The 57,671-nt window shown below is 61.8% G+C and carries 45 protein-coding genes (1 of these 45 only partly in view); 21 read left to right on the top strand and 24 right to left on the bottom strand.

Going from position 1 to position 57,671, the window contains the following annotated elements; genetic code table 11:
- The first annotated feature begins 198 nt into the window (after positions 1 to 198).
- Positions 199 to 666, top strand: coding sequence for an SRPBCC family protein (locus VGO04_RS22470; protein WP_327498166.1), 468 nt, complete (start codon positions 199 to 201; stop codon positions 664 to 666).
- Positions 667 to 846: 180 nt separating this feature from the next.
- Positions 847 to 1,083 (top strand): hypothetical protein, encoded by a 237-nt coding sequence (locus VGO04_RS22465; protein ID WP_327498165.1) that lies wholly within the window; start codon positions 847 to 849, stop codon positions 1,081 to 1,083.
- Positions 1,084 to 1,235: 152 nt separating this feature from the next.
- Here VGO04_RS22465 and VGO04_RS22460 read toward each other — a convergent pair whose 3' ends face one another.
- Positions 1,236 to 3,545, bottom strand: coding sequence for a rhodanese-like domain-containing protein (locus VGO04_RS22460; protein ID WP_327498164.1), 2,310 nt, complete (start codon positions 3,543 to 3,545; stop codon positions 1,236 to 1,238).
- A gap of 275 nt (positions 3,546 to 3,820) precedes the next feature.
- Here VGO04_RS22460 and VGO04_RS22455 point away from each other — a divergent pair, with 275 nt between their 5' ends.
- Positions 3,821 to 4,096: a metal-sensing transcriptional repressor gene (locus VGO04_RS22455; RefSeq protein WP_327498163.1), complete on the top strand. Its 276-nt coding sequence runs from the start codon at positions 3,821 to 3,823 to the stop codon at positions 4,094 to 4,096.
- Between the two features lie 55 nt (positions 4,097 to 4,151).
- The gene (locus VGO04_RS22450; protein WP_327498162.1) at positions 4,152 to 5,474 is read left to right on the top strand and encodes an MFS transporter; all 1,323 of its coding nucleotides are present in this window, start codon (positions 4,152 to 4,154) and stop codon (positions 5,472 to 5,474) included.
- Here the strand turns inward: VGO04_RS22450 and VGO04_RS22445 are convergent.
- Positions 5,471 to 6,082 (bottom strand): TetR/AcrR family transcriptional regulator, encoded by a 612-nt coding sequence (locus VGO04_RS22445; RefSeq protein WP_327498161.1) that lies wholly within the window; start codon positions 6,080 to 6,082, stop codon positions 5,471 to 5,473. The two genes, VGO04_RS22450 and VGO04_RS22445, sit on opposite strands and share 4 nt — an antisense overlap.
- A 446-nt stretch (positions 6,083 to 6,528) precedes the next feature.
- Here VGO04_RS22445 and VGO04_RS22440 point away from each other — a divergent pair, with 446 nt between their 5' ends.
- Positions 6,529 to 9,672: a multidrug efflux RND transporter permease subunit gene (locus tag VGO04_RS22440; RefSeq protein WP_327498160.1), complete on the top strand. Its 3,144-nt coding sequence runs from the start codon at positions 6,529 to 6,531 to the stop codon at positions 9,670 to 9,672.
- A 15-nt stretch (positions 9,673 to 9,687) separates the two neighbouring features.
- On the top strand, positions 9,688 to 10,839 hold the full coding sequence (locus VGO04_RS22435) for an efflux RND transporter periplasmic adaptor subunit (RefSeq protein ID WP_327498159.1): 1,152 nt from the start codon (positions 9,688 to 9,690) through the stop codon (positions 10,837 to 10,839).
- Positions 10,840 to 10,861: 22 nt separating this feature from the next.
- Here VGO04_RS22435 and VGO04_RS22430 read toward each other — a convergent pair whose 3' ends face one another.
- Positions 10,862 to 11,809 (bottom strand): DMT family transporter, encoded by a 948-nt coding sequence (locus VGO04_RS22430; protein ID WP_327498158.1) that lies wholly within the window; start codon positions 11,807 to 11,809, stop codon positions 10,862 to 10,864.
- A gap of 93 nt (positions 11,810 to 11,902) precedes the next feature.
- Here VGO04_RS22430 and VGO04_RS22425 point away from each other — a divergent pair, with 93 nt between their 5' ends.
- Entirely contained in the window at positions 11,903 to 12,364 is a 462-nt protein-coding gene (locus VGO04_RS22425) for an Lrp/AsnC family transcriptional regulator (protein WP_327498291.1), read from the top strand.
- A gap of 46 nt (positions 12,365 to 12,410) precedes the next feature.
- Here VGO04_RS22425 and VGO04_RS22420 read toward each other — a convergent pair whose 3' ends face one another.
- On the bottom strand, positions 12,411 to 12,866 hold the full coding sequence (locus VGO04_RS22420) for an Lrp/AsnC family transcriptional regulator (protein ID WP_327498157.1): 456 nt from the start codon (positions 12,864 to 12,866) through the stop codon (positions 12,411 to 12,413).
- Between the two features lie 117 nt (positions 12,867 to 12,983).
- Between VGO04_RS22420 and VGO04_RS22415 the strand changes: the two genes are divergently transcribed.
- Both VGO04_RS22415 and VGO04_RS22410 read left to right on the top strand, forming a co-directional pair.
- Positions 12,984 to 13,895, top strand: a complete 912-nt coding sequence (locus VGO04_RS22415) for a DMT family transporter (protein WP_327498156.1) — start codon at positions 12,984 to 12,986, stop codon at positions 13,893 to 13,895.
- Between the two features lie 17 nt (positions 13,896 to 13,912).
- A complete protein-coding gene (locus VGO04_RS22410; protein ID WP_327498155.1) occupies positions 13,913 to 15,124 on the top strand; it encodes an amino acid aminotransferase in 1,212 nt (403 codons plus the stop codon).
- On the opposite strand, the gene VGO04_RS22405 is transcribed toward VGO04_RS22410, so the two are convergent.
- Complete coding sequence (locus VGO04_RS22405; protein WP_327498154.1) at positions 15,108 to 15,590, bottom strand: isoprenylcysteine carboxylmethyltransferase family protein; 483 nt, start codon at positions 15,588 to 15,590, stop codon at positions 15,108 to 15,110. The genes VGO04_RS22410 and VGO04_RS22405 overlap by 17 nt on opposite strands.
- A gap of 164 nt (positions 15,591 to 15,754) precedes the next feature.
- On the opposite strand from VGO04_RS22405, the gene VGO04_RS22400 reads away from it, so the two are divergent.
- The gene (locus VGO04_RS22400; protein ID WP_327498153.1) at positions 15,755 to 16,180 is read left to right on the top strand and encodes an OsmC family protein; all 426 of its coding nucleotides are present in this window, start codon (positions 15,755 to 15,757) and stop codon (positions 16,178 to 16,180) included.
- A gap of 27 nt (positions 16,181 to 16,207) precedes the next feature.
- Here VGO04_RS22400 and VGO04_RS22395 read toward each other — a convergent pair whose 3' ends face one another.
- Positions 16,208 to 16,591, bottom strand: coding sequence for a VOC family protein (locus VGO04_RS22395; protein WP_327498152.1), 384 nt, complete (start codon positions 16,589 to 16,591; stop codon positions 16,208 to 16,210).
- Between the two features lie 64 nt (positions 16,592 to 16,655).
- The gene (locus VGO04_RS22390; RefSeq protein ID WP_327498151.1) at positions 16,656 to 17,627 is read right to left on the bottom strand and encodes an aldo/keto reductase; all 972 of its coding nucleotides are present in this window, start codon (positions 17,625 to 17,627) and stop codon (positions 16,656 to 16,658) included.
- 141 nt (positions 17,628 to 17,768) lie between these two features.
- Here VGO04_RS22390 and VGO04_RS22385 point away from each other — a divergent pair, with 141 nt between their 5' ends.
- The gene (locus tag VGO04_RS22385) at positions 17,769 to 17,972 is read left to right on the top strand and encodes a hypothetical protein (RefSeq protein ID WP_327498150.1); all 204 of its coding nucleotides are present in this window, start codon (positions 17,769 to 17,771) and stop codon (positions 17,970 to 17,972) included.
- A gap of 135 nt (positions 17,973 to 18,107) precedes the next feature.
- On the opposite strand, the gene VGO04_RS22380 is transcribed toward VGO04_RS22385, so the two are convergent.
- From VGO04_RS22380 to VGO04_RS22365, 4 genes are all read right to left on the bottom strand, one after another.
- Positions 18,108 to 19,448 carry an HlyD family type I secretion periplasmic adaptor subunit gene (locus VGO04_RS22380; RefSeq protein WP_327498149.1) on the bottom strand — a complete coding sequence of 447 codons (1,341 nt, stop codon included), beginning with the start codon at positions 19,446 to 19,448 and terminating at the stop codon, positions 18,108 to 18,110.
- A gap of 6 nt (positions 19,449 to 19,454) precedes the next feature.
- Positions 19,455 to 21,626 carry a type I secretion system permease/ATPase gene (locus tag VGO04_RS22375; RefSeq protein WP_414650588.1) on the bottom strand — a complete coding sequence of 724 codons (2,172 nt, stop codon included), beginning with the start codon at positions 21,624 to 21,626 and terminating at the stop codon, positions 19,455 to 19,457.
- A 384-nt stretch (positions 21,627 to 22,010) separates the two neighbouring features.
- Positions 22,011 to 24,056 carry a type I secretion protein gene (locus VGO04_RS22370; protein WP_327498147.1) on the bottom strand — a complete coding sequence of 682 codons (2,046 nt, stop codon included), beginning with the start codon at positions 24,054 to 24,056 and terminating at the stop codon, positions 22,011 to 22,013.
- 130 nt (positions 24,057 to 24,186) lie between these two features.
- Entirely contained in the window at positions 24,187 to 25,929 is a 1,743-nt protein-coding gene (locus VGO04_RS22365; protein WP_327498146.1) for a hypothetical protein, read from the bottom strand.
- 537 nt (positions 25,930 to 26,466) lie between these two features.
- On the opposite strand from VGO04_RS22365, the gene VGO04_RS22360 reads away from it, so the two are divergent.
- The 5 genes from VGO04_RS22360 to VGO04_RS22340 all read left to right on the top strand — a co-directional run bounded on the left by VGO04_RS22360 (position 26,467) and on the right by VGO04_RS22340 (position 33,585).
- On the top strand, positions 26,467 to 26,949 hold the full coding sequence (locus tag VGO04_RS22360; protein WP_327498145.1) for a hypothetical protein: 483 nt from the start codon (positions 26,467 to 26,469) through the stop codon (positions 26,947 to 26,949).
- Between the two features lie 98 nt (positions 26,950 to 27,047).
- On the top strand, positions 27,048 to 28,001 hold the full coding sequence (locus VGO04_RS22355) for a DUF817 domain-containing protein (RefSeq protein ID WP_327498144.1): 954 nt from the start codon (positions 27,048 to 27,050) through the stop codon (positions 27,999 to 28,001).
- Between the two features lie 97 nt (positions 28,002 to 28,098).
- Positions 28,099 to 31,149 (top strand): AsmA family protein, encoded by a 3,051-nt coding sequence (locus VGO04_RS22350; RefSeq protein WP_327498143.1) that lies wholly within the window; start codon positions 28,099 to 28,101, stop codon positions 31,147 to 31,149.
- An 85-nt stretch (positions 31,150 to 31,234) separates the two neighbouring features.
- Complete coding sequence (locus VGO04_RS22345; RefSeq protein ID WP_327498142.1) at positions 31,235 to 32,500, top strand: alkyl sulfatase dimerization domain-containing protein; 1,266 nt, start codon at positions 31,235 to 31,237, stop codon at positions 32,498 to 32,500.
- Positions 32,501 to 32,676: 176 nt separating this feature from the next.
- Positions 32,677 to 33,585 carry a hypothetical protein gene (locus VGO04_RS22340; protein WP_327498141.1) on the top strand — a complete coding sequence of 303 codons (909 nt, stop codon included), beginning with the start codon at positions 32,677 to 32,679 and terminating at the stop codon, positions 33,583 to 33,585.
- A gap of 97 nt (positions 33,586 to 33,682) precedes the next feature.
- On the opposite strand, the gene VGO04_RS22335 is transcribed toward VGO04_RS22340, so the two are convergent.
- The 5 genes from VGO04_RS22335 to VGO04_RS22315 form a co-directional block, all read right to left on the bottom strand.
- Positions 33,683 to 35,317, bottom strand: a complete 1,635-nt coding sequence (locus tag VGO04_RS22335; protein WP_327498140.1) for a DUF2235 domain-containing protein — start codon at positions 35,315 to 35,317, stop codon at positions 33,683 to 33,685.
- A 108-nt stretch (positions 35,318 to 35,425) separates the two neighbouring features.
- Positions 35,426 to 36,775, bottom strand: coding sequence for a peroxidase family protein (locus VGO04_RS22330; protein ID WP_327498139.1), 1,350 nt, complete (start codon positions 36,773 to 36,775; stop codon positions 35,426 to 35,428).
- 966 nt (positions 36,776 to 37,741) lie between these two features.
- The gene (locus VGO04_RS22325) at positions 37,742 to 39,058 is read right to left on the bottom strand and encodes a hypothetical protein (protein ID WP_327498138.1); all 1,317 of its coding nucleotides are present in this window, start codon (positions 39,056 to 39,058) and stop codon (positions 37,742 to 37,744) included.
- A gap of 1,460 nt (positions 39,059 to 40,518) precedes the next feature.
- The gene (locus VGO04_RS22320; RefSeq protein WP_327498137.1) at positions 40,519 to 41,805 is read right to left on the bottom strand and encodes a TolC family outer membrane protein; all 1,287 of its coding nucleotides are present in this window, start codon (positions 41,803 to 41,805) and stop codon (positions 40,519 to 40,521) included.
- Between the two features lie 221 nt (positions 41,806 to 42,026).
- The gene (locus VGO04_RS22315) at positions 42,027 to 44,075 is read right to left on the bottom strand and encodes a bifunctional aldolase/short-chain dehydrogenase (protein ID WP_327498136.1); all 2,049 of its coding nucleotides are present in this window, start codon (positions 44,073 to 44,075) and stop codon (positions 42,027 to 42,029) included.
- Between the two features lie 370 nt (positions 44,076 to 44,445).
- Here VGO04_RS22315 and VGO04_RS22310 point away from each other — a divergent pair, with 370 nt between their 5' ends.
- Entirely contained in the window at positions 44,446 to 45,435 is a 990-nt protein-coding gene (locus tag VGO04_RS22310) for a sugar-binding transcriptional regulator (RefSeq protein WP_327498135.1), read from the top strand.
- Positions 45,436 to 45,468: 33 nt separating this feature from the next.
- Here the strand turns inward: VGO04_RS22310 and VGO04_RS22305 are convergent, their stop codons facing one another.
- From VGO04_RS22305 to VGO04_RS22280, 6 genes are all read right to left on the bottom strand, one after another.
- A complete protein-coding gene (locus VGO04_RS22305) occupies positions 45,469 to 46,416 on the bottom strand; it encodes a sugar kinase (protein ID WP_327498134.1) in 948 nt (315 codons plus the stop codon).
- An 81-nt stretch (positions 46,417 to 46,497) separates the two neighbouring features.
- Complete coding sequence (locus tag VGO04_RS22300) at positions 46,498 to 47,535, bottom strand: ABC transporter permease (RefSeq protein ID WP_327498133.1); 1,038 nt, start codon at positions 47,533 to 47,535, stop codon at positions 46,498 to 46,500.
- The gene (locus VGO04_RS22295; protein ID WP_327498132.1) at positions 47,532 to 49,106 is read right to left on the bottom strand and encodes a sugar ABC transporter ATP-binding protein; all 1,575 of its coding nucleotides are present in this window, start codon (positions 49,104 to 49,106) and stop codon (positions 47,532 to 47,534) included. The genes VGO04_RS22300 and VGO04_RS22295 overlap by 4 nt, the downstream gene beginning before the upstream one ends.
- A gap of 81 nt (positions 49,107 to 49,187) precedes the next feature.
- Complete coding sequence (locus tag VGO04_RS22290; protein WP_327498131.1) at positions 49,188 to 50,189, bottom strand: substrate-binding domain-containing protein; 1,002 nt, start codon at positions 50,187 to 50,189, stop codon at positions 49,188 to 49,190.
- A gap of 79 nt (positions 50,190 to 50,268) precedes the next feature.
- Positions 50,269 to 51,243, bottom strand: a complete 975-nt coding sequence (locus VGO04_RS22285) for an ABC transporter permease (protein WP_327498290.1) — start codon at positions 51,241 to 51,243, stop codon at positions 50,269 to 50,271.
- A 575-nt stretch (positions 51,244 to 51,818) separates the two neighbouring features.
- Positions 51,819 to 52,382 (bottom strand): methylated-DNA--[protein]-cysteine S-methyltransferase, encoded by a 564-nt coding sequence (locus VGO04_RS22280; RefSeq protein ID WP_327498289.1) that lies wholly within the window; start codon positions 52,380 to 52,382, stop codon positions 51,819 to 51,821.
- Positions 52,383 to 52,583: 201 nt separating this feature from the next.
- On the opposite strand from VGO04_RS22280, the gene VGO04_RS22275 reads away from it, so the two are divergent.
- A complete protein-coding gene (locus VGO04_RS22275) occupies positions 52,584 to 53,852 on the top strand; it encodes a GGDEF domain-containing protein (protein WP_327498130.1) in 1,269 nt (422 codons plus the stop codon).
- A gap of 10 nt (positions 53,853 to 53,862) precedes the next feature.
- Here VGO04_RS22275 and VGO04_RS22270 read toward each other — a convergent pair whose 3' ends face one another.
- Positions 53,863 to 54,348 carry an Lrp/AsnC family transcriptional regulator gene (locus VGO04_RS22270; RefSeq protein WP_327498129.1) on the bottom strand — a complete coding sequence of 162 codons (486 nt, stop codon included), beginning with the start codon at positions 54,346 to 54,348 and terminating at the stop codon, positions 53,863 to 53,865.
- Between the two features lie 134 nt (positions 54,349 to 54,482).
- On the opposite strand from VGO04_RS22270, the gene VGO04_RS22265 reads away from it, so the two are divergent.
- Together VGO04_RS22265 and VGO04_RS22260 are read left to right on the top strand one after the other, a co-directional pair.
- A complete protein-coding gene (locus VGO04_RS22265) occupies positions 54,483 to 54,899 on the top strand; it encodes a DUF2000 domain-containing protein (RefSeq protein WP_327498128.1) in 417 nt (138 codons plus the stop codon).
- Positions 54,900 to 55,213: 314 nt separating this feature from the next.
- A complete protein-coding gene (locus VGO04_RS22260; protein WP_327498127.1) occupies positions 55,214 to 56,392 on the top strand; it encodes an MFS transporter in 1,179 nt (392 codons plus the stop codon).
- Between the two features lie 79 nt (positions 56,393 to 56,471).
- Here VGO04_RS22260 and ycaC read toward each other — a convergent pair whose 3' ends face one another.
- The gene (gene ycaC / locus VGO04_RS22255) at positions 56,472 to 57,098 is read right to left on the bottom strand and encodes an isochorismate family cysteine hydrolase YcaC (RefSeq protein ID WP_327498126.1); all 627 of its coding nucleotides are present in this window, start codon (positions 57,096 to 57,098) and stop codon (positions 56,472 to 56,474) included.
- 147 nt (positions 57,099 to 57,245) lie between these two features.
- Between ycaC and VGO04_RS22250 the strand changes: the two genes are divergently transcribed.
- Positions 57,246 to 57,671: the 5' end (the start) of a LysR substrate-binding domain-containing protein gene (locus VGO04_RS22250; protein WP_327498125.1), read on the top strand. Its footprint extends 492 nt past the window's final position; 426 of the gene's 918 nt are visible here — the first part of the coding sequence; its start codon is at positions 57,246 to 57,248; its stop codon lies off the right edge, out of view.

Raw genomic sequence — 57,671 nt, 5'->3', positions numbered from 1 at the left:
ACAAGCGCACCGGACGGCCAGATTGCGATCTCGAAGCGGGTTCGATCGATCAGGCGGCGCTTGCAGAAGCGACCCGATAGGCGGATCGTCTATCTGAATCGAGCGAGTATCAGGCGGCCAGATGCGCTGACCAGTAGGCGCTTTTGTTCCCGCGTCGCCGCCGACGGCCAAAGTCTGTCGGCGGATCGAAGAGGACTGATGATGTCTCTCACCGAATTCCATCTCGTCACGCAGTGGACCCTCGATGCCCGGGTGGAAGACGTGTGGCGGGAATTGAGCACGCCGGAGGCGTGGCCGGACTGGTGGCCATCGGTGAAGCGGGTTTCTCTTCTGCGTGACGGCGACGAACACGGCGTCGGCGCCGTTCGTCGGCTGGAATGGGTAACGGCCTTGCCCTACGAACTTGCATTCGAGATGGAGACCGTGAGGATCGAACCGCTTTCGTTGATCGAAGGCAGGGCTTCGGGCGAACTCGACGGCATCGGCCGGTGGACGCTTGAGCCCGAAGGCGCCCGCTGCCGGGTGCGTTACGACTGGATCGTCGAGGTCACAAAACCCTGGATGATCAGGCTTTCTTTCGTGCTCAAGCCGGTATTCCGCTGGAACCATGGCGTGGTGATGGAACGCGGCCGGCGTGGTCTCGAACGACGTCTCGCGCGCTCGTGAGCAGGGGCGATCCAAGGCCCACGCCTGTTTCAACCTTGTCTACGACGTGATGGCGCGAGCGCTGCAAAAGGCCCGATATCCCTCGAAAGGGCAACAGTGGTAACCCCAATTGTGTAATCGCGTAATCATTGCTCCTCGATTTTGGCTGTGTTGCTATCTGGCCTTAATGAGAGAGGCGCCATGTCCAACGAAGTCGATATTCCGTGCCCAGAGTGCGGCCATGAAAACAGTCAACGCGTCGCATGGGTGAAAGCCAATGACGAACTCCCATGCGAACAATGCGGGAGTGCCATTGCGTTGGAGGACGAAAAGCATCTGCTCGTCATCGAACAGGCAACGCACAACATCACGAAACTGCGGCGATCGCTCGCGAGGTTTCGAAACTACACGCCTGGCACCACGCGAAAGCGGCGATGAATTTGGAATGTGGACGCGCCGCGACGGGAGCGTTCTTGCTGTCACAGGCGCCGGCAACCATCCAATTCGTGGCCTGCGGGTGATCACCTCGATCGGCGGACCATAGGCATGAAGAGGCCATATATAACGTCAGAGGGTCATGTGCGCCCGCGCTACCGGTTCACTTCGATCACGAGCGGGTAGCCTTCGTCATCCCATTCCAGATATCCGCCTGCAAAGTAGTAGACCCGCGTGTAGCCCCAGGCGATGGCCTTGGCCGAGGCATAGGCGGCATAGGTGCAGCTTTTGCCCTGACAGTAGAAGCCGACCTCGTCGTCCTTTCCCGCAACCTTGGCGAGGCTTTCCTTTGTCAGACCGGTGACGAGCGACAGGTTGACGGCCTTGGGGATGTGGCCGTTGTCATAGTTGAGTGAAGCCCGCACGTCGATGAAGGGCACGCCGCGCGCAAGCAGCGCCTTGGCCTCCGCCACATCGATTTTTATCGTTCTGTCGACGCTCAGTTCGCCTTTCGTCAGCGCCATGAACTTCACGTAGTCGGCAAGCGCGAGGTCCGTACCGGCCCCCTCGGGCATTCCTGCCTTGCGAAGTCCCTCCTGCACGAGCGCGATGTAGGGCCTGTGATAGCCGAACGCGCTGCCGTACCAGTCATAGGCACTTTCCTGCACGGTGAGCGGATCGCCCAGGAAGGAGATCGACAGCTTGTTGTACCGGTCTACCAGCGCCTGAATGCCGTCCGCGCGTGCGAGGTGCCCGTAGGCTGATATCAAAGTGGCATAGTCCGCCCGGAGATCGGACTTTGCTCCGATTGCGCGTTCAAACGTGTCGGCGGCCTCAGCGTACTTTCCCTGGGAAAAGAACGAGACCGCGAGCATGCGCAGCGTTGCCCGCGTTGGGTGGGGATCGAACCGCATCGCCAGGCGGGCCTGCTGTTCCGCCTCCACCGCATGCCCGGTCGCGTTGAGTATCCGGGCCATGCCGACACGGTTGTCGGGATCGTTCGGCGCGAGTTTAATCGCCCGGTCGATGGCGGCGAACGCTTCGTCATAACGTTCCTGCTGCGCAAGCACCTGGGCAGATATCGCATAGGCAAGCGGCGTCGGCCGCTCCATTGCCTTTGCCAGATTTCTGGTGAGGTTTTTGGAGGCGGTCTCCCGACGGTGAAAATCCCAGGACAAAATGCTCGTCCGCCAGTTTGCAGCCGCCAGTGACGCATAGGCGCGGCTATAGTTCGGATCGAGCACGATCGCCTTCTGGAAGAAAGCGGTTGCCGTCGCCGTTTCGGCTTCGCTGTCGCGGCGAAGATGGTCCCATCCCCGCAACAGCATGTCATAGGCCTGCGGATTCGTCGTTTCCGGTACCTCTGCAACGCTTCGCTCGGCGCTCGTCAACTTGACGGAGAGTGTCGACACGATCTGTCCGATCACCCTGTCCTGCAGCCCGAAGACGCCACTCATTTCGCCGTCATAGCGCTCGGCCCAGAGGTGATGCCCGTCGATCGCGTCGATCAGCTGGGCATTGACGCGAACATGGTTCCCTTCTCGGCGCACGCTGCCCTCGAGGATGTAATGGACGCCCAGATCCTTGGCCACCTGTTGCGCCTTGGTGGGCTTGCCCTTGTAGGTGAAGGTCGAGTTGCGCGCGATCACGAAGATGCCGGACAGTTTCGACAGTTCGGTGATGAGGTCGTCGGTCATCCCGTCGGCGAAATAGCTCTCTCCCGCGTCAGAGCTGAGATTGTCGAATGGCAGGACGGCGATGGAGGGCGTTTGGGGCAACGGGTAAGCCATCTGCGCAACGGAGGCCGCGTCGGCACTCTCGCGCCTCTGGACCAGCCAGACAGCAGCAGCGCCAACAAGCACGAGGAGAACCAAAACCGCGGGAGTTCTCCAACGGTGAAAGCTCCCGGCGGCGAAGCGCCGAGGCCTCGTGTCTCCCGCAAATCTCACCCGGTAGACACGGACAGGCCTCTGGATGTTTTTCACATGCTGTTCACCGATAAACTCCAGCGGCAGTTCGAACTTGCCCTGCAGATGATCGAAAGCAGTGCCGGAGATGAAAAGTCCTCCTGGCTCACACATCTGCTCTAGGCGAGCCGCAACGTTGACGCCGTCGCCGAGCAGGTCATCCCCGTCGACGACCACGTCTCCGAGATTGATGCCCATGCGAAAGAGAAGCCGATGCTCGGCGGCAACATCGTGCTCGCGCGCCGCAATCTTCGCTTGTGATGCAACAGCGCAAGCGGCGGCGTCAACGACGGAGCCAAATTCCACGATCGCCCCATCGCCCATCAGCTTCACGATGCGTCCGTGATAGTCGTCCATCAAGGGATCGAAGATTTCGGAACGCCACGCCTTGATGGCTGCCAGGGTTCGGGCCTCGTCGGCTTCCATAAGTCGCGAATAACCAACAATGTCGACGGCAAGAATGGCAACCAGCCGCCGTTCTGCGCGAATTGCTTCCATAACCACCTCTCCCGAAGGTGTAGAAGGCCTCGCTCTTGCGTTGGTCAGGACCATGAAAGGTCCAGCCGCCCAGCCTTTCAAGCTACTCTCGTTTCCGCGCTGGTGCCACACTTATTGCCGCCGAGCGACCTGCCCCGGACGGCCGGGGGGCCGGATGCCGTAAACCGAACATCCGGCGTCGAGGACGTCCACGATCGAGCCGATCGGGCGGGGCATGCACGCATCCTGTTTACGCGCTCTTGACCTTATCCTATCCCCCTGGATAGGATAAGGGAATGAACGATCACAAACACGAAACCCACCCGGATATCGTCAAGCGGCTGAAGCGCGCGGAAGGACACCTGAAGAGCGTCATCGCCATGATCGAAGGTGGCCGCCCCTGTCTCGACATCGCGCAGCAGCTGCACGCCGTCGAAAAGGCGATCAGCCAGGCGAAAAGAACCCTGATCCAGGATCATCTCGATCATTGCCTTGAAGACACGATCGGCGCGCTTCCCCGGGACCAGCGTCAGTCGATCGAAGACTTCAAGGCGATCACCAAGTATCTGTGAGACCGAGCCTGGTTTCTGACTGCACCGCAAATCCGAGAAAACAAGCCAAACCGTCATGTTGCAGATTCTCGCCAACCGCACCTATCGACATCTGTTTCTGGCGCAGATGATCGCCCTTGTCGGCACCGGTCTCGCGACCGTGGCGCTGGGGCTTCTTGCCTACGATCTGGCGGGCGCGGACGCAGGTGCCGTGCTCGGCACGGCGCTCGCGATCAAGATGATCGCCTATGTCGGTGTCGCGCCGATCGCCGCTGCCTTTGCCGAGCGGCTTCCCCGCCGCGCCATGCTCGTTTCTCTCGACCTGGTGCGCGCCGCCATTGCGCTTCTCCTGCCGTTCGTGACCGAGATCTGGCAGGTCTATGTACTGATCTTTGTACTGCAGTCGGCGTCGGCCGCCTTCACCCCGACCTTCCAGGCAACCATTCCCGACGTCCTGCCTGACGAGAAGGAATACACGCGCGCGCTCTCGCTTTCGCGGCTTGCCTATGACCTCGAAAGCGTGGCCAGTCCGATGCTTGCTGCGGCACTGCTGACGGTCATCAACTTTCACAACCTGTTTGCCGGCACGGTCATCGGCTTCCTTGCCTCGGCGGCTCTCGTCCTGTCCGTCGGCCTTCCGAGCCCGAGACCGAGCGAGCGGCGCGGCATATACGAGCGGACGACGCGGGGCTTGCGCATCTATCTGGCGACACCGCGGCTTCAGGGCCTGCTTGCACTCTGCCTCGCCGTTTCTGCGGCGGGATCAATGGTCATCGTCAACACGGTCGTACTGGTCCAGGCGAAGTTCGGTCTGAGCCAGAGCGACACGGCGGTCGCACTTGCCGCCTTCGGCGGCGGCTCGATGCTCGCCGCCCTCCTACTGCCCCGTCTTCTCGAGACGACCGCAGACCGGGTGGCCATGTTTTCGGGCGCCGCCATTCTCGTGGCCGGTCTGTTCATGGGCGTCGCGGTTTCGCACTACGGGCTGCTTTTGCCGCTCTGGGCGCTGATCGGCCTTGGCTATTCGTTGACGCAAACACCCTCCGGCCGGCTTTTGCGGCGTTCGGCGCATCCCGAAGACCGGCCGGCCCTCTTTGCCGCGCAGTTTGCGCTGTCGCACGCTTGCTGGCTGATCACCTATCCGCTCGCGGGCTGGCTTGGCGCAACCGTCGGCATGCCCGCAACGTTCGCGACGCTCGGCGTCATCGCGGCTGCGGCCATGGTCGTCGCAACGCGGCTCTGGCCGGCGCATGATCCCGATGAGATCGAGCACACCCATCATGAACTCGACGAGCACCATCCTCACCTTGCCGGCGCGACGCGGTCCGGCAAGGGACACAGGCACAGCCATGTCTTCGTGATCGACAGCCATCACCCGGATTGGCCGGCCGCGCGTTAGGCACGCCTGCCTATGCCGATGTCCCCCTTGGCGAAGGACAGGATTGCCGCGTCGGCAATCTCGGCAAACCGGGCGCTCGGCCCCATCACGCCGGAGCTTTTCTGGGTGGCGCGCGCGCCCTCGATCAACAGCAGCAAGGTGTCTGTCAGCAGTTCGGCATCCGCAATGCCAGCCTTGTGACAGAGCGCGACCACGCGGTCGCGCTGTGCATCCTTGAACGTCCGGATGAGCGATCGGCCCGGATGGTCTTCGTCGGTCAACTGAACGGCGGCACTCATCATTTCGCAGTGACAACTGTCGTCATCGAGATGCGCGGCGAGCGATCGGACCCACGTTCTGAGCTGCATCAGTCCGTCGCCGGGATGCGCCTCCTCCAGCTCCTGCCAGAAGCCGTCCATCTCCATGCCGGCGCGATAAAGGCATTCGACGATGAGTTCGTCCTTCGAATTGAAGTGCCGGTAGAGTGTCATCTTGTTGCTGTCGGCCGCGTCGGCAATGGCGTCGACGCCGGTCCCGCGAATGCCGTTCCTGCGAAAGAGATCGCGCGCGGCCTCGATGATACGCTCGCGCGGGGATCGGCGTGGTTTCTTGCAGAAATCCGTTGTCATCGCATGCGATCCGGCGAAATCCGTATGGAAATCTTGCCCCTTGACGCCCCGTAAGCGATCGATAACATGCGGCCCTGTTACCGACCAGTAACATTTTCGGCAGCGGCACGAGCACGGGTCTGCTGCCCCATACGCTTTCAAGACATTTCGGTAACCGCAGAAAAATTTCGAGCGCAATGTCGGTGGGCGCGGTCGTCAGGCGTCTTTCAGCCAGAGTGCACACCGCACGGACTTAGAAAAATTTGATCACGTGCCTGATGCGGGTCGGCTCGACCCATCGTGGCGACGTGCCGGAGCCTTATGATGCGCATGCTGGATGGGCTGAAGGCGAAGACCTGCGCTGCTGACCGGAGGGCCGGCGCGGCGTGCCTGCGCGAGCCCGGTTTCACGAACTCCCGAGATGCCCCCCGCCGAATGGGCATTGCCCCACAAGGATCGATCCGACCATGATCGACTTCTTCATCCACCGGCCGATCTTCGCATCGGCGATCGCCATCATCATGACGCTCGCCGGCGGCATCTGCTATTTCCTGCTGCCGATCTCGCAGTTTCCCGACGTGACGCCGCCGCAGATCGTGGTCGCCGCCAACTATCCCGGCGCCAGCGCCCAGGTCGTCGCCGATACGGTGACCACGCCGCTCGAACAGCAGATCAACGGCGTGCCGGGCATGCTTTACATGACCTCGACGAGTTCGAACGACGGTTCGTCGCGGATCATCATCTCCTTCGAAGTCGGCTACCCGATCGACGTTGCGGCGCTCGACGTCCAGAACCGCGTATCGCAGGCCGCCTCCTCGCTTCCGGCCCTCGTCAACCAGACCGGCGTCACGATCGCCAAGCAGATCCCCAATTTCACCGTACTCGTCAGCCTGGATTCGCCAGACGATTCGGTCGATTTCGCCTCGGTCAGCAACTACGCCTACCTGCAGATCCTCGATCCCCTGAAGCGCCTGCCGGGCGTCGGCGACGTCCAGCTCTTCGGCGAGCGGCGCTACTCGATGCGGGTCTGGCTCGACCCCGACCGCATGGCCAATCTCGGCGTCACCGCCGCCGACGTCCAGAATGTCATCGCCGAACAGAACATCCAGGTCGCAGGCGGCAAGATCGGCCAGTCGCCGGCGCCTGTAGGCACGCCTTTCGAGATGCAGATCAACGCGCTCGGCCGCCTGAGTGATCCGTCGCAATTTGGCGACATCGTGCTTAGGGCCGACCCGACGACGGGAGCGACGACAAGGCTGCGCGACGTGGCCCGCATCGAGCTCGGCGCGCTGCTCTATTCCTCGTCGGTCACCTTCAATGGCAAGGAGAGCGTGGTTCTCGCCGTATTCCAGGGGCCTGGTTCCAACGCGCTCGACCTGCAAAGCCGCGTCCAGGCGAAGATGAACGAGCTGTCTGAACGTTTCCCGGCGGGTATCGCATACCACATGTTCTACGACACCACGCGCTTCGTCTCGGCGGCGATGAAGGATGTCGTCTATACGCTGCTGGAGGCGCTCGCGCTCGTCGTTTTCGTCGTCTTCATATTCCTGCAGAACCTGCGCACGACGATCATCCCGACGATCGCCATCCCCGTGTCGCTGATCGCGACGCTGGTCGTCATGTACCTCTTCGGCTTCTCGCTCAACATGCTGAGCCTGCTCGGCATGGTGCTCGCCATCGGCCTCGTCGTCGACGACGCGATCGTCGTCGTCGAAAACGTCGAGCGCCAATTGGAGGCCGGCCTGCCACCGCTTGAAGCCACCAAAAAGGCGATGCAGGAGGTGACCGGCCCGATCATCGCAACGACAGCCGTTCTGCTTGCCGTCTTCATCCCTGTCGCTTTCATTCCGGGCGTTGCCGGCAGTCTTTACAACCAGTTCGCACTCACGGTCGCGATCTCCGTCGCCTTCTCCGCCTTCAATTCGCTGACCCTCAGCCCGGCGCTGAGCGCCGCCTTCCTGCGCTATCGCGGTGAGCCGCGCTTCGCCCTTTTCCGCTGGTTCAACGACGGTTTTCATGCGCTGTCGCACGCCTATGCCCGCAGTGTCGCCGGGCTGGTGCGCTGGCGCTGGGCGCTGTTTGCCCTCTTCCTCGTCGCCGTCGGCTCCACCTATGCGCTCTGGCAGCGCATCCCGTCGACCTTCCTGCCGGTCGAGGACCAGGGCTATTTCTTCGTCGTCATCCAGCTGCCGGACGGCGCCTCGCTGGAGCGCACCGAAGCGGTCGCCAGGCGATCGGAAGAGATCCTGCGCAAGACCGCCGGTGTCGATTTCGTCGGCTCTGTCGTCGGTTTCAACTTCCTGTCCTTTGCCGCCCAGTCGAATTCCGCCGTGCAATTCGCCGTGCTGAAACCATGGGACGAGCGCCCGCCCGAGCAGGGGGCGTCAGTCTTGCGTGAGACTGTGATGCCGCAATTGCTGCAGATCCCGGATGCTCTGGTTCTCGCGTTCGATCCACCTTCGATCCAGGGGCTCGGCGCGACCGGCGGCTTCGAGTTCCAGGTCGAGGATCTCGGCGGGCGCAGCGCGCAGGCGCTGAGCGAAGCGACACAGGCGCTGATCGCCGAGGCGCGCAAGCAGCCGGAGATCAACCCCTACCAGCTGTTCAGCACCTTCAGCACCTCAAGCCCGCAATTCGACTACGATCTCGACCGCGACAAGGCAAAGCTGCTGGGTTTGAGCCTGCCCGACATCTTCAACACGCTGCAGATCTATTTCGGCTCGCTCTACGTCAACGACTTCAACCTGTTTGGCCGCACCTTCCGTGTGACGCTCCAGGCCGACCAGGGGGCGCGTGCTTCGGCGACGGATCTGTCGCGCCTCTATGTGCGCAACAGCCAAGGCGAAATGGTGCCGCTCAACACGCTTGGTACCTTCCGGTCAACGGTCGGCCCCGAAACCATCACCCACTACAACAACTACCCCTCGGCGCTCATCAACGGTGCGGCGGCGCCCGGCTTCAGCTCAAGCCAGGCGGTGGCGGCGATGGAGCGCGTCGCAAAGACAACGCTACCGCGGGACTACACATTCGAGTGGACCGGCATTACCTATCAGGAGATCCGCGCAGGTTCGATCGCCGCACTCGTCTTTGCGCTCGCGCTCGTCTTCTGCTTCCTGATCCTGGCTGCCCAGTACGAAAGCTGGTCGATGCCGTTCATGGTGCTGTTGTCAGTGCCGCTGGCGCTGCTCGGCGCGCTGTTGGCGCTGTGGCTGCGCGGAATGCAGATCGACGTCTATTCGCAGATCGGCTTTGTGATGCTGGTAGGACTTGCCGCCAAGAACGCCATCCTGATCGTCGAGTTCGCAAGGCGCCGGCGCGAGGAGGGGCTCGACGTCGTGGCGGCCGCAGCCGAAGCCGCACGGCTGCGCCTGCGGCCGATCCTGATGACGGCCTTCGCCTTCATCCTCGGCGTTCTGCCGCTGATGTATGCCAAGGGCGCGGGTGCCGCCAGCCGGCAATCGATCGGCACCACCGTCTTCGGCGGCATGCTGGCCGCAACGATACTGACACTCATTTTCGTCCCGGTTTTCTACGCTGTCATCGAGCGGTGGCGCGAAGGGGTCTCGTCGAAACCCATCGGCCAGAGCCACGAACCGGAAGCGGCGGAATAGCAATTGGAGCCTGACATGCGTGGTTCGAAACTGGTTCTTGCAGCAGCGGTCGCAATCGCCGCTCTCGCTGCGGCCTATCACTACAAGAACGGCGGCTTTGAGCTCAAGGGCGGCGATGCGGGTGCCGCCGTGCCCCCGGCACAGCAGGCGATGCCCGTCCCCGTCGCCGCAGTCGTCAAGAAGACGATCCCGATCTATCTCGACTACTCCGCGCGCACCGAGGCAATTCGCAACGTGACGCTTCGCGCCAAGATATCGGGTTACGTCGCCTCTCAGGCGGCGCCCGACGGCTCTGATGTCAAGGAGAACGACCTCCTCTACCGGATCGACGCACGCGACTATCGCGCCCAACTTGACCAGGCGAAGGCGCAGGTCGAACGCGACGAGGCATCGCTCGCCTATCTTCGGTCCAGCCTCACGCGCGGCAACGAGCTTGCCACCACCGGTTATCTGGACAAAGACACCTTCGACCAGCGCCAGAGCGCCGTGCATCAGGCAGAAGCAGCCCTTGCTATGTCCAACGCTGCCGTGCGCACCGCCGAAATCAACCTCGATTACACCGAGATCCGCGCCCCGTTTGCCGGTCGGCTGGGCCGCAACCAGGCGCCTGAGGGCACGCTCGTCAGCAGCACCGCCGGTACGCCGCTCAACAATCTCGTCCAGCTTTCACCGATCTACGTCTCGTTCAATCCGAGCGAGACCGAGCTTGCCGCCATCCAGAAGGCCCGCGCAAAAGGCAAGGTGGAGGCCGAAGTGCTGCTTCCCGGCGATACCGAACCGCGCTACCGCGGCGACCTCAGCTTTATCAACAACACCGTGGAGGGCAACACCGGCACGATCGTGGCGCGCGCGACGATCGACAATTCCGACCTTTCGCTGCTCCCCGGCCAGTATGTCCGCGTTCGCCTGAAGGTGCGCGACGAGCCGGACCTGCTGATGGTTCCGGAGACAGCGCTTGGATCGAGCCAACTCGGCAAATACGTCTATGTGGTCGGCAAGGGCGACGTCGTCGAACAGCGGCTGGTCGTGCCTGGCCCGACCAGCGGCGACCTCATCGGCCTGACATCAGGCGTTTCGGAGGGTGACCAGGTGATATCTGGTAATCTGCAGAAGATCTTCCCCGGCGCGCCGGTAAAGCCGATGACAGCCGAGCAGGCGCAGAAATAGGCCGCCGTCCGCCGAAAATTCGCTAGGATCGCTTCAGGATCGGGAAGATCATCCCTGACGTGATGATGGCGATTGCAACGATCTGGAGGACCGTCGGGACCTCGCCGAGAACGACCATGCCTGCGGCGGTCGTCGTCACCGGTATGCACGGCATGAACAGCGACGCCGGCTGCGGACCCAGCTGGCGGACCGCATAGGTATAGAGGACGCTCGAAAGCGCACCGGCAAGAAACCCCTGAATGACGAACTGCGTGCCAACTTCGCCGATCGAGGCCGTGGCAAGCCCGCTCGGCGCGAGCACGTGCAGAAGCGGCAGCGGCAGGCAGGAGAGCAGTACCACCGCGATCGTCGCGGTCGCGGCATCGACGGACCAGCGGCGCACCAGCACCGCATAGGCGGCAAACATGATGCCCGACCCGGCAAACAGCAGGTCGCCGCGCACGGTCTCGCCGCCACCCACTCCCTGCTGGACAACGAACAACATGAGGCCGGCAATGATCATCGCGATGCCGGCCAGGCGCGCCCTGGAGATCTTGTCCTTGAAGACGATGCGCGAGAACAGGAAGGAAAAGAAAACGATCACGGCCGGAGAAAGCGCCGCCGCATGGGCGGCGGGCGCCATCGAGAGCCCCTGGTTGATGATCAGTGGGTAGGGCAATCCGGTCAGCAGCGCCATGAGACCCGCCCTGCGCCAACCGAGCGCTTTCAGTTTTGCCGTGCCGGTCTTTAGGAGCAACGGCAGGAAAACAAGCGCTGCCCCCGCAAACCGCAAGCTGACGATGTCGGCGGCCGTCAGATCACCCTTCAGGCTGAAGCGGGCCGCAACGAACTGGACTGTGGTGATTGCGACGACCGCAAAGCCCGCCAGTATCGCCAGCCGCCGACTGTCTGCCCCAACTCCCACCATCGTACCACGCAGGCTTGCCTCCATGACGACCGCCCTCTCCTTCTGCGACTGCGACAACGGCATGGTATTGCTCGTATGAGTGTGGCGAAATATATTGATTGCGATGATTTTGAGTGAAACTCACTTAATTGGAGCTCAGAGAGCGTGAGTAACGAAATTCCGGGTCTCGACACGATCGACCGCACGCTCTTAAGGCTGCTTCAGGAAGATGGCCGGCGCACCACGCTTGAGTTGGCGGACCGGGTCGGCCTTTCGCCGACGGGCACCAGCCAGCGTGTCAAGCGCCTCTTCCGGGATGGCTACGTGAAGACCGTCCGGGCTATCCTCGATCCAAAGAAGATCGGGCGCGGGACGGTGGTCTTCATTCAGGTGCGGCTCGACCACACGGCACCGCATATTTTCGAGCGGTTTTCCGAGGCCGTGGCGAGGGCGCCGGAGGTCCTCGAATGCCACATGGTGATCGGCGGCTTCGACTACCTGGTCAAGGCGCGGATTGCCGACATGTCTCTGTTTCAGGACTTTCTGGAGCGGGTGATCCTGCCGCTGCCCGGAGTTAGGGAAACCCATACCTACGCGTCGGTTGGCGACGTCAAGCCGGACGCGCTTCTGCCGATCTGAAGCTGCGGCTGCGGTCCGTCGGCTGGAGCCGCAGCACCTTCGCCGGTCACATGCGTGGAAAGACCGTCGCCCGTTTGACGGTGCCGTAGGCAAAGCTGGTGTCGATCGCCGCGATACCCTCGATGCTGTGCAGCTGATTGCGCACGAACTGCTCATAGTCCTTGAGGCTCTTGACCAGAACCCGCAGCAGATAGTCGGCTTCGCCGGTCATGACGTAACAATCCTGGATATTGTCGATCGTTTTTACCTTGCGCTCGAACGCGGCGACCGACGCCTCGGAGTGGCGTTCAAGCCGGATGCGCACGAAGGCGGTGATCGGCAGGCCATAGGCCTCTTCGTCGACGATCGCCGTGTAACCCGTGATGACCTTTGCCTCTTCGAGCAGGCGCAGGCGCCTGAGACAGGGCGAAGGCGAGAGAGCGACCTTCTCCGACAGGTCCTGATTGGAAAGGCGCCCGTCCTTTTGCAGGGCCCAGATGATCTGCCTGTCTTTCTCGTCCATTTCCCTCTCCATCTTGGCAGATTCTGCCAACCCATCCTTCAGCTGTCGACGAAATAGCAAGAAACGAGCAGAGAGAGAAGCATATCATGCAAGCCACTGAGACAATGAGGCTTCCGCATGACCGACGCGACGTCCGAATTCCACCCATCGCGGAAGCCATGGCTGACACCCATGACCGCAGGCTACGCCGTGCTCGCCGTCGTCGTGCTGGTCTGGGCAGGTTTTGCGCTCTCCATGCGGGCGATCGGCGCCTCGCCGCTTGCCACCGCCGACGTCGCCCTCATCCGCTTCGCTGTTCCAATCATCGCCCTGCTGCCGGCTATACCGCAGCGGCTCGCGACGCTCCGCAAGGTTAGGCCAAGGGACGCGGCACTGGTCCTGCTCGGCGGCGTGCCGTTCTTTTTCATCGCGTCCGAAGGCGCCAAGGCGACGTCGGCAGCCTATGTCGGCGCCCTCGTCGCCGGCACGACGCCGGTTTCCGTCGCGTTGATCGCCTTCCTGCTCGAGCGAAAGACCGTCGCGAAGAAGCGCTGGCTGCCGCTCGCGTTGATCCTTGCCGGCGTCACCGGGATCGTCGCCGGGCAACAGCATGCGGTAACGGCCGAAAGCCTGCGCGGCGTCGGTTTCCTGCTGGTCGCGAGCCTCATCTGGGGCGCCTATACGATCGGTCTGAGACGGACCGGAGTGGATGCGATCGCCAACGGGCTGCTCCTGTCAATCGGCTCGCTGATCATCCTCCTGGCTCTGGTTCTCACCGGCGCCGTCACCAGCCATATCGGCCAGTTTTCCTGGCATCAGGCGCTCCCCTTCATTCTGGTTCAGGGGCTCGGGGTCGGCCTGGTTTCGACCGTCGGCTACGCTTTTGCGATATCGCGGCTCGGCGCTGCCAGAAGCGCCACCATCGGCTCGCTCGCGCCAGCGCTTGCAAGCCTTCTCGCCATACCGGTCCTTGGCGAACCGCTCGCCTTTGCGACCGCCATCGGCATCGCCGTGATCACGTCCGGCGTGATCCTGGCAAACCGCAACTGAACTCAGGGAGATTCAAGATGCTCGCCGCTCTGCCACTCGCCGAACCCGATCCATTGTGGGCTCTCCTCAGCGCGTTCCGCCAGGATCGCCGGGCCGACAAGATCGACCTCGTCGTCGGCGTCTATCGCGACGCCTCGGGTCAAACGCCGGTCATGCGTGCCGTGCAGGATGCCGAGGCGCGGCTTGCTTCCTCGGCCATGTCCAAGTCCTACAAGGCCCTGTCGGGCAATACAGCCTTCAATGACGGAATGGCGAAACTCCTTCTCGGACAAGGTACCGAGGCGCTTGATCGCCAATGCACCATCCAGACGGTCGGCGGCACTGGAGCGCTGCGGATTCTTGCCGATTTCATCGCCCTCGTTTCGCCCGATGCGACGATCTGGAACAGCAACCCCGGCTACGTGAACCACCGTCCGATCATGCTGGCCGCCGGTCTGGCGGTGCGGTCCTTCCGCTGGCAGGAAACCGAAACAGGCCTCGACCTCGGCGCGCTCGCCGCGGATCTAGAGGACGCCCGCAAAGGTGACGTTGTCCTGCTCCATGGCTGCTGCCACAACCCCACCGGCATCGATCCGTCGCTCGAACAATGGCGCCAGCTTGCCGCGCTCTGCAAGGACAAGGGGCTTATCCCCCTCATCGACATGGCCTACCAGGGCTTTGGCGACGGGATCGAGGAAGATGCTGTCGGCCTGCGCCATTTTGCAAGCGAACTCGACACAGTCCTCGTGGCGGCAAGCTGCTCCAAGAACATGGGGCTCTATTGCGAAAGGACGGGTGTGGCGATGGTGATCGCCGAAGACGCAGGACCGCTTGCCAACGTTCGTGCGACACTGGAGCGGATCACGCGGGCCAACTATTCCATGCCGCCGGAACACGGCGCTGCGGTTGCTGCCCAACTGCTCGAAGAACCGCAAACCTGGCTTGCGGAACTCGAGGGGTGCCGCAGGCGGGTCGCGGGTATCCGCAGCGATCTCGCCGATGCGCTGGCGCACTTTGGAGCGCCGGAGAGGTTCCAGGCGTTACGCCGACAGAAAGGCATGTTCTCGTTGTTGCCGCTCGACCAGCGTCAGATGAACCGGCTGCGCGAGGAATTCGGCATCTACGGGACCGCCAATGGTCGCATCAACATCGCCGGGCTGCTTCCTGACGAGGTCGATCGGCTTGCGCGAGCCCTGAGGATTGTGTCCAGCGCTCCGTCGCTGGTCCATCCCGCTAGAGCCAGCGCCTGACGCGCGCCTTGTAGGCAAGGTACCCTTCGCCAAATTTGCGTTCGAGATAGGTCTCCTCGCGGGCAACGACGCCATGGCGGATGACGAGGTAAAAGGGCACCAGCAGGATCAAAAGCCAAAAGCTGTCGAACGCCAGAGCCAGACCGACAAGGCCGAGAAACATCGCGACATAGATCGGGTTGCGTGTGAAGCGGTAGGGACCAGCCTCGACGATCGCCGTCGTCGGGCGGGTGGTCTGGACTTCGGTCCCCGCCCGGCGGAACGTCGTCGCCGCCCAGATAAGAAGGGCGACCGCGGCAAAGAAGACGGCGACCCCGGCCAGGCGACCGGCGCCGATGCCCGGCAGGAACGGCAGCGGATGGGCCCCATCCAGCAACAGGCCACCGCCGACGGCGGCCAGCCAGACTATGGGTGGCCGGACGACGGCGCCCGATCGGTCTTCAGCATGTCCGTTCGTGTCAATCATTCCAGATGCCCTGATCTTTTGCCGTTCACGCAATGAGCGCTGCCGAGCCGCCATATTAACGGCGGCAGCCTCTTTGCGAAATTGCCGGGACTCGTTATCTCAAGGAAAGATCATCGGCCAACCGCGGCCAGAGATCACGGCACATGAGCAACAGGACGAGACACATGAAAGCGCGCGTCAAATGGGTGGAAGACCGGACCTTTGTGGGAGAATCCGGAAGTGGCCACAAGGTCGTATTGGGTACGGCGTTCGGTGAGGAAGGGCGCACGCCGGGACCAAGCCCCATGGAGTTGGTGCTGATCGGCACCGGCGGCTGCTCGGCCTATGATGTCGTGCACATCCTCGAAAAGGGCCGCGAGCCGGTCGAGGATTGTGTCGTCGAGCTCGACGCCGACCGCGCCGAAACCGAGCCCCGGGTCTTTACCCGCATTCACATGCACTTCGTCGTCAAGGGACGTGGCCTATCGATTAACAAGGTCGAACGCGCGGTTTCGCTGTCGATCGAAAAGTACTGCTCGGCCTCGGCAATGCTCGCCAAGACCGCCACGATCACCCACGACTTCGAGGTGGTCGACACCAGCGCCGGCTGAGCAACGCTTCCGCCGGCGAGCGCAGGCTCATCCTTGCGCCGGCTGGAACAGTTCAACGAGATTTCCGGAGGGGTCGATCAACAGGATCTGTGCTCCTCCGGGGCCCCTGACAATGTCGTTGCGAAACCGGACGCCGGCGGCGCGCAGCCGCTCGACCTCAACCGGCAGATCGTCGACGATCAGATGTATCCGGTTCCAGCCGCCAGGTCGCGGTTTTTCCCCGTCGGGCATCGGTTGCCCGGCCGAGCTTGTCGGTCCGCTCAGCAGCAGCCGCAACGCTCCCCGTCGCACATCGGCGAAGGCCGGCGCAAAGTTTGACTGAACCGTGAAACCGAGATGGGTCGAGTACCAGGCAATCGCAGCCTCCACGTCATCGACCATATAACGAACGCTGACGAACGTATCCGGCATAAGTTTCCTCCGAACGTGCGAAATCCGATCAGGGCGCTGCGGTCGCGCCCCGCTGCGGGCCGGTTCAATCGCGATAGAAATTGCGCCGCCAGCGGTGAGCCCGCAGCTTCTCGCGTTGACCGTCCGGCAGTCCGCGGCCGTCGCCGATCGCGCAGTTGCGCTCAACGTTTCGCACGGAGCGCATGCCGGGAATGACCGTCGACACCGCGGGATGGCTGAGCACGAAGCGAAGCGCCGTCTCCGCCAGAGCGTCGGGCGCGATCTCAAGGTCTTCGACGATCTTCTCTGTCCGGTCCTCGACCTCGCGCTTGCGCTCGCCACGAAAGTAGGTTTCGCGGAAGTCGCCGTCGGGAAAAACGGTGTCGGCACGGATCTGGCCGGTGAGGCCGCCTTCATCGAGCGCCACGCGAACGATGACGCCGACGCCGTGCTTCAGGCAAGCCGGCAGCAGCTTTTCTTCCGGCGCCTGCTCGAAGACGTTATAGATCACCTGGACGCTATCGACCACGCCGGTCTCGATCAGCCTCAGTGCGTTGTCCGGCTCGTAGTCGTTGATCGACACCCCAAAGAAGCGGATCTTGCCGTCACGCTTCAGCCGCTCGACCGCCTCCAGCCAGTCGCCGCGGCCGACCCATTCGTCCGACCAGACATGGAACTGCTGCACGTCGATCGTCTCGACACCGAGGTTGCGCAGGCTCGTCTCCGTGCAGGCAATCACGTGATCGGCCGGAAAGGCATGTTCGGCCGGCGTGCCGGCATGGGCGGGCCACTGCAAGTTCTTCGGCGGGATCTTGGTCGCGACGTAGATCCTCTTCGACCGCTCGCGGAGCAAACCGCCGATCAGTCTTTCGCTGTGCCCCTGCCCGTAGCCAAGCGCCGTATCGATGAAGTTCAGGCCGAGATCGACGGCGCGGTTGAGTGCGCGGGTGGATTCGTCGTCGCTCGCGCCTTGCCAGTGGCTCTTGCCGATGCCCCAGGCACCATAGCCGATTTCCGAGATGCGAAGGCCGGTCCGGCCAAAGGGTCTGTGGTGCATGACGTGCCTGCTGACGTTCGGGGAAGGGCGATGCCGATTAACTAGCGTTCGACAAGGCACCGTCAACCGTCGGCAGTTCGGCGGATCACACGTGCATTGTGCGCCGGCATCCGACGCATTCGGATAGGTGGGACTGTGGCGATGATCGAAAAACAAAAGAGCCCGCCGCGGGAGGAGGTGCGGCAGGCTCTTCAAAAAATCGATCAGCAGCCTGGGAGGAGGAGTGGCGCTGATCTTGTGAACGATCATGGGAGGAGGAAGATCGTTCACCGTATCGAAGCTCTGCGGGAGGAGGTGCATCACTTCGATGACTATGAATATACAGCAGCCTTGCTCAATTTGTAGGCGGAATTTCCGCAGGCCAGCTATGCGCTATGCGCGTAGCGCATTCCGAGCTCAGGTCCCCCGGATCTCCGGCACGGCGGGAACAGTCGCGGGAATGGAGGCCGTAACCCGATGAAGGCCGTGACCCTGATCCGCTCAGTTCTCCATGAAGGCGCGCGCCATGCTGTCGCGGATCGGCTTGGTGAGATAGTCGATGAAGGTCCGCTCCGCTGTCTGGATCAGGATTTCGGCGGGCATGCCCGGGGTCACGACAAGACCGTGAACCCTCGCCAGCTCACTGGCGGTCAGGCTGACGCGGGCCAGGTACACCTCGCGCGTGCCTTCCTGCGTCTGCACCGGCAGGGCGTCGGCTGAAACGTAGAAGACCTGACCGTTGAGTACGGGAGTGGTGCGCTGGTTGAGGGCCGTCATCCTGACCGTTGCCTTCTCGCCGACGCGGATATTGTCGACGTCGGTCCGCAGGACCTGGGCTTCGATGATGAGCGGGACATCGGCCGGCAGGATTTCCATGATCGGCTTGCCGCTTTCGATGACGCCGCCGGAGGTGTGGAAATGCATGCGGATGACCGTGCCCGTGACCGGTGCATTGATCGTGGCGCGACGCAGGACGTTGGTCGCCCCGCGCAGCTGTTCGCGCACCGTGTCGAGTTCCGCTTCGGCCTTCTGCAATTCGTCGAGTGCGGCCTCGCGATAGCTCTCTTCGGTCTGGTTGACCTGTTGCTGCTGCTTGAGGATCTGCGCACCGGTCTCCGAGACCTCGGACATCAACCGACCGATCTGCCCTTCGGCATCGGCAATCGCCCGCTGGATCGTTTTGATCTCTGTCTTGCGGATCAGGTCCTTGGCAAGCAGCGTCTTCTTGCCGATGTATTCTTCCTCAAGCAGCACACGCTGCTCGCGGACCGACTTCAGCTGTTCCTGAAAACCCTGCGAGCGGAACTCCAGGCTCTCGATATTGCGCTTCAGCAGACCGATGTCGCTGTCGAGTTTGCTTCTCCAGGTCTTGAAGTTGAGCTCTTGGCTCTGGACGATCGGCGCGATTTCCGGGTCGTCCTTGAGGTGATCGCTCAGGACCGCCGGCAAGGCGAGTTCCGTCAGACCGTTGGCCTGGGCGTTGAGCCGGGCGACGATCGCCTCAAGTCGCGCGCGCCGTAAGAAGAACTGACGTTCGTTGGCAAGGGCCGCCGTTTCGTCCAGGCGGATCAGCGGCTGCTCGGCCGTGACGTGATCGCCCTCGTTGACCAGGATCTCCTTGATGATCCCGCCTTCGAAATGCTGGACCACCTTGTTCTGCCCGGTTGCCACGAAGCTGCCCTGGGCGATGACCGCTGCGGCGAGCGGTGCGGTAAACGCCCAGAAGCCGAAGCCCCCGAATGTGACCGCGATCAACGCAAGGCCAATCGCCGTGTGCTGCCAGATCGAGCGCGGAACTTCCGCGTACCATGTCAGGTCCTGTACTTTTGCCGTGTCTGCCATGATCGCCTACGGAAGCTGGGTTTGGTCGAGCGGGTTGCCTTCGGTGTTCACCCCACGGGCTGCGAGCGCCTTAAGGACGTCCTGCCGTTGGCCGAAGAGGGCGACGGTGCCGTTTACGAGCAGCAGCACCTTGTCGACGCTGTTGAGGAGAGCGGGTCGCTGGGTGATGGTCACGACGGTGATCTTTTCACGCTTCGCGTGGCTCAGCGCCCGTGTGAGTGCCGCCTCCCCGGCGGTATCGAGATTGGAGTTGGGTTCGTCCAGCACCACCATGCGCGGATTGCCGAAGAAGGCGCGGGCAAGTGCTACGCGCTGCTTCTGACCGCCCGACAGCGGCGAGCCGTCGGCCGCCACCACCGTCTCGTATCCGTGCGGCAGCAGGGCGATCATGTCGTGCACGTCGGCAAGCTTGGCAGCGGCGTAGATATCGGCGTCCGTTGCATCCTCGCGCATGCGGGCGATGTTGGCCTTGATCGTTCCCGGGAACAGCTGCACGTCCTGCGGCAAGTAGCCGATGCTTTCGCCGAACTGGCGCTGGTCCCAGTTCCTCAAGTCCATGAGATCCAATCGGACGTTGCCCGAGGTCGGCAGGATCGAGCCGACCAGCATCTTGCCGAGCGTCGTCTTTCCGGCGCCGGAACTGCCGATCACCGCAAGCGAATCGCCGGGCTCAAGCGCGAAGGTGATGCCATTGAGCACCACGCGCTTGGTGCCCTGCGGCACGAACAGCAGCCGCTCGACATCAAGCCGCCCCTCGGGACGCGGCAGTTTCAACCGCTCGAAATTGAGAGGCGACGTCTGAAGCAGCGCGGTAATGCGCCCATAGGCGGCGCGCGCCTGGATGACCTGGTGCCAGCCTTCGATCGCCGCTTCGATCGGGCCGAGCGCCCGGCCGGCGATGATCGAGGCGGCAATCACCATGCCGCCCGACAGGTGGCCATGAAGAGCGAGATTGGCGCCCCAGCCGAGCATGGTCACCTGGGTGAGCAGCCGCACAGCCTTGGAAAGTGACGCAAAGGCGATGTTGCGGTCCTGCGCCAACACCTGGGCCTTGAGCGAGCCCGCCATATCCTTGCCCCAGATGTGCACCGCCTCCGGGATCATCGCTAGCGCGTTGATGATCTGCGAGTTGCGCGACATCGAATCGAGATGAAGGTTGGCCTTGGTCTGATAGTTGGTCGCCTCACCGAAGCCCGCAGCCGTTGCGCGCTGGTTCAGGAGCGTGACGATCAGAAGGAGAACGGCCGACGTAACGACGATGGCGCCAAGGTGCGGATGAATGAGGAACACCGCCAGAAGGAACAATGGTGCGATCGGCGCATCCAGGAAGGATAGCAGCGTTCCCGACACCAGAAACGACCGAAGCTGCTGCAGATCGCCAAGCGTCTGGTACTCGCGCCCGTTGCTGTGGAGGGACGCCCTGGCCGCGGCACTCAGGATCGGCGCGCCGAGTTGCGCGGCGACCTCGACTGCCGTGCGCATCAGGATCATGCGGCGAATACCGTCGAAAACGGTCTGCAGCACCACCGCGCCGACGATCAGTATCGTCAGCATCATCAAGGTGTCGAGCGAGCGACTGGTCAGCACGCGATCCGATATCTGGAACAGATAGACCGGGATCGCGAGCACGAGCACATTGGTGGCAATGGTGAACACCATGACGATCATCAGGTTCTGCCGGATCGCCTTCACACCGGCCCTGAGGCTCGCCGAGAAATCGACCGGCCCGAGCCGCTTGTGGAAGACGCCTCCACTGCCACTGCCTCCGCCTCCACCGCCATTCCCGCTTGAGGAACCGCCACCCTTGCCCGGCGATCGATCATCCACCTTGACCGGCCCGCGGTCGCCGTCGATCACCACCATGCCCGACGGCGCGCTCCGATCCTTCATTTCGGCCGTTGGCCAGACGATCGGCTTTTCCACGCGCAGTTCCGGCTTTCGCTCGTCGAGCGCCGGGCGGCGCTCGACCGGCGCCTCTTCGCGCGGCATGGGTCTTGGCTCCGCCCTGGGCGCGGCCTCGGTTTTCGGAGGCCAGGGCCGATGAACAAACCCGCTTCCGTGAGGGTTGCCCGCCGGCACTTGGCCCGTCTGCGTTGGGCCCGCCTGCGTTGGGTTCGCCTGCGCTGGGTTCGCCTGCGCAGGGATCGGCTGCGTTGGGATCGGCTGGACGGGGCTCATCCGCACCGGGCCAACGGCTGCAGCCGGCGCGACATTTGCCGGCACGATGGTTGCCACCGGGCCGTTCTGCGGTGTTGCCCTTGCTGCGGTGCCCGGTGTGGGAAGGGACGGAGCGGGTGAACTGGTCCAGGTTTCCTTGGCGTCGGCTGCCGCCGCTCTTCTTATTTGATCTGCCACCCCGTCAATCTCCTTAACAGCGCGATCCAGGACTTGTCCCTGGTGATCAAGTTTGCGGAGGAACTGCCGTCGCGCGGCATCCGCATCGGTTATTTCCGTTTGGCTACCGTCTTCGCCGGCGCGTGGAATGCCGGCATCGCGCACCTCGGTGGGCGCTTGCCAAGACGGTCTGTTGCGGTCGGTCATGGATATCCTCCCGCGCCCCGATCAGGCGACCATGCTGTGCATGGGATCGGCGCTGGCCGTATCGATGGTGTGCATTCCCGGATTGGGCGAGATTTGGTCCTGTTGCTGATGACCGAAATCAGGGGTCAGCATGTCGTCGCCGAGGAAGACGACGGCTTCACTGACCAATGCATCCGGGTTCTGGCCTCCGAGATAGGGATCGTTCTTGATCAGTTCGGCCTGAATGAGGACTTCGTCCGAATAGGCGCCGCCGCCCGCGTAAATCGTCTTGCCGGTATCGACGTCAACGATCCCTGCATAATTGAGCAGGGCATTCGAGCCCGTCGAAATCGTCCAATCGGCGTCCGGGCGCGCGGTCAAGGCGTTCATCGCCAGGGTCACCTGGTCGCTGTCCCCCAGAATGTTCGTCTGCTGAATGTAGTTGAGGCTGATGAGATCGCCGGAAATGTAAAGCACCCTTATGCCGAGAAGCCCGGCAAAGGCGGGATCATGCAGAAAGTCTGAGGGCGAAGGCGTCTTGCCTTGCGAGAGATCCTGCAGCGCAGACAGGTAGCCATCCGACATCGGATTGACGGTGCCTTTGGCACCGGCTTCAACAATGCCGGCATAGTTCCAGAGCAAGTTTGCGCCGGTCGAGACCGAGCCCGCGCCGTTCGTGTGGAACCCACCGACAGCCCCGATCAGATCGTTGTCGAGCAGGATGTTCGTCTGCTGGATGATGTTGGCGTCGAAAACCCCGCCACCGACAAATATCAGATCGTAGCGATAGCCCAACTCCAGCAGCGATACCTGGTTGGCGACCGTGTTGTCGCCAGCAACGATCGACAGCTTGGAGCCGGACGCGGATAGGATTGCCGTGTCCTGGTCCGACATGAAGGTAAACTGCTGCAGCCAGTTCACCATCATCAGGTCGCCCTTGACCTCGGTGATCGCCCAAGCCTTGGGGAAAATTCCGCTGTCGGCCTGCGTCGTTTCCGCTGATGCCGGTTCGACATGCTTGAACATCGCGATGTTGAACGCCTGGGTCGCACTTTGCTCCACGTTGCCGCCGCCAAGCGCCGACGTGACCAGGTCGCTGTCGTAATAGGCGTTGGTCTGGATGATCGCATTGAGCTCGACGTGATCGCCGGCAACAGCAAGCACCTCCGCCTGCAGCCAGTTGCTGGTGACGACGGCCGAATTGACCAGTGTGTTGCTGCCGGTATCGAGATCGACGGAGACATCGATCGTGACCGCGCCCTCGCCGTGCGCCACGCCGCCGCTCACGTCTTTCGCATCGTTCGACGGCTTTGGCCCGGCGGGTGTATCGGAGGTTTCGTCCTGGTTTGGCAAATGGTCCTTGAGAACGGGCGCTTCCGCGACAATCACGCCATTCACATAGATGCCCTCGAGCGCATCCGCCTTGGCGACGAAACTTTTGACGGAAAGCCCACCTTGCTCGGCCTCGCCACTGGCAGAGTAGGCGTCGAACCTTTCGGCCGCGGTGGTCACCAGGGTTGCAATCGCGTCGCTGGAGCCGGCGATGTCCGTGTCGCGCAGCAGCGACGTCTCCTGCGCGGCGTCGATGAGTTCGGCCATGGTGGCGCTGTTGTCGATGTGCAGGCTGGACTTCAGGCCATGCCCGCCGACATCGATAAAATCATTGTCGGAGAGTTCCGCGGTCTGGGTGCTGTAAACCACGACCGAGCCGGGGGGATTGATCTGCGGCGAGCCGGGATGAACGGCCGTTGCGACCGACCCGCCCTGCAGGGCGGATTCCGTAACGTCGCGGCCCAGGAAGCCGCCGTGAATGGGATATTCCGGGAAGGCTACGCCGGCATATCCGCTCGGCGTCGGCATGTAGATATCTGGCGCGAGCGGCTTGTAGGGAACGTCCGGGTTGAAGTCATCGAGGTCGTAGGGCGCTTGTATCTTGACCGGCGCTGAAACGAGCTCTTTCGGGTCCTTGTGAACTTCGCGGTCCGGATCGAATTTCTCGTGGACCTCGCGCAGTCGCGCCTCTTCGGTGGTGAGTTCAAAAAGACCGATAAAATGGGCAATGGCCTCGGAGATCTTTGCGGAATACAAGGTCAGGCCCTCCTCTGGTAGTCGGCAGACCCCGTTGACACAGCGGGTCTTGCCGAACTGCGCGGGGGGCTCCCCGCGCAGTCCTTCTCAAGCCGATTCCGCGACATGCGTATCGACATCGCCTGATCGATCAGGTGTTGTCGTCGTCGCCGACGGCAGTGGTCGTGTAATCACCACCGACGACTGTCATGTCGATCGTGTTGCCCTGGAGGTTCGCACCGAGCACGATCTGCTGGTTGAAGGCATTGGTATCGATGACGGCATCTGCCGAGGCCGAGGAGAGCCCCTCAACGAAGCTGTCATCACCATTGTACGAGCCCCACATGCCGGCGCTGCCACCTGCGCCGCCATCGCCATTCGTCGCAAAGCCACCGGCACCGCCGGCACCGCCGTCGCCGCCAAAGGCGTGACCGCCATAGGCATCGCCACCGTCGCCACCTGCGGCCCACGAACCCGTCAGCGCGGAGCCGCCGAGGCCATGACCACCTGTCGCTGCACCGCCGGTACCGTCGCCGCCGGTTGCGTCACCGCTGAAGCCGCCGCCTGCAAGGGCATCGCCGCCGGAGCCACCGGCGCCGCCGATACCTGCACCGGCACCAAAGCCAGCACCTGCACCGAGACCGGCACCAAAGCCATCGCCGCCGTCGCCGGCATCGCCGGCGTCACCGCCGTTGGCATCACCCGTATCACCGACTGCAACGCTGTTGCCGCCGTTGCTGTCGCCACCGTCGCCACCAAAGTTCAGAATGGGCAGGACGAACCCGCCGGCATCGCCACCGTCGCCCGCGTCCGAAGCGCCAGCCGGGCCGCTTGTAACGTCGCCGGTTCCGCCGCCGTTGCCGGCGCCGTTGCTGCCGCCGTCACCACCGGCTGCCGCGCCGACACCAAGGCCGACACCGAGACCGAGGCCAACACCGAGACCCGCACCGCCGGCAGCACCGGAACCAGCCGTCGCTGTACCGCCATTGCCGTCGCCGCTGGAGCCGTCACCGCCAACACCGACGGAAGCGGCAATACCGCCAAGCCCGGCACCGCCGGTCGCATCGGCATTGTTGTCGGCGTCGCCGCCGTCGCCGTCACCGGCACCGGCAAAGCCGCCAACCGTATGACCGCCATCGCCGCCGTCGCCACCGTTGGCGTAGGCCTTGCTTCCGCCTTCACCACCGTCTGCGCCAGCGCGAATGCCGTCGCCCGAGTGTGCGTCCCCGGCATTGGCGTCACCGTTCTGGTTGAGCGTGCCGCTGTTGTTGATGTTCGACGCGCTGTCGTCATCCGACATGATGGCGTTCTGGCTGAAGACGTTGGCAACGTTGCTGTTGCCATTCATCGAGCCGTTCAGGATGTCCTTGAAGCTCGTGTTCGCCATGCCGTGGATCGACGAATGGTCGATATCGGCAAAGTCGTCGTCCGACGGCTTGTAGCCGCTCAGGTCGAGATCAACGTCCACATCGACCGTGGTCTTGCTGTCCACGTCCACATGGGTGCTGTTTTCGTTGAGGTTGGCATTCAGGTTGGCGTTGCCGTTACCGTTCAGGTTGGCGTTGCCATTGCCGTTCAGGTTGGCGTTGCCGTTGCCGTTCAGGTTGCCGTTGCCGTTGGCATTACCGTTGGCATTGCCGTTGCCGTTCAGATTGCCGTTGCCGTTCAGGTTGCCATTATAGGATTCGCTGTACTGCGACTGGCCCTGATCCTGGCCTTGGCCCTGATCCTGTCCCTGGCCTTGGTCTTGACCCTGGCCTTGTCCTTGACCCTGAAGCTGGCCCTGAAGCTCTGCCTGCAATTGTCCTTGACCCTGGCCCTGACCTTGGTCCTGGTCTTGATCTTGAGACTGGCTGTCATCCCATGGCCACAGGATGTTCTTGTCCTTACTCATGACGATAACCTCAAGTTGAGGCCGCGACAGCCGAACCGCATTCTTCTCATACGCGGATTTGGGCCATGCGCGGGCTACATGTTGGACTTAATGAACTTCGTGAAAAGTGGTTTCCTCCGGGCGCCTAGTCGCCCACATGCCGATATCTTCGATCGTTTTTTTGCCTCTCCCCTTACTTGGTCGAGAGGACCGGAACAGGTACCCAACTGGGCATTTCCATTCGATGCAGTGCTCGCCCTTAGGGGCCTGTTTGCGTCCTGCTCGCCGGTTGCAGAGTAAAGTCTGTCTAAAACCGGCACGCATTGTAAGTTGTCAGTTCGGGCTAACCTTCGCGGGCTAGCGATGGGGCACGGAAATCTTCACCCGTGGGTTAGGCAAAATGTGGCTATCAACCTCCGGCTGGACGGGAGCCGGCAGGGGTAAAAACGCTGCGGTCCAAGGCCCGTCGGTCCATCGTCAGAACAAATTTACTGGACGCAGGAATGCGCTATTCTGGCAAACAGCGGTTTGGCGATTGGCAAGCGTTGGCAGGGGCCTATGGCGAGATTTCACGAGATTCTACTGTTGATCGGGCAACTCAATTATACGTGGACCAACACGGAGAGCTTGCTGATCTACCTCATCGCCGGCCTCGCCCGCGTGGACAAGGAGACGGCGATCGTCATCTTCCTGACGCTCAACACGACACGAGCCCGCATCGAACTCGTCGAACGGCTGACCAAGATGGGCAAGACGCCCCCCGCCCAGCGGCAGGAAATACTCGCGATCACCCAGCAGCTCGGCCGGCAGGCAAAACTTCGAAACAAGTACAGCCACTGCATCTATTCCTTCGACGAGAACGGAGACCAGGCAAGCACGCAGCTGATGGCGATCTTCGACAGCAAGGACACGATCAAGTACGGCAAGATCGAGCAGATCAACGACGCGGAGATCGCAAGGATCAACGAAGTCATCGAGCAACTGCAGGACGTTAACCGGGATATCTGGGCGATCGTCGACCGCTACGGCTTCCCGCGCTGACATTGACCAGCTCGCCGCACGCTGCGGTTTACGTGGTTCATAATTCAACCGCATTGTCCGGCCATCGCATCACGAACGGTGAAGCGGAGGCGGGGTTCATGGTTCAAGTGTCCGAGGAACGGCGCTTCACAAGTCGCGAAGCGCTGATCGACGCGGCTGTGCACCGTCTGCTTGATCGGCTCCCTGCGACGGGCTTGCTTGGCGGCCTGACCGAGTTTCTGGTCTTCGGGATCAAGCAGGCATTTGCCTGCCTGTTCGGCGGCGCCATGCTGGCGCTCATCCTCGCGACGCGACTGTGGTGGCCTGAAGATATCGGCCTTGCCCGCTATGATTTTCTTTTCCTGAGCGCCGTCGCCATCCAGCTCTCGCTCCTCGTCTTCAAGCTTGAAACGATTGCCGAAGCCAAGGTGATCCTGATCTTCCATGTCGTCGGCACCATCATGGAAGTGTTCAAGACGGCTGCGGGCTCCTGGGTCTATCCGGAACCGAGCCTGTTGCGCATTGGCGACGTTCCCTTGTTCTCCGGCTTCATGTATGCCGCCGTCGGCTCCTATCTCGCGCGTGTGACCCGCATCCTCGACATGCGCTACACCGGCTATCCGCCGCTTGCAGCGACATTGCTCCTGGCCTTCGCCATCTACGTCAATTTCTTCTCACACCATTTCATCATCGACCTGCGCTACGTCTTGTTCGCAGTGACCGCATTCCTGTTTCTGAAAACGACGGTGCATTATCGCGTCTTCCGGTTTCGCCACCGCATGCCGCTGCTCCTTGGTTTTCTGCTGGTCGCGCTGTTCATCTGGTTTGCCGAAAACATCGGCACCTGGTCGCGCGCCTGGATCTATCCCTCCCAGCACAATGGCTGGTCGCCGGTTTCGCTGCAGAAGCTCGGCGCGTGGTATCTCCTGATGATCCTCTCGTTCGTCCTGGTCACCCTGGTGCACCGCCCGAGAAGCCTGCCCACCAAGGCAGGAGATCCGTCGGCGGACGCCGCTCCAACGCCAGGCGGCATTCTGACGACAGCGCCGGAAGTCGACGGCAGCGCCGCTTGAGCGGCCGAAGCGGCGCGCAGAACGCCCGGCAAGAGTTGCAAATCGGTCCGCCCTGGAAAACGATACCGAATCAGTAGCCCTTGCAACGGAGAGACACATGCGGCGTTTCTTTCTTTGCCTGCTCGCGTTCGGCGTCCTTGTCGCTGTTTCCCTGGTTATCCTGCCGAGCTTCGTTTCGAGTGACTGGATGCGGGCGGAACTGGCGCGGCAACTCTCGAGTTCGACCGGCAGTGCGATCGCGCTCAACGGCCCGGTCAGGCTCTCCGTCGTTCCCCACCTCGCCGTTGTGGCAGAAAACGTCTCGCTCGACGCCGAAGGCGTGACGGCCGAGATTGGCGAGGTCGCGGGTTCCGTCACGTTCGCGTCGCTCTGGTCGGACCGTTTGCATGTGCGCGAGGTGAGGCTCACCCGCCCGGTCGTGACACTCCGCCAGAAGACGGATGCGGCAGCGGGCGCCCCGGCAGAAGCACAGGGCACGGGCGAAAATCAGACGACAGCAAGCGACCCGCTTGCAGCGCTCGTCGCCTTTCTCGAGCGAAGCGCAATCGATCAGGTCTCGATCACCGAGGGGACGCTCAGGCAGGAGGATAGTGCCGGCACGGCACAGGTCCTGAGCGGCCTCGATCTGGAACTGGCCGTCCCCGATATCGACGGCGAATTGTCGCTTTCGGCCGCAGCTGGCGTCGAAGGTCAGCGCCACGAACTGACACTGGCCGTTTCGCCGCTGCGCCCGCTGCTTGAACGCAAGCCGGCCGACCTTCATGTCTCCGTGAAATCCGACCCGGCGCTGGCGCCCGGCCTTGATGAGGTCAAGGCGAGCGGCCAGGTGGCGCTCAACGCCAATGGCAGCTACCAGATCCGCGGCGGCCAATTGCACCTCGGAGACGAGACGCTCGGCCTCGACGCGCTGTACATACCGGGCACCCGCCCGCGGTTTCTTGCCGACCTGAGCGCGGAGCGATTGGATTTCAGCGCATTCGTCGCAGGCGATCGTTCGTCCGGATCGCAACCGGCGGGCCAATCCGGAAAATCCGAAGAACCAGCTGCGGCAGGCTTGCAGGCGCTTGCCGGCTTCGACGCCGATATCAGCGTCAACGTGGGCACGGTCACCGCTGGTGCGATGTCCGCCTCGGACGTCGCACTATCGGCCACCCTCAAGGACGGGCTGCTGACAGGCAAGCTCGAGCGTCTCGGTATCGATGCGGGCAGCGTTGCGGCCGACATCACGGCCGACCTGCGCAAGAATGAACCGACGTTCAAGGGTCGCGTTGTCAGCAACGGTCTGGACATCACCAAGCTCGCTATCCTCGCCGGCCAGTCCGTGCCCTTGTCGGGGACCTTGACGATGGACACCGGCTTTGCGTTTCGCGGGCTGGGCGCAGCTTCGTTGCGCAAGACCCTCAACGTTGCCGGCGTCGCCAACCTGCAGAACGCCACCCTTGTCGCACCCGGCATCGCTGATCCGTCGATGGCTGAGGTAAAGACAAGGAAGCTCGCCATCACTTTCGATGGCCTCGACAAGCCCGTGCGCCTTGCAGGCAATCTTGCATGGCGCGGGAAATCGGCCGAAATCGATCTGCAGGTACCGGTCCGCAACCTGCTCGCAGCGGCCAACGACGGGGCGGGTGAGATACCCTTGACCTTCGGCCTGCGCATGAAGGAGGCGACGCTCGCGCTGAACGGCAAGGCGGCGCTTGCGGGTAGCTACACCGGAGATGCCAATTTTGCCGCCTCGGATTTGGGTGCGCTGCTTGCCTGGATCGGCCAGGGCGGCGCCGACAGCGTCAAGCAGTTCGCCTTTAACGGCGATCTGAACGCCGGCCCCGAAGGCATCGGGTTTCAGAAAGCCACCCTCTCCGTCAACGGCGTCGAGGGTAGCGGCAGCGGAGCCGTCCAACTCGGCGCGCCGTTGAAGATTTCGAGCGCCCTCCGCTTTAAGGAACTCGATCTGGCGCGGCTTGCCGGCGCACCAACGCCCGGCCCGCAGGCGAAGGCAAAGGCCGGCAAAGGCCCCGCGCCGGACGCGCCACTGGATCTGTCGTCGCTTCGCTCGATCGAGGCGTCCATCAAGCTGGATGCGGAGAAACTTGGATATGGCCGCGTCTTTGCAGGGCCGGTCACAACGACCTTGGCCGTTTCCGAAGGCGTGGCGAGCCTTGAGCTACCCGAAAGCCCGTTCTATGGCGGGACGGCGACGGCAAGCCTGCGTGCCGACGCATCCGGGTCCGAGCCGTCGATCGCCGTGAAGGCCGCCATATCCGGTGCCGCTTCCGCCCCGCTTCTGACCGACCTTGCCAATTTCAAGCATCTCGAAGGCGCACTTGAGGCGCAGTTCGACATCACTGGCGCCGGCGGCACGACGGGTGCGCTCAAGCGATCGCTTCAAGGCTCGGCCAACGTACGGTTTTCCGATGGTGCCATCCGCGGGATCGACGTCGCCGATGTCTACAACAACCTCATCGGCCTGATGTCCTCGGGCTTCAAACAGAACGACAACAAGGCGACGGGTTTCACCGAGCTTGGCGCCTCCTTCACGATAGAGAACGGTGTCGCGCGCACCGACGACATCAAGCTGATCGGTCCGCTCGTGCGCATGAGCGGCAGCGGTCAAGCAAACCTTCCGGACGATCAACTCAATTTCCGCCTTGACCCACGCCTGGTCGCATCGCTCGAAGGCCAGGGCGCTGATATCGCCACGGAAGGCATCGGCGTGCCCGTGATGATCGAGGGGTCCTTTGCCGCTCCGCGCATCTATCCCGATCTGTCAGGTCTTCTGAAAAACCCGGAGGCGGCACTCGCGACGCTGAAAAAGATCGGGTTGCCGACCGGCAAGTTGGGTCTCGACGAGTTGCTGTCGGGCGGAGGCAAAGGAGGAGCGATCCGCGACATCATCAGTGGTGCGATCGGCAAACAGCCACCGACCGAAGACAACGCACTTTCCATCGAGCAGGTCATCGGCGGCGCGACCCCTGACAACGGCGACGCGACGCCAGCGCCGCCGGCCGACGCGCAGGCGACGACATCCGGCGTCCCCGCAGAGCAGCCTTCGGCGGAAATCGCTCAGCCCGGCCAGCAGGAAGAACCGCAAGCCGAGCCGTCGAAACAGGATCGCGGCACTCTGGGAAAACTGTTCGATCTGCTTCAGTAGCAACGCCTGAGCGCACGATTTTCCGTCGCACTTCCAATCGCGCCTGGGCGTGTTAAACGTGTCGCCGGCTGCTTGAAGGATTGCCATGCAACACGATCTTCTGTTCGAACGCCTGTGGGACGGCAGCGCTCCAATGGAAGAGTGGACTGCTGCGGTTTCGCAAGGTGCAATCACGCATGTCAGCGACAACATCATCACCGTGCACACGACCTATTTCTGCGGCAGCGTGACGGCCATACGCACTGGCGAAGGGCTGGTTCTGATCGACACGGCCAAGCCGGACACGGCGAAGCGGACGCTCGACATCGTGCGGTCCTGGGACGACGCACCCATCCACACTGTGATCTTCACGCACGGCCATATCGACCACACCAGCGGCATCACCGCGATCGACCAGGAAGCGGATGCGAGAGGCCTGCCGCGCCCGCGCATCGTCGCACACCGCAATGTCACCCGGCGGATGGACCGCTACGAGGCGTCGCACGGTTTCAACAGCATCGTGCAGGGCCAGCAGTTCAACATGCCCGGCTACGTCTATCCGATCGGTCAACGGCGACCCGACCAGGTCTATGACAATACCCTTTCGCTTTCGATCGGCGGAGAGCGGATCGAGCTCTTCCACGGGCGCGGCGAAACGGACGACGCAACCTTCGTCTGGCTACCGGAGCAGCGTGTGCTGGCGAGCGGCGATTTCGTCATCTGGGTGTTCCCCAATGCCGGCAACCCGCGCAAAGTGCAGCGCTACGCGGCGGAATGGGCCCTGGCGCTGAGGCAGATGGAAGCACTTGCTCCGGCAATCCTCATCCCCGGCCATGGGCCGGTCGTCTTTGGCGAGGAACGGGCAACCCAGATGTTGCAGGATGGCGCTAGAGCTCTGGAGCACCTGGTTCGAGAGACGCTCGCGCTGATCAACAGCGGCGCCGGCCTCGACGAAGTCCTCCGTTCGGTAAAGGTGCCCGCCGCATATCTCGCCAAGCCCTATCTCGTTGCAAAATACGACGATCCGGAATTCCTGGTTCGCGCCATCTATCATTTCTACGCCGGCTGGTTCGATGGCAACCCGGCGCATCTCAAACCCGTGCCAGCCTCCGAGCTCGCGTCAGAATTGGCCGATCTCGCTGGCGGTGCGGCAAAGCTCGCCGAGCGGGCAGCGCTCCTGTCTGAGGCCGGTCAATCCCGTCTCGCGGTGCAGCTCGTCGAATTCGCCGCCGCCGCCGCGCCCGAAGACCAGGGCATTCAGGCCACGCGCGCAGCCGTCCTGCGCAAGTGCATCGAGGGCGAGAGCTCGCTGATGGGCAAGGCATTTCTTGCAGTCTTTGAGCGCGAGGCAGAGCAGCGGTCCAGGAGCTGACCGATCTCAGGCCGCATCGGGCACGCCGTCCGAATTGAGGGCGCAGGCTTTTTGCGGCACCGAGACCGGACGCCGTAAACATGCAATTCCAGAGAGATCAAAGCGCCAGTTTATACTTGCTCCATAGCTAAATTAGTCGCAATCTGTGCGGGAGTTGAAAGGGGCGAAATCCTTGGTTGCCGGATTCCGGGAGGAATGGGAACATGGGACACGTACTTCTTGCGCGGGAATACAAGCTTCTGCTCAAGCCGAGTGAATTTAAGGCAAATCCGACGCTGGTTTCCGCCAACGCGTTCTGGGCGTCGCGGATCGAGAGAATCGTATCGACAATCGACAACCATCCCGAATCCTTCAAGAAGGTGGTTCATAGGGCCATCCGCTTTTGGGACACCGCCGATTGCGTGCTGTCGCGGCACGACCTCATCCTGCGAACGCGGGAAGAGATGGATGAGAATTTCAATCCGACCGGCAAATTAGAGACAACCTTGAAGCTGCGCATGCCGGATCAGTTCGTGGTCGCTTCGACGTCCCTGGTGGACGACGGCAAAACCGACAAGAATATCGAGACGAAGTTCGAGGAAGACATCGGTCCGCTCGAGGTTGCAAGGTCAAAAGCGACCGAAGGCGCTCGCGTCGTTGTTCCCGTCAAGCGGTCAACCAGGAACCGGTTTTCCCTCTCGACGACCATAGAGGGCGACCCGAGCCAGCGCCCCGCAAGGCTCGCTGATGTCTTTGAGAAATTCCCGGGGGCGAAGGTATTGATCGGCGATGTCGCGACCAACGAAGACTTGATCAGTGGATCCGTCAGCCACGAATATGCATTCAAGAAAGCCGAGGCAAAATTTAGCGATAGCGTTGACGGCATTTTCGCGTTGAGCCTTTGGTGCTTCGACAAGCCTGACGCCAATCCAAGTGTCGCGGAACTCTCCTACACTTGCGAAACCGTGAACGGAAACATGCCGGGCAAGGCAGCCCGCCAAGCCTACGATCTGTTCATCAAACTCCAGAACCAACTCGCAGATATCGTTGACCCTGAAAACACCAGCAAGACGGCGCTGGCGCTGCCGAAAGGCTGCGCAAGCTAGATCATGTCATTGTTTCAACGACATGATCTAGCTCCTTGAAAGCACGCCGCGACAAGGCATGCTCGCGCGAGCAGAAGCCGCGCCTGTTTCGCGCGCACTATCGCCTCACCGTCAGCTTCACACTGCCACGGTTATTCTCGTAGGTTTGCCACGCGTCATTGGCGAAGGCATAGAGATAGCCGCTCTTGTTGGGCGTGAACGTTGTTCCGGCACCAATCTCGAAAACTTCGTGCGGTGCAAAGCTCAACTTGTCGTCCGCGCTGCCTTCCGGCAGCACTCCATTTGCCACCATGCCGATCAGTGCGAACCAAGGCGCGTCCCGCTCGCGCTTGGTGTACCAAAAATCGACCTGATGGTTGCCGGTCAGCTTGGTGAAAAGCAGTTCGCCCTTCTCCCAGACCGACGAAGCCATTTGAACGGCCTCGCCGAGGTGGAACTTCCCGTCATCGGATCCGCTCGCGGCACAGGTTATGCCGCTATCCATCCATTCGCCCTTCGCCGTGAACTTGTAGGCCTTGCCGGCTTCAAGAAAGATGCCGGAAAAATTCCATCGCTCCCGCGCAAACACGTCGATCGTCACCTCTTGCCCGTCGTCAATACGCTTGGTCTTCCAGTAGTCGCCCTGCGACAGGGGCGGGGTGTTGTGGCGGTCCTTTGCAGACCTGTGCAAAGCGATGCTGTCTTCCGAAAAGAGTGGCACGTCGCGCGGCCGCGTCTTCAGCGATTTGAACACCCCAGTGACAGAGTCGTGCAACTGGCCAAGAGGATCGGCCGCAAGCTGCTGCTCGATGTTCTCCCTGAAGTTGAGGTCGAGCGCCCGCGCTTCCTCGATCATCCAGCGCAGCGCTCCGTCTGAAAGGCCGCACCGGCCATAACCTCCGCCAACATCGCCGTGGACGCCGGGAAACCAGATCTGTTTGACGGTTGGGCGGTCCTCGACATTCGTCCAAAGTGTCGGCGCAAAGCTCTGCCGCGTCTCGTCGATCGCGATGGCGTGGCGTGCATTGGCGACGATCGGGCTGAGGTTCGTGTCGTGAAAGCTATGTTTGGCCGGGTCGTCAAGCAGATTGAGCAACGCCAGGTCGTCCGGGATGCCCAAGGCGCCGACCGTATCCCAGACGCCGACAAAGTGAATGGGAATGGAACCCTTGCTCTTGTCACCCACCTTCACGCCGTGGAACGGCATTTTCTTGCTGGCAATGGCGGGTTTGGTATCTTTTTCGGGCAGACGGTAGCTTCGAAACAGCGCCTCGATCGAACTCCAGATGGTCTTTTCGTCCATTTCTGCGGCCTTCAGCAGCCCACAGCGAGAAATCATGCCGCCCAAACTGCGCACCGTGTAGGCCCCGCGGCTGAAACCGATCAGCCAGATTTTCGCGCCTGGCTCGTAGTTGCGGGCAAGCCAGTTGTACCCGCTCATAATGTTCTTATCGAGCCCCTCCCCCATTCCGCCGCCGGCGACGCGGTCCCACAGTCCTCCGTCGGTTCCGACGCCTGTGTGGTAATAGGGTCTCTGTTCCTGGCCGTCCTTGTCCATGCTCGCCAGCGCGTTGCGGAATTTCACGACATTCGTCGGTGCCGGCAACCCGGCTTCGACCTGGTCTGGCGTGTTCCACGTTCCATCGCAGCATACGATAAGATGCATGTGTCCCTCCCCAATCCCGATGAGAAAATATGCCTGAAAACCGGCACCCTCAAAGAGGGTTTGCAATTTAGGCGCGATTGTCTTCAATTTTAAGATGTGCGATGAAGTATCTACGCACGCCACCTCCTTCGCAGATCGGCCACCTTTTCTGCACTGAAGCTTCCCGGTTAAAAATGAGGGAGCGCCCTCTCCGCCCTAGAAGCGGTCGAACGTCCGCTCCCAATCCGCCCGGGTCATGCGTATTCTTGCAAGCGCCGCCTCGTCGAGCGCCTGGCCGCCCGCCTGCCGTCGCGCGATCTCCTGCACGCTTTGCGGCTTCTCTATTTCCGACAGTCCCCAATCGGTAAATGTCACGGCGTTGAAGACGTGTTCGGACAGAAGCGGATTTGTGAGCGCCTGCGAAAAAGCGTCGAGCGCGACCATGACGCCGATGAGAAGAGGCATCGGCGTGTTCGCATTCACATCTTCGGCGAAGAGGCCGACGTAGAATTCAAGCTGCTCAGGCGTTCCATAGAGGGCCGTCAGCGCCTGCCGCCGAGCCGGATCACCGGTTAGTTGGGACCAGTCGTCGGCAGGTCTAAGACCCATCGCTTTTCTGTAGTCATTGTAGCTCGCGACCTTGTTGTCTCGGCCTTGAGTGATCGCTCTCCTTTCAACGTCCGCCAGGAACGCAGGCGTATTGAAAAGACCCAAGGCGCAGGCATTTTGCGCGCTCGTGAGGTAAAGCGCCTTCATAAGCCCAATGTTCGTCAAATAGCGGTTGTCCAGGAACATTTTCGCCGAGGCGATGTTGCCTTCGGCCCATGCCACCTGGTCCGGGATCATTGAATGCCAGCGATAGAGCAGAGCGAACTCGACTGTCATCCAGTTGGGCCGGTTCCATTTTGCCTTCCAGGCAACGGACGGATCCGCTTTCAATCGAAAGTAAACCGAGGATATGTGATTGATGTAGTCTTCGATGACCACCTTGATGAAAATGACAATCAGGATCGCGCGCGCGGTCTGAAAGACCCGTTCATCGTCCCAGTCCTTGTTCCGCGACACCACGTTCTCGGCGATCCGATTGTGCTCCCGCAGGAAGAGCGTATTCAACATCGCCACGAAAGGTGTCGCATTCACCCTGTCGCCACCGACGGCAAAAATCTGGCGTGCATACCCCCCGTCCTTAAGCCCGAGCGGAGCGTCGAGTATCGGCGCACCGTTCTGATCGGTGAACTCGCGCTTCAAGGTGATGCCATCCTCCTCGAACAGGAAAGGAGGATAGTCTTCGCCGAGTATCTGCTGGACCTTCAGGCGTCCGCGCAGTTGGGGATCTTCATTCTTGGTCCGCAACACATCTGTTTGTGCCGGGGTCCGGCCGTAAAGGGGCGACAGATCGATCTCGTGGTTCGATGTCGTTCGGGTTCGCGTGGCCATGTCGGTGCGAAGAAATCCGTCCGTCAGATACTGCGCGAAAGCTGGAAACAGGAGGGTGGACTTCGGACACTGCCGTTCCCCGTTTTCCGACCGCTGAAAAAGGGCAAGCACTTTTTCCGGGTCCGGCAACGGTGGTTCCGGATCGCGGGCCGGGAGATGGCGGGCGAAATAGGTCTTGTCCGTAAGCGACAGCCACGACGTATAGGGAGAAACCGTGGAAAAGGCGTGCGGGCGGTTCCGCGTCGTATTGACGGCCGTGTTGATGATGCTCCGGTTGACAATCTTGGCGATGAAGGGAACCCGATCGGCAAAGGCCCACAGGGGTTCGAAACGCTGCAGCACATAGCTGCGCAAACGGCGAATGAAGCCATCGGCGCTCTTGCTACGAAGATTATTCATAGGTCTCTCCCAAAGCGCAAGAAATCCAGATGAGTGAATACCGGCGAAAGAGCCGCGCTCTATGAATACCCATCCGGGTCAATGCAGAGCTCGAAGATCATTTCGCCCTTGCCTCCGCTAATCGCCGACAGGTGATTTGAGCCAAAACTTGGCAATGCCCCTACATACGATGCCGAACACTAAACTTGAGACCGCTAAACGCATAGATTGAATCATCAAGCATCACGCCACTTGGCGTTCAAGACCTGCGCGTCTTCCGGCTCCATCTTAGCGGCCGATCGAAGGACCGCGATCACACGTCGCGCCCTCTGACAAGTGACGCCCGGGAAACTACGCACAGCAAGGCGCGAGCCATGCGCGTGCGCATAGATCGTGCTGCGGAAGTAGCATGGATACAACGACGCCGAGAGCGCCATCTAAAGTTCTAATCGGAACTGGAGACGAACGTCTTCAGCGATAAGCCTGAGTAAATACACGCAATAGCGCGAAATTCACTCCAATTTTACTATTCTCTTATTTGGAATTCCAGTCGTGGGTGATCACTACAACTGAGCACGCGATTATATTACGCTTTCGGCATATGTAAATCAAAAAGCCGACCCTCGATTGCAATATTAACGGCCAGGTTGCCAACCTCGCGACCGTGCTTGGCTCTCTCCACCGAGATTGTGCCGCGGCGCGGCGCGATTGCGCGCGCTATGCTGCGGGTTGGGGCGGCATGTCTGTAAAAAGCGTGCGCACGTCCTTGTCCAACCAGACCGCGAACAGCTTCTGGACGTCAGGCGGCACAGGCGCCTGCTGTTCAATCCATTTTTCCAGGGTTGGCACGTCGATACCCGTTTTCGCCGAGAGCTCGGCAATCGTCTTCGTCTCGGACAAATGTGCTTTGACGCCGCTCGCCCAACGCTGGCGTTGCTCGACCGTCCCACCGCGAAGCCATGTTTGTCCGACGCCACGCACTGTCTCGAGCGCGTTTTCGGACAACAGACCCGAGACGATGCCCACAAAAGCGATGAAGAACGGATTAAGTGGCGCAGCTTCTCCAAGCTTGGCGGAATCGGTCACGACAAGGACGCCAGCTTTCAGAAGAACAAACACGACAATAGCGGTAATCGCCCCCAACATTGGGCGCAGGAGGAAATGGCTACTCTTTGGGATGGTTCCATCTCGATAATACTCGTAAGTCAACTGCACCGTACTGCCGAGAGTTCCCATCGCAACAACCAGAACAATGCTCAAGAATTCGCTTGGAAGAATCGCAAATCTGTACAGCGTGCCGAGAGTAAATCTTTCAATGAATGCGAACTCGGAGATGAGGTCGTAGATTCGGACAACATCTCCGCGCTTCATCGTTCCGTCAGGATCGATCACTTTCGCGATTTTCGTTTCGGCCTCGACGAGGAGTGCGCTCTCGCTGTCCAGGGAGTCCTCTTCATTGACCATCGCCAACGCCGCTTCTTGCACGGCTTGCGAGGCCTCATTCTTTTCGCGCAGGCTTGATAGATAAATGTAGTGGAGGTCATCCACGGCCTTCTTGGTGGGCGCGCGGAGTGCCGTCTCCAGACTTTCGATCGCCCCGTCAATCTTCGCCCGCAGGTCCTGATCACTGATGTTCGAGATATCGTCGGGGAAGGACAAGGGAACGAAGTTCCTAAGCTTCGAAAGCATGTCGTCCTTTGCGATGGAGTATCTGCCCACGGCTGCGGAGTACTTCGCCTGTGTTTCCTGAGAGTGCGCAACAGCCTTGTCCCGCTCGATCCGGATACTTTCAACCTTCGCCGATTGTGCCGTGACCCCACCCTGCTGTGCGTTCAAGTCCTTGCGCAGCCGCTCGATCTGCCACACCGACAAGGGAAGGTCCGCGCGTGAAAGCGCCAGCAATCGGCCTTGCAGTTGGCTGGCTGAAAGCGTGACTGTTGCCACGACAATCGTCACGACAAAAAGCGACACAAACCAGGCAACAGCAAACGCAGCGCCGATAGCGGATCTCTTGCTCGTGGATGTCACACCCATACGCAGAACCCCCGGAAAGGCTGGTTAACGCGAGGTCGAAAAGCGGTCACGTCGCAAAGTGAGGCTTTCGCGGCCAGCCGGGTGATGCCGGTCGCAACGTATCGCCACAGATCGACGGTGTTACCGTCGCACAGCGCCTCAGTTCGGGACAAATCGCTATGGTCACAAGGTACGGAGCAGAGCCTTCACTTTCCCACGTCTTCCTAGCCGTCCATGATCGCCAAGTGAATATGCGCCTATATTAGAGATTTTGAAAGCAATAATGCAATCTGTGCGGGCGTTGGAGATATGGCCGGACAGGCGTTGGAATTCTACGCGACCATGGTGCCTCGCAAGTTCTATGTATGTGTCGAAAGACTGACCGTTTCCCCCTTCCAACCGGCCGGTTGAAGCGGCATCAAATGTGCTACGCACCACTTGCACCGGCGCCTGTCACCATCTGGCACAAGGAATGCTCAACGCTCATGTGACCTGCCAAACTCGAACCGCGAAACGAAAATGGATGCACGGCTTCGGGGTATGAATAGTCCTTACCAGATCCCGAATGTAACGACCGTCCAGGTCACAATTCCCCAATTGCACTTCAGATATCGTTCGGCGCATTGTTGCCGTTGCACTGCTTGTCGGCGTGAAACCTCATCGACGACGAGACTACCGCTGCAAGGCCTGTCGTGCACACTCAAGTTCGCCGGAGTACCAACGCGAGACCGACATCTCGCTTGCCTGCATCCTAAAATAGCAATAAGCTATTTATAGTTTAACACGTCAATTTCACCACTTCCCGATGCTTCTGTCGGATGACCGAATGTTGATGGGCTACAATTGGTTGCGCTGACGATTAGCGCCGACTCTTCCGATTGCAGCTGAAGTGGTTGAGCGGAATCCTAGTCAGGGCGGGATCTAAGATGTTGACATTCACAGCGCCGGATCAAAGCCCGGTCAGGATTGAGGAAAGCCAGGTTATCCGGGCGCGGCGCACGATCTATGGAGAAAACAAGTTGGCGCGCTGTCGAATAGATTGGGTACAGGCGCAATTGGTTCTCGAGGAGATCGACGACGTTGCTGAACGCATTCGCGCGTCATTGGATTCCTTTACCTACGTAACGACGAAGGACGGATCCAAGATATGGTTCGACGCCAAGAGGGCGTCGGGTCCATACGATCTGGTTCCATCACAAACCGACGGTGGAATTTACAAGGCCGCGATACGGCTCATGGGGTACCGCCAATATGTAAGAGAAACCCCTGCCCAAGTGCGAGACATATTCAGGGCAGCCGGGGCAACTCCACTCCCTTAAGCAATCTTGAAAGCCGGACGTGCCACGGACGAATTGGGCGTTTCTCCGGGTAAACGGCGGATGGACGATGATCATCGTCCACGGAATAGCGCAAAGCCGACGCGGACAGCGACCGGCGGCCGCCCATGGAGCATCGTTGAGTGCATCTCCAAAGCCTTGAGGCTAGCGCTTCCGGGCAGTCACAAGCCCAAGATCCTTGGCGCCGAGGCGGCCAATGGCGGACAGTATCCTGTAGCCGCCCACCACCATATTCCGCTCGGCGTCGGCCAGCTTCACCTGCGCTCTCACGACATCGGCCTGCGCTTTTAGAACCTCCAACAGCGTACGCTGGCCAATCTCGCGCTCCGCCACGATACCCGCCATCGCCACTTTTGCTGCGTCTACCGACACGCGGTTGGCGGATACGGACGCGGTCGCGGCCTGGTACTGCGCCCAGGCGCCAGCCGCCTTGGCTTGAACCTCGGCGCTTTGGGTATCGACCTCGAAGCGAGATTTGCCAAGCTGCTCCTTCGACTGTCGAACTTGGCCGGAGACCTTGCCGCCTTGATAGACGGGCACCTTCACTTCGATGCCGACCTTTCTCGAGGTCGCGCCTGGCTCGAACGCCATCGTGTCGGTCGCGCTGCCGCTCTGACCGCGTCCAATCCCGATCGAGCCGGTAACACCGGGCAGGAGCTTTCCTTCGGTGGCCGCAACGCCGAATACCGCGCCCTCGGCGAGGTGCCGCTTTGCCAAAAGGGCGGGATGCTGCGTTTCCGCGGTCGCGAGCGCCTTGTCGAGCGTGGCGGGCAACATTCCAGACGGGGGCTTGGCGCCGGAGAGCTTGCCCGGCTCATCGCCGATCACCTGCCTGTAGGTGGCTTGCGCCCGTTTGACCTCGGCATGGGCAAGGTCAAGTTCGGCCTGCGCCGCCGCCCGGCGCGCCTCCGCCTGGGCGACATCTGTCCGTGTTCGTTCGCCGGCATTTCGGCGGGCCCTCTCCGAGCGAGCGAGTTCACTCAGGAATTCGAGATCTTGCTTGCGCAACACCACCATCCTGCGGCCCAGGACCACATCCATGTAGGCTTCGGTCGCCTCAAACAGCACGTTTTGTTCGGTGTTGCGCGTGTTTTCTTCCGCCGCACGCAATCGCGCCTCATGGACCGCAACGTTGTTGGTCGTCTGCAACCCGTCGAAGAGCGTTTGGTCGAGAACGATGCCAAAGGTGCCGCGACCGCCGCCACCTTCGGAGCTATAGCCCATGCCACTGCGCAACTTGATTTTCGGGCGCATAGCCGAGCTTGCGATATCCACGTCGTAGGCGCTCATCCGTACGCCGGCCCGAGCCGCGTTCAGCGTCGGGTTGTTGCGATAGGCCTTGGCAAGCGCGCTTGAAAGCGGCTCGGCCGAGGCCACATCAACCGTCAGGGCTGCGAGGAGCAGTGCAAAAGCGGCCGTCAATCGTATCATCGAGCGAGGTCTCCATCGGCGGACCGCGATGACGCTTGCCTCGTCGCCGTGCGGCGATGCCGGTCAAGCTCGCGGTGCGAAAATCGCGAGGACAACTCGTCTGTTTGTGTCAAGAAACGGCTTGCATTCGAGCAAGACCGCCCCCGCAGATTTCCCGGCGGCGGTTCTCCACAAGAGGAGCGCGAGCGCGGCGTCTTTCGCCGCGCTCATCTGGAAACGGGCTATCGCATCATGGCCGCAACGTTGCCACCATCGACGGTGATGACCGCGCCGGTGCTGGTGCGCGCCTTGGCCAGATGGACGAAGGCTTCCGCGACATCCTTTGCGGCCACCTCGCGATGGACGAGATTGCCGCGCATGTATGCATCCGGCGTGATGCCGCGGGCGCGGCTGCGCTCTTCGACCATCTGGTCGGTCATGAGCCCGGTGCGGATGCGATCGGCGTTGACCGCATTCGAAGTGATCCCGTCGGCACCGTGCTCGACCGCATATTGCCGCATCAGCGCCATCAGGGCGGCTTTCGACGTGCCATAGGGACCGAAGTCCGGACCGGGGTTGACCGCCTGCTTGGAGACGTTGAACACCAGGGCGCCGCCCGTTCCCTGGGCCTTCATGATCTTCACCGCCCGGCGGGCGATGTAATGGTGTCCCCAGAAATTGAGCGCAAAAGCCTTTTCAAAGAGTTCGTCGGAGACCTCGCTGATCGCGCCTTGAAAGGCGGCGCCCGCGTTGGAAATGACGATGTCGATACCACCGAAATGCGCGGCGACCTCGGCAAGGGCGGCATCGACTGCTTCAGGGCTGGTCACGTCGCAGACGAGCCCGATGCCGCCGAGGCGCTTGGCCTCCATTTTCAACGCCGGTTCGGAAAGGTCCAGCAGGGCGATCTCGGCGCCGTCGGCCCGCAGCGCCTCGGCGACGGCAAGGCCCAGCCCGCCGGCACCGCCGGTGACCACAGCAACCTGGCGGCTGAGCGGCTTTTCCGCCTGCTTCGTCAACTTGACCTGTTCGAGCGACCAGTACTCGATATCGAAAAGGTCCGCCTCGGAAAGCGCCTCGAAGCTCTCGATGCCCTCGGCATTGCGGATCACGTTGATCGTCGCCTCGGCGACGTCGGCGCCGACGCGCGCGGCCTTCTTGGTTGATCCGGCCGCAAACAGCCCAACGCCGGCGACGTAGAAGACGCGGGGCATGGGGTCGAGCATCGTCTTGTTGCCGCCGACACGGGCATTGTTGCGTTCGAAATAGGCACGGTATTCGTCGGCATAGACCGAGATCGCCTTGCGCACCGTCTCGGCCCAGGCCGCCGTCTCGCCGGCGACGGGCGCCGGCAGGGAAAGGCCGAAGCGCTTGATGTGGATGACGTGTTCCGGCGTCGCATTGCCGCGACGGGCAAGGTCGGCGACGTTCTCCGCGTTGCAGAATTCAAGCACGGCCTCGCCGGCCCGGTGTTCCAGCACGAAGCGTTTCGGGCAACCTTCGACACCGGTGTCGATCGCGATCGCGCCCCGCAGGATGGGAGCGATGTCGGCGGCGGTCGCAAGGCCGGACGGCTGATTGACCTGGACGAAAGGCCGCGGATTGCCCTGCGCGATGCGGCGCTCCGCCTTGTCGATCGCCGCGATCATCTTTTCATAGGATTCGCGCGGGTCTTCCGACCAGGTGAAGATGCCATGCTTCAAAAGGATCATGCCGTCCGCCGTCGGGTCGGCGCGGAAGGCTTCGTCACAGGCCTTGGCCAGGTCGAAGCCGGGCATGACGTAGGGCACGATGATCGAGTTTGGGAAGAGCTCGCGGATGATCGCCTCGCCATGCGGCTGGTTCGTCAGCGACACGATCGCGTTGGCGTGCGTGTGGTCGATGTGCTTGAACGGCAGGTTCGCGTGCAGGATGGCTTCGACAGACGGATTGGGAGCAGCCGGATCCAGAAGCAGTCGGCGCTGCAGCATGACCATGTCGTCGTCGCTGAGCGTCGGAAAGGCGACCATGGCATGCAGCGGCTGCAGGCGGACGGCCGGCAAGCCCGCCGGCTCGATCGTGCCCATGTCCCAGCCGCTTCCCTTGACGCAGAGGACGGGAATTTCCGAACCGTCGAGGTCAACGAAGGTGGTCTTCACCGAAGTATTGCCACCGCCATGCAGGACGAGTTCGGGATCCGATCCGAGAAGACGCGTCGTGTAGGTGCGGATCGCAAGGTCGCGGTTGACGCCGTTGCGCACATAGTTGTCGACAACATTAGCGTAGTCGGTTTCGGACCATATCGACTTCATGAAGGGCTCCTCTGCTGCCGGTCCTCACGCATCCCGTGCGCCGCTTCCGGACAAAAATGGGTATGGCGAAACCGTGCCCGCCGAACCGCATAGGGCTGGCGGGGCATGTACGCCCGGAATGTCTGGGACAGGCAACGGTTGCCGGCCGCGCGACGGGCGCGGTCCTGCGATTGCCTTGACCTCGCCTGCGCGAGCATCCGCTTTCGGCGGGGGCATGCTCAAGCGAGAATCCTGTCTTGATCGTCACGCTGCACGCGACGCAAACAAATGACAACAACGTGTGTCAAATGTCAATTGGACTTTCGAATTTGTTTGACGCCAGAGGTTTTTCCGGTTTGAGGTGGCAGAAACGGATCAGGCGGAGTGACGGATGACGGACAGCGGGCGGGCAAGCTGGATGATTGGCGAGGGCAAATCGCTGCCACCCGAATTCGATGACGGGGTCGTATGGGCGGCGTGGCTCTACTATGTCGACCAGCTGACCCAGAGCGACATCGCCAAGATCCTCGGCATGTCACGCGCAACCATCGTCAACTACCTGCAGGAAGCCCGCGAAAGGGGCCTCGTGTCGATCCGCGTCAACACCGACATCGGCGGGCGCGTCGCCATTGCGCGCAGGCTCAAGGAGACGTTCGGGCTTGAAGGTGCGCTGGTCATTCCCGCCGGCGAGCCCGCCTCTCTGGTCACCCGGCTCGGCGAAGCGGGAGCGCGGCTCCTTGCAGACATGGTGAAGGAAGGCGACACGATCGGCGTTGCGTGGGGTCGGACGGTCCTTGCCGTTGCCGACCAGATTTCGCTGGCGGAGCCGCTCGAGGGTCTTACCGTGGTTCAGGTATCCGGCAGCTCGATCGCCAATCCCGAGTTTTCACCGGAGTTCTGCACGTCGCTGATGTCGCAACGCATCCATGCCCGTTGCGTCAATCTGCTGGCGCCGGCGCTGTTGTCGACGCCGGAACTCAAGCGCCGGCTGCTTGCGGAACCGGTGCTCGTCAAGCAGTTCGAACTCATCCACTCCACCAACATCCTGGTCTTCGGCGTCGGCGATATCGGCCCGGATACACTGATCCGCTCGGCCAATGTTGCAAGCCAGCAGGACTTTGATTCCTATGAGGCCCACGGCGCCGTCGCCGTGCTGATCTGCCGCTTCATCGATGAAGCGGGCCGTCAGGTGAACGGCGAGCTCGACGACCGCATGGTGGGCATCGAGCTTGATGAACTGGTGCGCATTCCGAGCCGCATCTGCGTGGCAGGCGGCGCAAACAAGATTACCGCCATACGCGCGACGATGACTGGCGGCTACGCCACCCACCTGGTCACCGACATCGAGACCGCCGTAATGCTGTTGGCCGAACGCCCCTGATGCGCTTGCAAGCAAAACGCATCAGGGACGAGATCAGTTCGCCTTGACGCGCGCCGTGCGCATGAAATCGCGTGTCGCCTCGAAGGAGGTGATGCCGGCGTCTGAACCGAGACCGGTCGCCACCAGCGCGGCAGATGCCTGCGCGAACCTGAGTGCCGTTTCGGTATCCATCCGGTGATGCAGTCCCGTGATGAAGCCGGCATTGAACGCATCGCCGCAGCCGGTCGTGTCCACGACGTCAATCTCGAAAGCTGGCAGTTTCAGGCTCTGTCTCTCAGGGTCCATGAAGTAGACCCCCTCCCCGCCCAGCGTGAACAGGCAATGCCTGACGCCGAGATCGGAGAAAAAGAGTGCGGCATCTTCAGCCGTCCGGCGCCCGGAAATCAGCAAGGCTTCCTCGACCGAGGGCATGAAGTAGTCGATGTAGGGGAACAGCGGGCGGATCAACGCAAGCGTCTTCTCGTTTACCCCGAGAAGGTCGAAGGTGGTCGTCTTTCCCTTGCGCTTGGCCGTTTCGAGAAGCACGCGGCTCGGCTCGCCGTCGAGACGGTCAAGCAGACCCGTGCCACCGAGATGGACGATCGGCGCCTCGGTCACGCGGTCGAGTGCGTCCGCGGCAATTTCGAAGCTCCCGGATGCGCCACGAACATGAAGGGCCGGGCGGTCTCCGTTGCGGCGGATGTTGAGGATGGTCGCAGATGTCGGGACACCCGGGATCCTCTGCATCTCAGCCGTGTCGACGCCAAAGCGCTGAAGCGTCGAGATGACGAAATCGGCCTTCTCGTCATCACCGACCGCGCCGACGGCCAGGCAGTTCAGCCCGAGTTTTGCGAGGTCCACGACGGTGCCGCCCGCTGTACCCGCGACGGTCAGGCGGATCTCGTCGATGAACTCGACATTGCCGCCTTCCGGGATGCGGTCGACGGGACGACCAAGGATGTCGAGGATGTAAAGTCCGATTACCGATACATCGTGCGCCATGCGCTCAAACCTTTCTCATGAACCATAGTTGTCGAACGGCCAAGGGTCCGGGCCGCCTTCTGGCGACCACGGATGAGACCGTCAGGATTGTTTGCCGCGGATCGAGAAGATGGCGCCGGCGAGGATGATGAAGACGCCGACGATGACGAGCTGCCAGGTGCTTGGAATGCCGACGAGAATGAGGACATTGCTGACGAGCGTAATCAGGATCACGCCGAGCAGGGTGCCGACAACGCTGCCGGAACCGCCGGTGATCCGCGCACCGCCGAGAACGACGGCGGCAATGATCTCGAGCTCGGCGCCCGCCAGATCGAAGGGGTTGGCAAGGCGGTTGCTGGAGACATGGATGATGCCTGCAATGCCGGCGAGAAGCCCCGCATAGGCGAAGACGAAGATGTGGACCGTGCGCAGATTATAGCCGAGCCGCTCGGCCACGTTGGCATTGCCGCCGACGGCGTAGACCGCGCGACCGATCAAGGTGCGTTCGAGGATCCACCAGGTCACGACCGAGGCGACGGCAAGGACAAGCACGAAGACGGGAAGGATCGACGTCGAGCCATTCTCGCTGTGGTGAGTAACGAGCGCGAGCTTTCCAAACGCCTCCATTGCCGCCGGAATGTTCATGAACAGCGCGGTGCCGACGAAGGTCAGCAGGAAGCTGCGGATGACATATTGCGTGCCGATCGTCACGATCAGCGACGGCGCCTTCAGCGCGTGAACCAGGACACCGTTCAAGGCACCAAAGCAGGCGCCTCCGGCCGCGCCGAGAGCGAGAATTGCCAGGATCGGCATGTCGGGCACGACGTTCACGACCAGCATCGTGACGGCATACATCACGAAGGCCGCGATCGCCGTGAAGGAGACGTCGATGCCTCCAGAGGCAAGCACCACAAGAACGCCGAGCGCAAAGAGACCGCGCACGACCGAAGCGCGCAGGATGTCGAACAGGTTCGACGTCTGCCAGAAGTCCGTGTTGATGGAGCCAACGACGAGTGCGACCGCGACGATGAGGATCAACGTAAACACCGGCGGATGACGCAGAAGCCACGTCCAGGCGCCGGCAACGGTGCTTGCGCTGCCCGATCGGGGAACGGCTGCGGAGAAGGTGGTTTCGGTCATTGCAGCCTCTTGATGGTATCGTCGGTGAGCGCACGGGAAAGGACGTCTTCCGCCAGGCCTTCGGCAGCGAAGGTTTTGACGACACGGCCCTTGCGCATGACCATGATGCGGTCGCAGTTCTGCAGCAGTTCGGGCAGGTCGTCGCTGATGATGATGACGCCCATGCCCTCCCCCGCAAGCCGCTGAATGATGCGGTAGATCGTATCCTTGGAACCGACGTCGACGCCGACGGTCGGGCCGTGAAGGATGAGAAGCTTCGGATTGATCGTCAGCCAGCGCCCGATCAGCACACGCTGCTGATTGCCACCCGAGAGCGACTGCACGGGCTTGTCGACCCCGGCCGAGGCGACCTGGAGGTCGGCGACGGTGTGTTCGGCAAGCGCGCGGGCGCGGCGACCGTCAAGCATGCCGAAAGCGTTGCGCAGCCGGTCGAAGACCGGCACCACGATGTTGTCCTTGATGGATTGCGAGAGGAACAGGCCTTCAGACAGTCGGTCCTCAGGCACATAGCCGATGCCCGAGGCGATGGCGTCGGCGGGCCGCCTCAAACGGATGTGCCTGCCTTCGAGTATGATATCGCCGCTTGCCGCCGGAGAGACGCCGGAAAGCGCCAGCGCCAATTCGTTGCGCCCGGAATCGAGCAGGCCGGTGATACCGACGATCTCACCCTTGCGCAGCGAGAACGATACGTCCTCGAAGTATCCGGGCCTCGCAAGGCTTTCGATGTCGAGCAGCTTTTCGCCGAGCGTGTCAGCGGCGCGATGGCGCGCATCGTCGAGCACCTTGCCGGTCATCCAATGGGCGAGATCGGCCTTCGAGTGGCTTTCGACGTCGCATTCGGCCACTTTCTGACCGTCACGCATGATGATCGCCCGCCCGCCAAGCGATTTGCATTCATCAAGCTTGTGGGTCACGAACAGCACCGCGACGCCGCCGGCGCGCAGGCGATCGACGACGGCAATGAGATTGTCGACCTCGTGTTTCGTCAATGCCGTCGTCGGTTCGTCCATGATGACAAGGCGGGCGTCGGAGGCGATGGCGCGGGCAATGGCGATCAATTGACGCGTCGCCATCGGCAACGCGTCCGTACGCGTCGAAAGGAACGTCCGGCTCGTCGGCAGCCCCACCACCGCAAGCGCGCGCGCCGCGGTCGCGCGCATCTTGGGTATGTCGAGCCGTCGTGCCAGCTTGCCGGCGGAGGCCACGAGTTGCTGCGTCAGGCCGATATTCTCGGCAACGGAAAGGTTCGGCAAAAGCGAAAAGTCCTGGTAGACCGTTTCTATGCCGGCGGCCAGCGCAGCCACGGGCGTCAGATTGGCAATCGCTTCGCCGTCGATCCGCAACTCCCCGGCATCGGCGCCTTGAGCCCCGGAGATGATCTTGATCAGCGTGCTTTTCCCGCAGCCGTTCTCGCCCATCAGGTGATAGATGTTGCCGGCTTCGATCGAGAAGCTCACGCCTTTGAGCGCCCGCACGCCGCCGAAGTGTTTCTCGATGCCGCGCACCTCCAGAAACGGTGTTGCTGGCTTTGGCCGCGCGTGCGGTTCGTGACCATTGGGCTGAGGCTGCATGAAATTATCCTAAGGTGCATGGATCGGCGGGCGCGGACCGCCGCGCCGGTTAGGCGCGGCGGCATTGACCGTCAAAACCGATCAGAACGGATACTTGCCGTAGTTCGACTTATCGACGTCGACCCAGGCTTCGCCGACAACGATGATGCCGTCGCCTGCGCCCTTCTTGACGGATACCTTTTCGTATCCGGGTACGCCGAGGTTCATGCCGTCCTTGATCTCTTCGCCCTTGATGACCATGTCCGCCACCTTGTTCATGACGTAGCCAGCATCCTTCGGATCCCAGAAGCTGATGCCGTCCACGGCGCCGGATTCGAGGTAGGAACCGGTGTCCTTCGGCAGACCGATACCGAAGACGCAGGTCTTGTCCTGGAGGCCAGCTTCCTCGACCGCGCGGCCGATGCCGATGACGTCAATCGCCGAGCCGCCCTGGAAGCCCTTGATATCAGGGTATTTGCGCAGGATCTCGCGTGCCTTTTCATAGGCACGGTTGGCATCGTTGAAGGATTCGTTCTTCTCCGAGACGAGTTCCATCTCCGGGTATTTCTTGGCGTTTTCGGCACCGCCGTCGGCCCATTGCACGTGGGTCAGGCTGCCGAGCGAGCCGACGAAGGAGGTCCACTTGCCGGACTTGCCCATGCATTCGGCGATCTTTTCGTTGAAGCGGGCGCCGAACGCCTTGTTCTCGAAGGCCTCGATGTCGACGAGAGTATTCTTCATGCTGTCGGCTTCGTGGGTGATGACCTTGATGCCGCGCTGGGCGGCACGCTTCAGCACGCCTTCGAGCGACGAGGCATCCATCGGCACGACGGCGATCGCACTGACCTTCTTGGCGACGAGATCCTCGATCAGGCGCGCCTGCTGGGCAGCGTCGGCCTTGCCGGGACCGATCTGGCTGGTGGCGACCGTGTCGTTGTCGTTGCCATAGGCGGCAACGCCTTGGCTCATCCGCGTGAACCAGTTCTCGCCGGTCACTTTGACGACGGTAACGATGGACGGCTTCTCCTCCGCCGTCGCGACGCCCGCCCCCCAGACGGTGCCGAGCGCCACGGTGCAGGCGGCAAGTTTACGAAAATCAGGCATAGATTCCTCCCTTTGTGCCTTCGAGGTGAGAGAGCCGCTGGCGTGCGAAGGCTCGCGCCGGCGTTGACGAGGAAGAGGGCTAGCTGCGGGCGGATCTCAACCAGGCTTTGAAATCGAAGCCTGAGATCGCGATGAAGATGAGCAGAAGGACACCCCAGGCGAGGTCCCGGAAGAAATTGGAGATGTTCATGAAGTTGAAGAGGCTCGAGAGCATCTGCAGCGACGTTGCCGAGAGAACCACGCAGATCACGCGTCCATAGCCACCCTCGGGACGAACGCCCGCCATGACCACAATCAGGATCGCGATGAGAACATACGAGGTGCCATAGTCCCATTTCACGCTCGACGTGCGTGCGGCGATTACGATACCGGCAACCGAAGCCAGCAGTCCGCACACGGTGTAGGTCAAAAACAGGATCCGCTTTTCAGGAATGCCCGCATAACGCGCCGCCTTGGCATTGTTGCCGAGAAGAAGCAGGCGTTGGCCGAAGGGGGTGAAGCGCAGCACCACCCCGATGCCAAGCGCGACGACGACGAAGAGTGCAAAGCATTGGGGAATGCTGAGGATCGAGGCGTTACCGAAATCATCAAGCGGCTCGACATAGCCGAGGCTGAGCGCCGAACCGTTGGTCAGAACCACGGCGAGACCCGTGAAGAGCAACTGGCTGCCGAGCGTCGCGATGATCGGGGTCAAGCCAAGCTGGGCGATCAGGAAGCCGTTCAGCATCCCACCGACGAGGCCGATCGCGAGCGCGGCGCCGATAAAGCTCCACATAAAGAGGTATGGCGCATCGTCAGCGGAAATCGCATCGCGCAGGAAGAAGTAGGCGGCGACCCCGGAAAGGTTCGCCAAGGCGATCCCGGAAAGGTCGATGCCGCCATTGCCGGACATCATCGCAAGCATGACACCGAGCGCGAGGAAGCCAAGCTCCGGGACCTGGGATGCCATGGACTGGAAGTTGTAGAGCTCGACGAAGCTGGCGCCGACGAGCACGGCGCCTACGGCAACGGCGGCAACGTTGACGCCGGCCAGAAAGCCCAATTGCCGGTCCATCTGAAAAGCCAAGTTCGTTCCTCCACCCAGGTATCTGCTGAAGGTGGAAGCCGCTCAACGATGGTTGATTTCTGCTTCTGTCTCCCTTGAAGCAGCCCGGTCGCGTGGCATTCGTCACCTACTTCTGACATTTGCCAACGATCGGTGTGTTTTGTCAACAGCGATCTTCGAGACGAAGGGAGAGTTGCGCCTGCGGCAAAATCTGGGGTGTAGAGCGCGTTGCCACGAAGCCGCCGTCGGCTTGCCAAAGGGCGGCTTTACGACGCGCACGAAGATCTCATGGCGTCCCGTATCGAGCAGGGTGAAGGTCGGCTACAGAAGCCGCGTTGGTCGCGCAACGACGGAAGTGCGGTCGGAGAAACGCTGGGCCCGCGGGGCGTTCATGTCCGTCTCACCTTGCAGCAACACGAACGCTAGACCGCCGGAACGTAAGCGCCCGTATGCGTTGGAGACGAAATGCGCCGGACCGTTTGCCGTTCATGTCCGGCACGCGACCATCGTCGTTGGCTTGGCGGAGGCGGGGGCATGCAGTGCCACACTTCACGCGTTGGGCTGCCGCATGAGCAGGCTCTATCCTAGAAGCCGAAGGACTGCTGCGTCGGCGCCGGAGGCTCCAGATGAACGCCTTCCAGTTCGAGCATGCGTGTCTTGGTGGTCGATCCGCCGGGCGCGGAAAACCCGCCGATCTTGCCGCCGGCCGCCAGCACCCGATGGCAGGGGATGATCAGCGAGACGGGGTTCTTGGCCATGGCCTGACCAACATCGCGCGCGGCCTCAGGTCCGGCGCCCAGCTCCTTTGCCAGGGCACCATAGGTAGTGGTCTGCCCCCAGCGCAGCGCACGGGCCGCAGCATAAATGCGCAGGAAGAACGCGTCCTGGCCTTCAAGATCGACCGTGAAGCCGGAAAAATCGACCTCGACGCCCTCGAAATAGCGCCGCACGGCATCAACGGCCTCGGCGATCTCCGCTGTCGGGTGCCCTGGCTCGGCGGCCGGCAGCCGCCGTTGCAGAAGGCGCTCGGTCGCGTCCGCCGCGCCGGTCGGCAACTGAAACCGTGTGATGCCAGCATCGCTCCAAGCGATGCCGCAGAACCCGGCCGCGGTATCGAAGATAAAATAGCGATGTACTGCCTGCCCCATCCACCTGGCCTCCACTTGTGCCTCTAACCTGAAAATCGTGCGTAACGGGTCGAAATTCAACCCGATTCCTGCCTCCTCGGCGCACCCTCCCGGTGACACGTCCCATCTTCGGTCAGCGATAGCGGGGCGGCGGCACGCTTATCATTTGCGAAAGCTTTACGCTTCTCGGGCAATGCTGCCCACCACAACCAGGAGGTGACCGTGAACACCCTGCATACCCCGACGATCATGTTCAGCTCGTTCGCGACGCTGGTGATCTTCGGCGTCTTTTTCGGTCTCGCCTGGCGGCAGGACCGCAAGAGCGTCGAACTCATGATCTGGTCCTGTGCCTTTTTCATCGGTGCGCTCGGTTTCGTGCTGCTTGCCTTGCGCGGGGACGGCTATCAATTCCTCACCGTCTCGCTCGGCAACGCTTTGGCAGTACTGGCGCTCGCGATGATCTGGCTTGGCCTGCGCGCGTTCGACAACCGCCCCCTCAAAATCGCTTCCGCCCTGGCGGGGCCGGTACTTTGGATCGCGATCACCTACTTCTCCGATCACTTCCAGGAGAGCGTCACCAGCAGGATCGTCCTCTATTCGGTGCTCATCTTCGCCTATTCCGCTCTGGTCGCGATCGAAATCTTCCGATCGGAGAATTTCCGTAGGCTGCCAAGCTCCTATATCGTCGCCTTCGTCTTCGTCAGCCACGGCGCATTCTATCTCGTGCGGATTCCGTTGATCCTGCTATGGCCGCTCGCCGGCAATACGGCTTCGGGTGCGGAACAGCCGGTATGGTACCAGTTCGTCACCTTCGAGCTGTTCCTGCATTGCCTGGCCGGCGGTTTTGCCTTCTTCGCTCTCGTGGCGGAACGGACGCAGCAGCGCTACAAGCTGGCGTCCGAAACCGACGCGCTGACGGGCGTACCGAACCGTCGCGCGTTTCTCGCCCAGCTCGACACCTCCCTGGCGGAGGGACCGAGAGAGGGGGCCCTGCTCTACATGGATATCGACCACTTCAAGTCGATCAACGATCGTTACGGGCATGCGGCCGGCGATCAGGTTCTCGTTGAATTTACAGAGATTGTTTCAAAGACCGTACCGCGCGGCGCGTTCATCGCGCGCATGGGCGGCGAAGAGTTCGCCGTCTGCCTCCCCAGGTCGGACCGGCCGGGCGCGATCGCCGTCGCCGAGGCCATCCGCGCCGCATTTGAGGGCTGCCGCCTCGGCACGTCGAAGGGCGTCCTGTCTGCGACCGTGAGCATCGGCATCACCTTGATCGAAGAACGAAGAGAACCGCACGCCATCATCTCTGCGGCCGACGCCGCCCTCTATGCGGCGAAATCAGGCGGTCGAAATGCCGTATGGATTATCGACGGATCCGGCGTGCCGAAATTCGGCGCCGGCGCCAATGGCAAGGACGCATCGACTGCGGCCATGATTTCACTGAGACCGCCGAGAGGCGGGACCGCATCGCGACAACCGGGCGCTTGACCGCCCGGCCTTATCGGTGGCTGGCGGTTACGCGCAACGGCAGGCCGCTATAGGGCTTTATTTCCTTCAGGACGAAGGTCGTTTGCATTTCCTTGATGCACGGCAGACGCCGCACGACCTTCATGGCAAAATCCGAGTAGGAATCGAGGTCGGCCGAAACCACCTGCAGAAGGAAATCCGCGTCACCGGCAATGCTGTAGCAGGCAACGACGCTGTCGAGCTTCATCACTTCATCCGCAAAGGCATCGGCCTCCACCTCGGTGTGGCTGTCGATCTTTACGCGGATGAAGGCGAGCACGCCGAGGCCGATTTCGCGCCGGTTCACAACAGCCCGATAGCCTTCAATGACGCCGTCGTCCTCCAGCTGCCGCACACGCCGCCAGCAGGGCGATGTCGACATCCCCACTTCTTCGGAAAGCGCCTGGTTGCTCAAGCGCCCGTCATTTTGCAGCGCTGTCAGAATCTTCACGTCGGCGGACGTCAGAACAGAAGGCATAATCTGTCTCATATTTGCTTAAAATAGGAAGATCCTATCTCAAGTATCAGACAACTCGCAACATCTGAAAGAACTTACCTCCGCATCCGGTCTATCCTCCCCCGTCGACGTGAACATGGAGGAAACAGATCATCGTGTCTCGGGACATCCGCCTCGCCATCATCGTCAATCCCGAACTGCCGACGGGTCATCTTGCCAACACCATTGCCGCGATCTCTATCGGCATTGGCGCCGCGATGCCCGGCCTCGGCAACCAGCGCCTGACCGATGGCAATTGCAACACCATTGATATCAGCTCCAACCGGCCCGTCCCGATCCTGCAGGCCGACAGCGAGACGATCGGCACGCTGCTCCTGAAGGCGCTGCCGAAAGGGGAGGATCGCATCGTCGTACCGTTTCCGGCCTTCGCGCGCTCGCTACACAACTACGCAGACTATGAGACGCAGTTTCCTGACCGAGACCTTTCCGTGGAAACGATCGACGGCGTGGGACTGGCCGGCGCGTCCAAGTGGGTCAAATCGCTGACCGGATCCTTGAAGCTGCTGCGGTGAAGCGGCACTCCTGAACGACAGGCATCTGGCCCGCCCAACCCCGCCGGACCAGATGTATATCTTTTTCACACCGACCAGACCAATACGCGAAGTGGTGTCTGCACATATGCAACACCTCCCGTCACTCCGCCGGAAAGATCTGCTTTTTCAACCTGCCCATGGTTTCCGACCTTGACGGCACGGAAGGCGCGCGACAGATTTTGAAAACGATTTTCAACGCGCCAGACCTGTTTGCAACACCCATAGCGGCTCGACGGCTTAGTCGCTGCCGACGCTCTCTCTCGCGCCATAATGATCGATTGGGGACCATGCGCATGACCAATCAACGGCTCATCATGCTGATCTTCTTCCTACAGCCGATCGCCTTCGGAGCCTGGCTGCCGCGTATTCCCGATGTGCAGCAAAGGCTCGGTCTCGGTCCGGCCGAACTGGCAATCGCGCTGCTCGGCATGCCCGTCGGCATCCTGCTGATGCTGCCGTTTGCCGGACGCTTGGTCGCCAGGGTCGGTGGCAGAGCCACGATCATCTACGGCTTCGTTGTTTTTCTGGCGCTCGTCTGGATGCCGACTTGGCCGTCAAGCATCGAGTTGCTCTTCGTAACGCTCGCCGTCGTCGGCGCGGCACTGACGACGCTTGAGCTCGGCCTCAACGTCGAGGCTGACGCGATCGAGAAGCACTCCGGGCAATTGATCATGAGCACCTGCCACGGCTTCTGGAGCCTCGGCATCATGGCGGGCAGCCTGATCGGCGTTGGGTTCGCCGCGCTCAAGGTTGCTTCGGAATGGGCGGTGCCGCTGACGGCCGCCGTGATGCTGCCGATCAGCGTCTACTTCGCCGCCAAACTGCCGCAGCTACAATCCGCCGAAGCAAAGGGTGAGGACGCCCCACCCTCGAAAGGAAAGCTCCCGAGCCTTGCGTTGCTTGGCGTCTGCTTCTTCGTCTTCGGCATCACCATGACCGAAGGTGCGGTCGCGGACTGGTCTGCGGTGTTCCTGCGCGACGTCTTCGGGCTTTCCAGCGCCAGCGCCGGCTTCGGCTATTCGATCTTCGCCTTCATGGTGGCAGCAGGCCGTTTCGCCGGCGACCGACTGAAAGCGACGTACGGACCGGTCCCGGTCGCGCGTGCGTGTGCCGTTGCCAGCATTGCGGGGCTGTTGCTGGTGGTCGCAAGCCCGGCCGCCTGGGCAGCGCTTGCCGGCTTTGCCGCCATGGGCTTCGGCGTCTCGGTAGGCTTTCCGCTCGCCGTCACCGCCGCGGCCGACCAGAAAGACAGGCCGGCGGCGGCAAGCGTTGCCATCCTCTCCTTCATCGCGCTTCTTGGTTTCCTGCTCGGACCGCCGCTGATCGGCCTGATCGCCGAACATAGCGACATGCGCTTCGGCCTCGGCGTACTCTTCCCCTTCCTCGCCGCCAGCCTGCTTTTGACCGGCCGACTGAAACCCGCCGCTACCACCGCGGCACCGGACGCCGAGCGAGCCGCAAGTCGGGCGTAGCCGCCGCCCGGACCGATATCCAACCGAAACGCGAAAAGCGCCGGCTGAGACCAGCCGGCGCTTTTCCCTTCCATTCAGCTTATTTGCGGGCTGCAATGGTGTTGTAGCTGGTGATCAGGTTGCGATAGTCTGGGATATGGTTCGAAAACAGCGTGCCGAGACCTTCGATGTCGTTGCGCCAATCGCGATGCAATTCACAGGCAACGCCGAACCAGGTCATCAGCTGAGCGCCGGCAGCGGTCATGCGCGACCAGGCGGAATCACGGGTCACTTCGTTGAAGGTGCCGGATGCGTCGGTCACCACGAAGACCTCAAACCCTTCCTCGATGGCCGAGAGCGCCGGAAATGCCACGCAGACCTCCGTTACCACGCCGGCGATCAAAAGCTGCTTCTTGCCGGTCGCCTTCACCGCCCTCACGAAATCCTCGTTGTCCCAGGCGTTGATCTGGCCCGGGCGGGCGATGTAGGGCGCGTCGGGAAACTGCTCCTTCAACTCCGGCACCAGCGGGCCGTTGGGGCCGTCTTCGAAGCTGGTCGTCAGGATCGTCGGCAGCTTGAAGTATTTGGCGAGATCGCCGAGCGCCAGAACGTTGTTCTTGAATTTGTCGGGATCGAAGTCGCGCACCAAGGACAGGAGGCCGGCCTGATGGTCGACGAGCAGGACGGCAACATCATCCTTGTTGAGGCGTGCATAGGGCTTGGTCATTGGAAAATCCTTCCTTGGTTTTGGCTTCGATCACCGCCGGCAGCGCCTTTGTTGCTGCCTGATCGGCTGTGACTGAAAGCACGTTATCGCGGAACGCTGGTGGCCAAAAGATTGCCAAAATTGACGCAGCGTCCTACAAATAGAACGATGCGTGATCTGAACGACCTCTATTACTTTGTCCAAGTCGTCGAGCATGGCGGCTTTGCAGCTGCAGCGCGGGCAACCGGCACGCAAAAATCGCGGCTGAGCCGGCGCATCGCGATGCTCGAAGACCGGATCGGAGTTCGATTGATCCAGCGCTCTCCGCGGCGCTTCTTCGTCACCGATGTCGGCCGCGAGTACTACCAGCGCTGTGTCGCCGTCCTTGTCGAGGCGGAAGCCGCCGACGCCTATGTCGCCCAGCATCAGGGCGAGCCTCAAGGTATACTCAAGGTCAGCTGCCCGACAGCGCTGATTTCGTTTCAGTTCGGCCGGATTCTTGCGCGCTTCATGACCACCTATCCGAAGATCGGCCTGCAGCTCGAAAGCACGAACCGCCGCGTCGACGTCATCGCCGAGGGTTTCGACGTTTCG

Origin of the sequence: Ensifer sp., from assembly GCF_035999185.1 — a bacterium.
GTDB lineage: Bacteria > Pseudomonadota > Alphaproteobacteria > Rhizobiales > Rhizobiaceae > Ensifer.
The sequence above is the reverse complement of the archived record's forward strand: the minus strand, read 5'-3'. Positions and strand labels throughout refer to the sequence as shown.

What these genes read in the sequence shown, in the direction of transcription:
- VGO04_RS22390 (WP_327498151.1), bottom strand. Translation starts at nt 17,627, where the DNA reads ATGCACCACAGACCCTTTGGCCGGACCGGCCTTCGCATCTCGGAAATC.
- VGO04_RS22310 (WP_327498135.1), top strand. Translation starts at nt 44,446, where the DNA reads ATGACGGACAGCGGGCGGGCAAGCTGGATGATTGGCGAGGGCAAATCG.
- VGO04_RS22375 (WP_414650588.1), bottom strand. Translation starts at nt 21,626, where the DNA reads ATGAGCCCCGTCCAGCCGATCCCAACGCAGCCGATCCCTGCGCAGGCG.
- VGO04_RS22470 (WP_327498166.1), top strand. Translation starts at nt 199, where the DNA reads ATGATGTCTCTCACCGAATTCCATCTCGTCACGCAGTGGACCCTCGAT.
- VGO04_RS22435 (WP_327498159.1), top strand. Translation starts at nt 9,688, where the DNA reads ATGCGTGGTTCGAAACTGGTTCTTGCAGCAGCGGTCGCAATCGCCGCT.
- VGO04_RS22430 (WP_327498158.1), bottom strand. Translation starts at nt 11,809, where the DNA reads ATGCCGTTGTCGCAGTCGCAGAAGGAGAGGGCGGTCGTCATGGAGGCA.
- VGO04_RS22365 (WP_327498146.1), bottom strand. Translation starts at nt 25,929, where the DNA reads ATGAGTAAGGACAAGAACATCCTGTGGCCATGGGATGACAGCCAGTCT.
- VGO04_RS22320 (WP_327498137.1), bottom strand. Translation starts at nt 41,805, where the DNA reads ATGATACGATTGACGGCCGCTTTTGCACTGCTCCTCGCAGCCCTGACG.
- VGO04_RS22355 (WP_327498144.1), top strand. Translation starts at nt 27,048, where the DNA reads ATGGTTCAAGTGTCCGAGGAACGGCGCTTCACAAGTCGCGAAGCGCTG.
- VGO04_RS22420 (WP_327498157.1), bottom strand. Translation starts at nt 12,866, where the DNA reads ATGGACGAGAAAGACAGGCAGATCATCTGGGCCCTGCAAAAGGACGGG.
- VGO04_RS22460 (WP_327498164.1), bottom strand. Translation starts at nt 3,545, where the DNA reads ATGGAAGCAATTCGCGCAGAACGGCGGCTGGTTGCCATTCTTGCCGTC.
- VGO04_RS22465 (WP_327498165.1), top strand. Translation starts at nt 847, where the DNA reads ATGTCCAACGAAGTCGATATTCCGTGCCCAGAGTGCGGCCATGAAAAC.
- VGO04_RS22270 (WP_327498129.1), bottom strand. Translation starts at nt 54,348, where the DNA reads ATGCCTTCTGTTCTGACGTCCGCCGACGTGAAGATTCTGACAGCGCTG.
- VGO04_RS22380 (WP_327498149.1), bottom strand. Translation starts at nt 19,448, where the DNA reads ATGGCAGACACGGCAAAAGTACAGGACCTGACATGGTACGCGGAAGTT.
- VGO04_RS22295 (WP_327498132.1), bottom strand. Translation starts at nt 49,106, where the DNA reads ATGCAGCCTCAGCCCAATGGTCACGAACCGCACGCGCGGCCAAAGCCA.
- VGO04_RS22285 (WP_327498290.1), bottom strand. Translation starts at nt 51,243, where the DNA reads ATGGACCGGCAATTGGGCTTTCTGGCCGGCGTCAACGTTGCCGCCGTT.
- VGO04_RS22395 (WP_327498152.1), bottom strand. Translation starts at nt 16,591, where the DNA reads ATGCCGGATACGTTCGTCAGCGTTCGTTATATGGTCGATGACGTGGAG.
- VGO04_RS22315 (WP_327498136.1), bottom strand. Translation starts at nt 44,075, where the DNA reads ATGAAGTCGATATGGTCCGAAACCGACTACGCTAATGTTGTCGACAAC.
- VGO04_RS22360 (WP_327498145.1), top strand. Translation starts at nt 26,467, where the DNA reads ATGGCGAGATTTCACGAGATTCTACTGTTGATCGGGCAACTCAATTAT.
- VGO04_RS22325 (WP_327498138.1), bottom strand. Translation starts at nt 39,058, where the DNA reads ATGGGTGTGACATCCACGAGCAAGAGATCCGCTATCGGCGCTGCGTTT.
- VGO04_RS22405 (WP_327498154.1), bottom strand. Translation starts at nt 15,590, where the DNA reads ATGATTGACACGAACGGACATGCTGAAGACCGATCGGGCGCCGTCGTC.
- VGO04_RS22305 (WP_327498134.1), bottom strand. Translation starts at nt 46,416, where the DNA reads ATGGCGCACGATGTATCGGTAATCGGACTTTACATCCTCGACATCCTT.
- VGO04_RS22410 (WP_327498155.1), top strand. Translation starts at nt 13,913, where the DNA reads ATGCTCGCCGCTCTGCCACTCGCCGAACCCGATCCATTGTGGGCTCTC.
- VGO04_RS22440 (WP_327498160.1), top strand. Translation starts at nt 6,529, where the DNA reads ATGATCGACTTCTTCATCCACCGGCCGATCTTCGCATCGGCGATCGCC.
- VGO04_RS22415 (WP_327498156.1), top strand. Translation starts at nt 12,984, where the DNA reads ATGACCGACGCGACGTCCGAATTCCACCCATCGCGGAAGCCATGGCTG.
- VGO04_RS22450 (WP_327498162.1), top strand. Translation starts at nt 4,152, where the DNA reads ATGTTGCAGATTCTCGCCAACCGCACCTATCGACATCTGTTTCTGGCG.
- VGO04_RS22345 (WP_327498142.1), top strand. Translation starts at nt 31,235, where the DNA reads ATGCAACACGATCTTCTGTTCGAACGCCTGTGGGACGGCAGCGCTCCA.
- VGO04_RS22455 (WP_327498163.1), top strand. Translation starts at nt 3,821, where the DNA reads ATGAACGATCACAAACACGAAACCCACCCGGATATCGTCAAGCGGCTG.
- VGO04_RS22260 (WP_327498127.1), top strand. Translation starts at nt 55,214, where the DNA reads ATGACCAATCAACGGCTCATCATGCTGATCTTCTTCCTACAGCCGATC.
- VGO04_RS22280 (WP_327498289.1), bottom strand. Translation starts at nt 52,382, where the DNA reads ATGGGGCAGGCAGTACATCGCTATTTTATCTTCGATACCGCGGCCGGG.
- VGO04_RS22400 (WP_327498153.1), top strand. Translation starts at nt 15,755, where the DNA reads ATGAAAGCGCGCGTCAAATGGGTGGAAGACCGGACCTTTGTGGGAGAA.
- VGO04_RS22385 (WP_327498150.1), top strand. Translation starts at nt 17,769, where the DNA reads ATGATCGAAAAACAAAAGAGCCCGCCGCGGGAGGAGGTGCGGCAGGCT.
- VGO04_RS22350 (WP_327498143.1), top strand. Translation starts at nt 28,099, where the DNA reads ATGCGGCGTTTCTTTCTTTGCCTGCTCGCGTTCGGCGTCCTTGTCGCT.
- VGO04_RS22300 (WP_327498133.1), bottom strand. Translation starts at nt 47,535, where the DNA reads ATGACCGAAACCACCTTCTCCGCAGCCGTTCCCCGATCGGGCAGCGCA.
- VGO04_RS22290 (WP_327498131.1), bottom strand. Translation starts at nt 50,189, where the DNA reads ATGCCTGATTTTCGTAAACTTGCCGCCTGCACCGTGGCGCTCGGCACC.
- VGO04_RS22445 (WP_327498161.1), bottom strand. Translation starts at nt 6,082, where the DNA reads ATGACAACGGATTTCTGCAAGAAACCACGCCGATCCCCGCGCGAGCGT.
- ycaC (WP_327498126.1), bottom strand. Translation starts at nt 57,098, where the DNA reads ATGACCAAGCCCTATGCACGCCTCAACAAGGATGATGTTGCCGTCCTG.